General features: G+C 72.5%; 41 protein-coding genes and 2 tRNA genes (1 of these 43 running past the window's edge). 18 read left to right on the top strand and 25 right to left on the bottom strand.

Annotation, left to right across the window (positions count from 1 at the left end; translation table 11 throughout):
• Positions 1-94: 94 nt before the first annotated feature.
• Genes ABTZ03_RS25660 through ABTZ03_RS25650 form a run of 3 tightly spaced genes read right to left on the bottom strand, consistent with a single transcriptional unit; the run spans position 95 to position 3,386 of the window.
• Positions 95-1,015, bottom strand: a complete 921-nt coding sequence (locus ABTZ03_RS25660) for an ABC transporter permease (protein WP_350515416.1) — start codon at positions 1,013-1,015, stop codon at positions 95-97.
• Positions 1,002-2,096 (bottom strand): ABC transporter ATP-binding protein, encoded by a 1,095-nt coding sequence (locus ABTZ03_RS25655; RefSeq protein ID WP_502894578.1) that lies wholly within the window; start codon positions 2,094-2,096, stop codon positions 1,002-1,004. Before ABTZ03_RS25655 ends, ABTZ03_RS25660 begins: the two co-directional genes overlap by 14 nt.
• A 3-nt stretch (positions 2,097-2,099) precedes the next feature.
• Complete coding sequence (locus ABTZ03_RS25650) at positions 2,100-3,386, bottom strand: LolA family protein (RefSeq protein WP_350515414.1); 1,287 nt, start codon at positions 3,384-3,386, stop codon at positions 2,100-2,102.
• Between the two features lie 182 nt (positions 3,387-3,568).
• Here ABTZ03_RS25650 and ABTZ03_RS25645 point away from each other — a divergent pair, with 182 nt between their 5' ends.
• Both ABTZ03_RS25645 and ABTZ03_RS25640 read left to right on the top strand, forming a co-directional pair.
• On the top strand, positions 3,569-6,157 hold the full coding sequence (locus tag ABTZ03_RS25645; RefSeq protein ID WP_350515413.1) for a bifunctional FO biosynthesis protein CofGH: 2,589 nt from the start codon (positions 3,569-3,571) through the stop codon (positions 6,155-6,157).
• Between the two features lie 165 nt (positions 6,158-6,322).
• The gene (locus ABTZ03_RS25640) at positions 6,323-7,438 is read left to right on the top strand and encodes an ADP-ribosylglycohydrolase family protein (protein WP_350515412.1); all 1,116 of its coding nucleotides are present in this window, start codon (positions 6,323-6,325) and stop codon (positions 7,436-7,438) included.
• Positions 7,439-7,617: 179 nt separating this feature from the next.
• Here ABTZ03_RS25640 and ABTZ03_RS25635 read toward each other — a convergent pair whose 3' ends face one another.
• The 3 genes from ABTZ03_RS25635 to ABTZ03_RS25625 form a co-directional block, all read right to left on the bottom strand.
• Positions 7,618-7,827 (bottom strand): DUF397 domain-containing protein, encoded by a 210-nt coding sequence (locus ABTZ03_RS25635; protein ID WP_350515411.1) that lies wholly within the window; start codon positions 7,825-7,827, stop codon positions 7,618-7,620.
• Positions 7,824-8,687: a helix-turn-helix domain-containing protein gene (locus ABTZ03_RS25630; RefSeq protein ID WP_350515410.1), complete on the bottom strand. Its 864-nt coding sequence runs from the start codon at positions 8,685-8,687 to the stop codon at positions 7,824-7,826. Before ABTZ03_RS25630 ends, ABTZ03_RS25635 begins: the two co-directional genes overlap by 4 nt.
• A gap of 428 nt (positions 8,688-9,115) precedes the next feature.
• On the bottom strand, positions 9,116-9,856 hold the full coding sequence (locus ABTZ03_RS25625) for a GOLPH3/VPS74 family protein (RefSeq protein WP_350515409.1): 741 nt from the start codon (positions 9,854-9,856) through the stop codon (positions 9,116-9,118).
• 298 nt (positions 9,857-10,154) lie between these two features.
• On the opposite strand from ABTZ03_RS25625, the gene ABTZ03_RS25620 reads away from it, so the two are divergent.
• Both ABTZ03_RS25620 and ABTZ03_RS25615 read left to right on the top strand, forming a co-directional pair.
• On the top strand, positions 10,155-12,524 hold the full coding sequence (locus ABTZ03_RS25620) for a hypothetical protein (RefSeq protein ID WP_350515408.1): 2,370 nt from the start codon (positions 10,155-10,157) through the stop codon (positions 12,522-12,524).
• Positions 12,525-12,721: 197 nt separating this feature from the next.
• A tRNA-Arg gene (locus tag ABTZ03_RS25615) sits at positions 12,722-12,794 on the top strand.
• Positions 12,795-12,865: 71 nt separating this feature from the next.
• On the opposite strand, the gene ABTZ03_RS25610 is transcribed toward ABTZ03_RS25615, so the two are convergent.
• The 14 genes from ABTZ03_RS25610 to ABTZ03_RS25545 all read right to left on the bottom strand — a co-directional run bounded on the left by ABTZ03_RS25610 (position 12,866) and on the right by ABTZ03_RS25545 (position 23,301).
• The gene (locus ABTZ03_RS25610) at positions 12,866-14,032 is read right to left on the bottom strand and encodes a tyrosine-type recombinase/integrase (RefSeq protein ID WP_350515407.1); all 1,167 of its coding nucleotides are present in this window, start codon (positions 14,030-14,032) and stop codon (positions 12,866-12,868) included.
• Positions 14,032-14,259, bottom strand: coding sequence for an excisionase family DNA-binding protein (locus ABTZ03_RS25605; RefSeq protein WP_350515419.1), 228 nt, complete (start codon positions 14,257-14,259; stop codon positions 14,032-14,034). The genes ABTZ03_RS25610 and ABTZ03_RS25605 overlap by 1 nt, the downstream gene beginning before the upstream one ends.
• A 468-nt stretch (positions 14,260-14,727) precedes the next feature.
• The gene (locus ABTZ03_RS25600) at positions 14,728-16,212 is read right to left on the bottom strand and encodes an AICE element replication initiation protein (RefSeq protein ID WP_502894577.1); all 1,485 of its coding nucleotides are present in this window, start codon (positions 16,210-16,212) and stop codon (positions 14,728-14,730) included.
• Positions 16,209-17,057 carry a bifunctional DNA primase/polymerase gene (locus ABTZ03_RS25595; protein WP_350515405.1) on the bottom strand — a complete coding sequence of 283 codons (849 nt, stop codon included), beginning with the start codon at positions 17,055-17,057 and terminating at the stop codon, positions 16,209-16,211. The genes ABTZ03_RS25600 and ABTZ03_RS25595 overlap by 4 nt, the downstream gene beginning before the upstream one ends.
• Positions 17,054-17,272 carry a hypothetical protein gene (locus tag ABTZ03_RS25590; protein WP_350515404.1) on the bottom strand — a complete coding sequence of 73 codons (219 nt, stop codon included), beginning with the start codon at positions 17,270-17,272 and terminating at the stop codon, positions 17,054-17,056. The genes ABTZ03_RS25595 and ABTZ03_RS25590 overlap by 4 nt, the downstream gene beginning before the upstream one ends.
• Positions 17,273-17,290: 18 nt before the next feature.
• A complete protein-coding gene (locus ABTZ03_RS25585) occupies positions 17,291-17,566 on the bottom strand; it encodes a hypothetical protein (protein ID WP_350515403.1) in 276 nt (91 codons plus the stop codon).
• Between the two features lie 14 nt (positions 17,567-17,580).
• Positions 17,581-18,018: a hypothetical protein gene (locus ABTZ03_RS25580; protein ID WP_350515402.1), complete on the bottom strand. Its 438-nt coding sequence runs from the start codon at positions 18,016-18,018 to the stop codon at positions 17,581-17,583.
• A 127-nt stretch (positions 18,019-18,145) separates the two neighbouring features.
• Complete coding sequence (gene traB / locus ABTZ03_RS25575) at positions 18,146-20,194, bottom strand: plasmid transfer protein TraB (protein WP_350515401.1); 2,049 nt, start codon at positions 20,192-20,194, stop codon at positions 18,146-18,148.
• A gap of 14 nt (positions 20,195-20,208) precedes the next feature.
• Positions 20,209-20,748 (bottom strand): plasmid transfer protein TraA, encoded by a 540-nt coding sequence (traA, locus tag ABTZ03_RS25570; RefSeq protein ID WP_350515400.1) that lies wholly within the window; start codon positions 20,746-20,748, stop codon positions 20,209-20,211.
• 86 nt (positions 20,749-20,834) lie between these two features.
• Positions 20,835-21,251: a RapZ C-terminal domain-containing protein gene (locus ABTZ03_RS25565; protein WP_350515399.1), complete on the bottom strand. Its 417-nt coding sequence runs from the start codon at positions 21,249-21,251 to the stop codon at positions 20,835-20,837.
• Positions 21,252-21,300: 49 nt separating this feature from the next.
• Positions 21,301-21,675, bottom strand: coding sequence for an RRQRL motif-containing zinc-binding protein (locus tag ABTZ03_RS25560; RefSeq protein WP_350515398.1), 375 nt, complete (start codon positions 21,673-21,675; stop codon positions 21,301-21,303).
• On the bottom strand, positions 21,672-22,667 hold the full coding sequence (locus ABTZ03_RS25555; protein ID WP_350515397.1) for a hypothetical protein: 996 nt from the start codon (positions 22,665-22,667) through the stop codon (positions 21,672-21,674). Before ABTZ03_RS25555 ends, ABTZ03_RS25560 begins: the two co-directional genes overlap by 4 nt.
• A complete protein-coding gene (locus ABTZ03_RS25550) occupies positions 22,664-23,035 on the bottom strand; it encodes a WhiB family transcriptional regulator (RefSeq protein ID WP_350515396.1) in 372 nt (123 codons plus the stop codon). Before ABTZ03_RS25550 ends, ABTZ03_RS25555 begins: the two co-directional genes overlap by 4 nt.
• Positions 23,035-23,301, bottom strand: coding sequence for a hypothetical protein (locus ABTZ03_RS25545; RefSeq protein ID WP_350515395.1), 267 nt, complete (start codon positions 23,299-23,301; stop codon positions 23,035-23,037). The genes ABTZ03_RS25550 and ABTZ03_RS25545 overlap by 1 nt, the downstream gene beginning before the upstream one ends.
• Positions 23,302-23,874: 573 nt before the next feature.
• On the opposite strand from ABTZ03_RS25545, the gene ABTZ03_RS25540 reads away from it, so the two are divergent.
• Entirely contained in the window at positions 23,875-24,639 is a 765-nt protein-coding gene (locus ABTZ03_RS25540) for a GntR family transcriptional regulator (RefSeq protein ID WP_350515394.1), read from the top strand.
• A gap of 112 nt (positions 24,640-24,751) precedes the next feature.
• Positions 24,752-25,315 carry a histone deacetylase gene (locus ABTZ03_RS25535; protein ID WP_350515393.1) on the top strand — a complete coding sequence of 188 codons (564 nt, stop codon included), beginning with the start codon at positions 24,752-24,754 and terminating at the stop codon, positions 25,313-25,315.
• Positions 25,316-25,741: 426 nt separating this feature from the next.
• Here ABTZ03_RS25535 and ABTZ03_RS25530 read toward each other — a convergent pair whose 3' ends face one another.
• A complete protein-coding gene (locus tag ABTZ03_RS25530; RefSeq protein WP_350515392.1) occupies positions 25,742-26,569 on the bottom strand; it encodes a phosphatase PAP2 family protein in 828 nt (275 codons plus the stop codon).
• Between the two features lie 446 nt (positions 26,570-27,015).
• Between ABTZ03_RS25530 and ABTZ03_RS25525 the strand changes: the two genes are divergently transcribed.
• On the top strand, positions 27,016-28,002 hold the full coding sequence (locus tag ABTZ03_RS25525) for a sigma-70 family RNA polymerase sigma factor (protein ID WP_350515391.1): 987 nt from the start codon (positions 27,016-27,018) through the stop codon (positions 28,000-28,002).
• A 123-nt stretch (positions 28,003-28,125) separates the two neighbouring features.
• Entirely contained in the window at positions 28,126-28,494 is a 369-nt protein-coding gene (locus ABTZ03_RS25520; protein ID WP_350515390.1) for a hypothetical protein, read from the top strand.
• Positions 28,495-29,134: 640 nt separating this feature from the next.
• Here ABTZ03_RS25520 and ABTZ03_RS25515 read toward each other — a convergent pair.
• The 3 genes from ABTZ03_RS25515 to ABTZ03_RS25505 form a co-directional block, all read right to left on the bottom strand.
• Positions 29,135-29,479 (bottom strand): FmdB family zinc ribbon protein, encoded by a 345-nt coding sequence (locus tag ABTZ03_RS25515; protein ID WP_350515389.1) that lies wholly within the window; start codon positions 29,477-29,479, stop codon positions 29,135-29,137.
• Positions 29,480-29,605: 126 nt separating this feature from the next.
• Positions 29,606-30,865 carry an MFS transporter gene (locus ABTZ03_RS25510; RefSeq protein ID WP_502894579.1) on the bottom strand — a complete coding sequence of 420 codons (1,260 nt, stop codon included), beginning with the start codon at positions 30,863-30,865 and terminating at the stop codon, positions 29,606-29,608.
• 488 nt (positions 30,866-31,353) lie between these two features.
• Entirely contained in the window at positions 31,354-32,838 is a 1,485-nt protein-coding gene (locus tag ABTZ03_RS25505; RefSeq protein ID WP_350515387.1) for a potassium/proton antiporter, read from the bottom strand.
• 284 nt (positions 32,839-33,122) lie between these two features.
• Here ABTZ03_RS25505 and ABTZ03_RS25500 point away from each other — a divergent pair, with 284 nt between their 5' ends.
• The gene (locus tag ABTZ03_RS25500; RefSeq protein ID WP_350515386.1) at positions 33,123-35,846 is read left to right on the top strand and encodes a penicillin acylase family protein; all 2,724 of its coding nucleotides are present in this window, start codon (positions 33,123-33,125) and stop codon (positions 35,844-35,846) included.
• A 58-nt stretch (positions 35,847-35,904) separates the two neighbouring features.
• Here ABTZ03_RS25500 and ABTZ03_RS25495 read toward each other — a convergent pair whose 3' ends face one another.
• On the bottom strand, positions 35,905-36,480 hold the full coding sequence (locus tag ABTZ03_RS25495) for a 5-formyltetrahydrofolate cyclo-ligase (protein WP_350515385.1): 576 nt from the start codon (positions 36,478-36,480) through the stop codon (positions 35,905-35,907).
• A gap of 93 nt (positions 36,481-36,573) precedes the next feature.
• On the opposite strand from ABTZ03_RS25495, the gene ABTZ03_RS25490 reads away from it, so the two are divergent.
• The 9 genes from ABTZ03_RS25490 to ABTZ03_RS25450 all read left to right on the top strand — a co-directional run.
• Positions 36,574-37,482 (top strand): diguanylate cyclase domain-containing protein, encoded by a 909-nt coding sequence (locus ABTZ03_RS25490; protein ID WP_350515384.1) that lies wholly within the window; start codon positions 36,574-36,576, stop codon positions 37,480-37,482.
• A 51-nt stretch (positions 37,483-37,533) separates the two neighbouring features.
• Entirely contained in the window at positions 37,534-38,454 is a 921-nt protein-coding gene (gene galU, locus ABTZ03_RS25485) for a UTP--glucose-1-phosphate uridylyltransferase GalU (protein ID WP_350515383.1), read from the top strand.
• Positions 38,455-38,480: 26 nt separating this feature from the next.
• The gene (gene glp, locus ABTZ03_RS25480; RefSeq protein ID WP_350515382.1) at positions 38,481-39,818 is read left to right on the top strand and encodes a molybdotransferase-like divisome protein Glp; all 1,338 of its coding nucleotides are present in this window, start codon (positions 38,481-38,483) and stop codon (positions 39,816-39,818) included.
• A 163-nt stretch (positions 39,819-39,981) separates the two neighbouring features.
• Positions 39,982-40,422 carry a cyclic pyranopterin monophosphate synthase MoaC gene (gene moaC, locus ABTZ03_RS25475; RefSeq protein ID WP_400927481.1) on the top strand — a complete coding sequence of 147 codons (441 nt, stop codon included), beginning with the start codon at positions 39,982-39,984 and terminating at the stop codon, positions 40,420-40,422.
• On the top strand, positions 40,419-40,937 hold the full coding sequence (locus tag ABTZ03_RS25470; RefSeq protein WP_350515380.1) for a MogA/MoaB family molybdenum cofactor biosynthesis protein: 519 nt from the start codon (positions 40,419-40,421) through the stop codon (positions 40,935-40,937). Before moaC ends, ABTZ03_RS25470 begins: the two co-directional genes overlap by 4 nt.
• A complete protein-coding gene (locus ABTZ03_RS25465; RefSeq protein WP_350515418.1) occupies positions 40,934-41,560 on the top strand; it encodes a GNAT family N-acetyltransferase in 627 nt (208 codons plus the stop codon). Before ABTZ03_RS25470 ends, ABTZ03_RS25465 begins: the two co-directional genes overlap by 4 nt.
• Positions 41,561-41,710: 150 nt before the next feature.
• The gene (sepX, locus tag ABTZ03_RS25460; RefSeq protein ID WP_350515379.1) at positions 41,711-42,715 is read left to right on the top strand and encodes a divisome protein SepX/GlpR; all 1,005 of its coding nucleotides are present in this window, start codon (positions 41,711-41,713) and stop codon (positions 42,713-42,715) included.
• Positions 42,716-42,787: 72 nt separating this feature from the next.
• A tRNA-Ala gene (locus ABTZ03_RS25455) sits at positions 42,788-42,861 on the top strand.
• A gap of 244 nt (positions 42,862-43,105) precedes the next feature.
• Positions 43,106-44,354, top strand: partial view of a glycosyltransferase 87 family protein gene (locus ABTZ03_RS25450; protein WP_350515378.1) — the 5' portion only. Its footprint extends 98 nt past the window's final position; the window shows 1,249 of its 1,347 coding nt (coding positions 1-1,249); the start codon lies at positions 43,106-43,108; its stop codon lies off the right edge, out of view.

The raw sequence follows: 44,354 nt of genomic DNA, 5'->3' as shown, positions 1-44,354 counted from the left end.
AGACACACATGCCGGTGATCTTCGCGGGTCCCCAGACCGCGAAGATCACCGGCATGCATCACGCCACGGAGTTGATCACTTACCCAACACTTTCTCAGGCGCTGATGTCGCGGCTGCTGAACCGGGCCCAGGCCGCCGAGCCGAACACGGCGACGTAGGCGGCCTGCAGGCCGAGGTCCTTCCACACGCCGTCCCAGTACATCGGCTCGCGCAGCAGGTCCGAGAAGTTCATCCAGTAGTGGGTAACCAGGAACGGCCGGATCGGGTCCAGCTGCGGGAAGGCGTCCAGGATCTGCACCGTGATCACCAGCCCGACGGTCGCGGCCATCGCCGCGATGCCGCTGCCGGTGAGGGTGGAGACGAACAGCCCGATCGCCACCAGTCCGGCCAGCGAGGCCGCGACCACCCCGGCCACCAGCACCGCGCGCAGCAGCGCGTCGGCGAAGCCGATGGTGTCCCCGGAGATCAGGGTGACCTCGCCGAGCGGGAACAGCGCGGCCCCGGTGGCCAGCGCCGCCAGCGCGACCGCCGCGGTCGCCGCCATGCAGAACACCAGCCCGGCGGTGAACTTGGCGGCCAGCAGCCTGGTCCGCCCGGCCGGGGCGACCAGCAGGTAGCGCAGCGTCCCGGTGGCCGCCTCGCCCGCCACCGAGTCCCCGGCGACCACGCCGACCGTCATCGGCAGGAAGACCGGCAGGGCCACCGCCAGCGCGGTGAACACCAGGAACAGCCCGTTCTGGGTGGTCTGGGCGATGAAGCTCGGCGCCCCGCCGCCACCGCCGCGCGGACTGTCCGTGTTGAGCTTGACGACCACCCCGATCAGGATCGGCAGCGCCGCCAGGATGCCCAGCAGCACCTTGGTCCGCATCCGGCGGAAGGTCAGGTGCAGTTCGTTGCGGAACAGCGCCAGGAACCCGGACGCGGTCTGCGGCCGCCGCCCGGCCACCAGCACCGCACCGGGCGGCGAGGCCCCGGCCCGCGACGCTTCCACCTCCGTCGCCTCAGCCCGCGACATCGAAGCCCTCCCCGGTCAGCGCCACGAAGGCGTCCTCCAATGTGCCCCGCTCCAGCCCGAACCCGTGCACCCGGACCCCGGCCTCGACCAGCGCCGCGCACAGCTTGGGCAGCACCTCGTCGCCGCTCGCGCCCAGCTCGCCGTCCACCCGGCCCTCGCCGGGCACCAGCGCGCCCACCTGGTGGGCCGCCAGCACCTCGGCGGCCTGCGCCACGTCGGGGGTGCGGACCACCAGCCGGCCCTGGGCCCGGGCGGCCAGCTCGGCGACGGTGCCCTGCACCAGGAGCCGGCCGCGCGACATCACCGCCGCGTGGGTGCAGACCTGCTCGATCTCGTCCAGCAGGTGCGACGAGAGGAACACCGTGGTGCCCTCGGCCGCGACCTCCCGGACCAGCGCCCGGATCTCCCGCATGCCCTGCGGGTCCAGCCCGTTGGTCGGCTCGTCCAGCACCAGCAGCTCGCGCGGCTGCAGCAGTGCGGAGGCCAGGCCCAGCCGCTGCTTCATGCCGAGCGAGTACGCGCGGGCCTTCTTGCCCGCGGCGGCGCTCAGGCCGACCCGCTCCAGCGCGGTCTCGACCCGCTGCTTGCGGGTGCGCGGATCGGCGGTCGGGTCGGCGGCGTCGAAGCGGACCAGGTTGTCCCGGCCGGAGAGGAAGCCGTACAGCGCCGGGCCCTCGATCAGCGCGCCCACCCGGGGCAGCACGGAGGCGACGGACTGCGGCATCGACTCGCCGAGCACGGTGGCCACGCCGGAGGTGGGGGAGATGAGGCCCATCAGCATCCGGATGGTGGTGGTCTTGCCGGAGCCGTTGGGGCCGAGGAAGCCGAACACGGAGCCGCGCGGAACGGTCAGGTCCAGCCCGTCGACGGCGAGTTGGCCGCCCCCGAAGCGCTTGGTCAGACCGCGGGTCCTGATCACGTCATCGGACGGAGAAACGGACGGAGAAACGGACGGGGAAACGGACGGAGAGGAGGAGAGGACGGGGGAGGGGCCAGGGGCGGGCGCGGGGTCCGGGCGCGACGCGGCGCCCGGACCCCCGGCCGACTCCGTAACGTCCCCCGTTACGGGAGTCCCGGTCATCCGTCAGTTCACCCCGGCGGCGTGCTGGAGGACCGGCAGGGTCACCGCGCCGGCGAAGACCCGGCCGTCGTCCGTCAGCAGGACGTTGACGACCTTGGTGCTGATCAGGGTGCCGCCGGCGACCGGCTTGCCGAGCGACTTCGCCAGTGCCTGCGGGCTTATCACTCCGCTGTGCCGCTTGCCCTGCTTCCCGTCAGCCTGCCCGCCGTCGCCCTGCGGGCCGCCGAAGGGCGCCTTGGGGGAGCTGGGCAGCTGGGTGGAGACCACGGTCGTCCAGCCCTCGCCGATCACGTTCACCCCGTCGTGGCCCCCGGCGCCCCGCTCGCCCCGGGCACCCTGGACGCCCTGGCCCTTCGCATGCCCGCCCTGGGCGTCCTTCGTCGCCTCGTCCGCCTTCTTCTCCGTCACCTTGGCACCCTTGGGAGCCGTGAAGTCGAAGGTCTTGGCGGCCGGCTTGGCGAAGGAGACGTCGGTGAAGTGGATGTCCAGCACGGTGGAGCCGTCGGTGGACTTCACCACCACCGCGAGCGGCACCCCGTTGTCGGCGGCCACCGCGATCCGCACCTCGGCGATCGTCGAACCCGACTGGGTCGGCTTGACGCTCAGCTGGTACGCCTTCTGCCCGGCCACGGTGGCCGTCCCCGCCACCGTCACCGAGGTGGTGCCGGCGCCCGCGGTCAGGAACTGCTTGGCGGCCTCCTGCGGGGTGGTCGGCACCCCGGTCAGCGGCGTCTTGGCGGCCTCGCCGTGCCCGGCCGGACGCCCGGTCAGGTGCACCGCGGTGTTGGTCGAGCTGTCCCAGGCCCAGCTCTGGTCGCCGTTGCGGACCAGGGTGTAGCCCGCCATGTTCTCCAGCAGGTCCACCCGCTGGCGGTCTGGGCCGTCCACCGCGACCCGCAGCGTCTGGTCGCCGCCGAGCAGGCCCAGCAGCTTGGCCTGCGGGTCCGCGGCCGAGCCCCCACCCTGGCCGGAACCGTGCCCGGCTGCGGCGCCGAGCCCGCCGGCCGCCGCGCCCGCCAGCTGGCTGGGCAACCCCAGGTCGGTGGAGACGGAGACCTCCCCGGACAGCGTCTGGGCGTCGGAGCCGAGCGCCTTGGCCACCACCTGCTCCGCCGACAACTGGGGCAGGTCCGGCGGCGAGTCGGCGGCCAGCGCCGGCACCAGGCCGACCCCGGCGGCGATCACCGCGGCTATCGCCAGCGGAACCCCGGCGCGCACCATGGTGCGCCGTCGCGAGCGGTACGGTGCCCCGTCGTCCATCCGGCCGTCCACCGCCGTCTCATCGGTCATGTCGTCCTCAACTCCTCCGTGAAGCCGTGCGATTGGCACTGCCCCTCCATTAGAGGCCGGGACCGCCGCCGCGTCATCGCCCTGCGGGGCCATCTCGATGTTCGCCTGCCGGGGTACGTCGACCCTGATACGGCCTCAGGGTTACTCCTGCCGGAGTACGACGTCTGGCGTAGGGTCGCGCCATGGACGGAACCGTCACGGAAGTAAGCACCCCCCCGACCGCGAACGCGATGCGGCGCGCCCTGCGCCGCGCCCGCGACGGCGTCGCCCTCGACCAGACCGAGGCCGCCGTGCTCCTCCAGGCCCGGGGCGAGGACCTGCGCGACCTGTGTACGAGCGCCGCCCGGGTGCGTGACGCCGGACTTGAGGCGGCCGGCCGCCCCGGAGTCATCACCTACTCCAAGAGCGTCTTCATCCCGCTCACCCGGCTCTGCCGCGACAAGTGCCACTACTGCACCTTCGCCACCGTCCCCGGCCGGCTGCGCCGGGAGGGCCAGGGGATGTTCATGTCCCCGGACGAGGTGCTGGAGGTGGCCCGGCGCGGGGCCGAACTCGGCTGCAAGGAAGCCCTGATCACGCTCGGCGACAAGCCCGAGGACCGCTGGCCGGAGGCCCGCGAGTGGCTGGACGCGCACGGCTACGACGACACCGTCGCCTACGTCCGGGCGATGTCCATCCGCATCCTGGAGGAGACCGGCCTGCTCCCGCACCTCAACCCCGGGGTGCTGAGCTGGACGGACTTCCAGCGGCTCAAGCCGGTCTCCGCCTCGATGGGGATGATGCTGGAGACCACCGCCACCCGGCTGTGGAGCGAACCCGGCGGTCCGCACTTCGGCTCCCCCGACAAGGAACCGGCCGTCCGGCTGCGGGTGCTGGAGGACGCCGGCCGCAGCTCCGTCCCGTTCACCAGCGGCCTGCTGATCGGCATCGGCGAGACCTACGCGGAACGCGCCGAGTCGCTGTTCGCGCTGCGCAAGGTCTCCCGGGCCTACCACGGCGTCCAGGAACTGATCCTGCAGAACTTCCGGGCCAAGCCGGACACCGCGATGCGCGGCATGCCCGACGCCGAACTCGACGAGCTGGTGGCCACGGTGGCGGTCGCCCGGCACCTGCTGGGCCCGACTGCCTGCCTCCAGGCGCCGCCGAACCTGGTCGACGGCGAGTACGAGCGGCTGATCGCGGCCGGCATCGACGACTGGGGCGGCGTCTCCCCGCTCACCCCGGACCACGTCAACCCCGAACGCCCCTGGCCGCAGATCGACCGGCTGGCCGAGCGCTCCGCCGCGGCCGGCTTCGAACTGCGCGAGCGGCTGGCCGTCTACCCCGAGTACGTGCTGCGCGGCGAACCCTGGCTGGACCCGCGGGTGCTGCCGCACGTCCGCGCCCTCGCCGACCCGGCCACCGGCCTGGCCAACCCCGACGCGCCGGTCCGCGGCCTGCCCTGGCAGGAACCCGAGGACCTCCCGCAGTCGTACGGCCGCACCGACCTGCACACCGCCGTCGACACCGAGGGCCGCACCGGCGACCGCCGGGCCGACTTCGAGGACGTGTACGGCGACTGGGACGTACTGCGCGAACAGGTGCTGGCGAAGGGCGCGCCCGAGCGCCTCGCCGGGGACCTGCGGGAGGCGCTCGCGGTGGCCGCCGACGACCCCACCCGGCTCACCGACGACCAGGCGCTGGCCCTGTTCCACGCGGACGGCCCGGCCCTGGACGCGCTCTGCCGGATCGCCGACGACGTCCGCCGGTCGGCGGTCGGCGAGGACGTCACCTACTGCGTCACCCGGAACATCAACTTCACCAACGTCTGCTACACCGGCTGCCGCTTCTGCGCCTTCGCCCAGCGCCGCACCGACGCCGACGCCTACACCCTGTCGCTGTCGCAGGTCGCCGAACGGGCCGCGCAGGCCTGGGAGGTGGGCGCCACCGAGGTGTGCATGCAGGGCGGCATCCACCCGGACCTGCCCGGCACCGCCTACTTCGACATCGCCCGCGCGGTGAAGGAACGGGTGCCCGGCATCCACGTGCACGCCTTCTCCCCGATGGAGGTGGTCAACGGCGCGACCAGGACCGGGCTGTCGATCCGGGACTGGCTGCAGCAGGCCAAGGAGTCCGGCCTGGACACCATCCCGGGCACCGCCGCCGAGATCCTCGACGACGAGGTCCGCTGGGTGCTCACCAAGGGCAAGCTGCCCGCCGCGACCTGGGTCGAGGTGGTCACCACCGCGCACGAACTGGGCATCCGCTCCTCGTCCACCATGATGTACGGGCACGTGGACACCCCGCAGCACTGGCTCGGCCACCTGCGACTGCTCGCGGAGATCCAGCAACGCACCGGCGGCTTCACCGAGTTCGTCACCCTCCCGTTCATCCACACCAACGCCCCGGTCTACCTGGCCGGCATCGCCCGCCCCGGTCCGACCGCCCGGGACAACCGCGCGGTGGTCGCGATGGCCCGGCTGCTGCTGCACCCGCACATCCCCAACATCCAGACCAGCTGGGTCAAGCTGGGCGCGGAGGGCGCGGCCGAGATGCTCCGCTCGGGCGCCAACGACCTCGGCGGCACGCTGATGGAGGAGACCATCTCGCGGATGGCCGGCTCCGCGTACGGCAGCTACAAGTCGGTGCGCGACCTCCAGGCGATCGCCGAGGCCGCGGGCCGCCCGCACCGCCAGCGCACCACCGTCTACGGCGAGGTGCCCGCCGAGCGGCAGGCGGCGGCGCTGGCCTCGGACGGGCACCTGCCGGAGCTGCTGCCCGTCCTCGACTGACACCCGGGCGCCGCCCCGGCCCGCCGTGCCACCGACGGCGGGCCGGGGTGCGCGGGCCGGGGACTCCGTCGATCCGTTCGAATCTTCGAAGTACAGTGCGGGGGCGCGTCGGCCGCCGTGGGGCCGCGTGCGGCCCCCGACCCCGACGAAAGGCGCCCCGCCGTGATGCCACTGTGGTCACGAGCCCAGCAGCAGGACTTCCGCAGCCGGGTCCGCGGCTGCCTGCTCGGCGGTGCCATCGGTGACGCGCTCGGCGCCGGCGTCGAGTTCGAGCCGCTGGAGAAGATCCGGGCCCAGCACGGCCCGCAGGGCGTCACCGGCTACCTCCCCGCGTACGGGCGCACCGGCGCGATAACCGACGACACCCAGCTCAGCCTGTTCACCGTGGACGGCCTGATCCGCGCCCACATCCGGCGCGACACCGGCAGCTGGCACCCGCCCACCGACCTCCACCTCGCCTACCTGCGCTGGGCCGCCACCCAGCGCGACTGGGGCCCGGACGAGCGCCGCCCCGACCTCGGCTGGCTCGGCCGGGAGGAATGGCTGTACGCCCAGCGCGCCCCCGGCCAGGGCTGCCTGACCGGCCTCACCGGCCCGGACGGCGAGCGGCTCGGCACCCTGGAACAGCCCAAGAACCCGCACTCCAAGGGCTGCGGCACGGTGGTGCGGGCGGCGCCGTTCGGGCTGCTCACCACCTGGGAGCCGGGCCTGGTGTTCCAGCTCGCGGTGGAGTGCTCGGTGCTCACCCACGGCCACCCCACCGGCTACCTCGCGGCGGGCGCGCTCGCGGTGATCGTCCAGGCGGTCGCCCGCGGCGGCACCCTGGAGGAGGGCGTCCACCTGGCGCTGGCCCTGCTCTCCGAGCGGCAGGCGCACGAGGAGACCACCGCCGCCCTGCGGGCCGCGCTGGACGCGGTGCGGGCCGGCGAGCCGTCCGCCGAGCGGGTCGAAGCGCTGGGGGAGGGCTGGGTCGCCGAGGAGGCGCTGGCCATCGCGGTCTACTGCGCGCTGGTCGCGCACGACGTCCGCTCGGGCCTGCTGCTCGCCGTCAACCACTCCGGCGACAGCGACTCCACCGGCGCGATCTGCGGCAACCTGCTCGGGGTGCTGCACGGCGACACCGCGCTGCCGCCCGGCCTGGTGGCCGGGCTGGAGGGGCGCGGCGCGATCCTCGAACTCGCCGACGACTTCGCCCTGGAGCTGATGCACGGCACCGAACTGCACGACCGGCACAGCCCGGAGGGCGCCGACTGGGCCGTCCGCTACCCGGTGGCGCACTGAGCGTCCCGGTGTCTCGCTGTCCCGGCGTCCCGGCGTCCCCGCGTCCCGGGGGTCCCGGAGTCTCGGGGTCCCGGCGCCGGAGGACCGGGCCCGGAACGGCAGTTGCCCGTCGCGCCGACCGCCGCACGGGGCGACGGACAGTGCTACGGGCAACTGGGCCGAGCACGGATCCGGTCGGATCAGACCTCGCCGAAGGACCCCGCCGCCGCGGCCGACGCGAACGCGTTCCAGGCCTCGGTGGAGAAGCGCAACTGCGGTCCGAGCGGATCCTTGGAGTCCCGGACGGCGACCGCTCCCGCGGCCGGTCCGGCGATCTCCACGCAGGCGCCCTGGCCTCCGCTGTGACTGCTCTTGCGCCAGTGGGCTCCGTGCTCGGCGGGGGTGCTCATTCGTGGTATCCCTTTTCGATGTCGGCTATCAGCGACCGGCTCTCCGCGACACCGAGCGCGGCCGCTCTCAGGTAGTCGTACAGACCGGTATAGCGGCGCACATCGGCCTCCTTCTCCAGGTAGAGATCGCTCGTCACACCTTCGAAGTAGACAACCGTGGAATCGGCTGACTCCGGGAACTCCAGCAGGGAGAATGTCCCGGTCATGCCGGGATGGGCCCCGTGCGAGAACGGGATCACCTGGATGGTGATGTTCGGACGCAGGCTCAGCTCCAGCATCTGCCGCAGCTGCTTGGCCATGATCTCCCGGCTGCCGACCTCGCGCCGCAGCGCCGCCTCGTCTATGACGGTCCACAGACTGCCGAGCTGGTTCTCGCCGTGAACCCGCTCCTGGCGCTTCATCCGCACCTGCACCCGGCGCTGCACCGCGTTCGCGTCGGTGTCCGGCTGGGTGCCCTCGACCACCGCCTGGGCGTACTGCTCGGTCTGCAGCAGACCGGGGATGAAGGAGGACTCGTACGCGCGGATCGAGGAGGCCTCCGCCTCCAGGCCGATGTAGACGCTGTACGGGGTCGGCATGTCGTTGAAGTCGTGCCACCAGCCGCGCTGCCGGGACTCCTTGGCCATCTCCATCAGGCTGTTGCGCATCTGGTCGTCGGCCACGTTGTACACGTCGCAGAGGTCACGCACGTCGCGCTGGCTGATGCTGCGGCGGCCGTTCTCCAGCCGGCTGATCTTCGACTGGGAGACCATCAGCCGACCGGCCACCTCCTCCGCCGTCATCCCCAGGCCCTCGCGGAGTTTGCGCAGCTCGGAGCCGAGCCGTCGGCGGCGCACGGTGGGATTGATGTTCGCGGACACGTCGACCTCCGGCCGAACCTCTGGTGATCGTTGGAACGGCAGTCCTCGGAACACTTCGGACATTGGGACCAACCCCCCTGACTTGGAGCAGCATGTCACCTTGGGCCAGGTCGGCGCCGGGGAATCACAGCAGCGCGGTAGAACAGATCGTCGGAAAAGCGCGTCCGTGAGACGGCGGAAGCCCCCAGGTGGTAATGCGGCTCGGCGACTCGAACCGGTCGTTGCGGCCGGCCCCGCGACCGGCCGGGACGGACCTCGGCGGCGGCGTGCGGGAACGGCAGAGGGGCGGTCGCCGGGCGACTTGCGTCGCGGGGCGACCGCCCCTCGGTGCTGCTCGTGGTGCCGGTGCTGCTCTTGCTGCGGCTGCTGCTCGTGCTGCTCGTGGTGCCGGTGCTGCGGGTGCTGCCCGTGCCGTCGGACCGCCGGGCTCAGCGCACCCCGACCCGGGGAGCGGAGACCCGCCCGCCCGAAGCCCGGCCCGCCGCACGGGCGCCGGAACGACCGGAAACGGCCCCGGGACCCTGGGAAGAACGGTTCTGCTGGGCCGGCAGGCCGTTCTGCACGTCCATCACGGCGTGCGCGACCATCCCGCCCAGCGGGTCGTACCGGATCAGATCGCGCAGCCGCGACCGCGAGGACCGGCCCTCGTTGCCCGGGTACAGGTGCTTGCCCAGACCCACCGAGTGGGCGAGGGCCGCGAGCGCGGCCGTCCGCGGGTCCGGCGGCACGCCGGTGCGGATCGCGGTGTCCAGCCGCTGCTTGATCGCGGCGTTGGTGCAGTCGTCGGACGCCTGGTACCGGATCGTCGGCAGCACCCCGCACACCTGCCCGGGCACGGCCGTGACCATGCCGCAGCGTTCCAGGTGCGCCAGGTAGGTCTGCCGCAGCCCCAGCCGGGGCCCGCCGATCCAGTGCGCCGCGCGGACCGGACTGCCGCGTCGGCGCAGCAGCTCCAGTGCGTGGTCGAGCGTCGGGTCGCCCGTCGGCCGTGCGAGCACGACGGCGATCCGGTCGCCCTCCGGTACGATCCGTCCGGCCAGGGACAGCTCGACGAGCTGCGCCCCGGCGAGTCCGAGGTCGAGGGTCTGCGGCTGCGCCGTGGTACCCGTGGTCGGGTCCAAAGCGAGCAGCAAGAGTTCCTCGGGAACAGTTCTGCGGCTCTTGCCCATCCAAGCCTCCCCGCGTGGATGAGAGACAGGGTGACGCCTCTCACACGGGCTTGTCGAGTACGCCTCCGAATCGTGACCTTGCGGTGAAGGCGCGGAACCGGCGGCCGCAGGCCCGGCGTCTGACCCTTGAACAGACCGCATTGCGGCCGTGCGGCGGCAATAAGCGCCGGTCGGGCGGGGTGTGCGCGGCCGGATCGGCCATCGGTGGCGGAGACTGTACAGGTACACGGGGCGGGGCGTCGGCTTCCCGAAATCGGGTTCGCCGGTGCCCCGCCGGGCGTTGAGGAGGCTGGGATACGTGGGCGAGTCCCCCGACAGGGTGCTGAGGGACGGCGAGCGGGAGCAGGACCGCGAGCGCGAACGGACCGGTGCGGTGACCGCCGGGGCGTCAGCCGCGGCCGCCGGCACCGGTGAGGCCGCGGAGGTCCCGACGGAGGTCTCGACGGAGGTCCCCGCGAAGACCTCCGTCGAGGCTCCGGCGGACGGTGCCGACGGGGTGCCCGCCGCTGACGCCGACTCCGCCGGCGCGGCCGCCGATGCGGACGCTGCCGCTGGTGCCGAGGACGACGCCGACGCGCCGAGGACGGGCGCCAAGGGCGGCTCGACCGTACAGCTCCGTGTCCGGGATGTGGACAGCCGGACGACGATGCTGCGCCTGCCGGTGGACAACAGGACCACCGCGCTGCGCCTGCCGGAGGAACTGCTGAAGCCCGCGGACGATAACGCTTCCGACGGCGGGGCGGCGGATCAGAAGGAGGAGCCGAAGGCCGACGGGACGAAGGCGGGCGGGACGAAGGAGGCCGCCGAGCGGCCGTCCGTCGCCGACCCCCGTCTCGCCATGCGGACGGCGGCCGTGGCGGCGGAACCCGTCGGCGAGGGCATCGTCGAGGGCGCTGAGAAGGCTGCGGACAAGGCCGGGAACAAGGCTGCGGACAAGGCTGCGGAGAGCGCAGGGGACAAGCCGGCGGGGAAGACCGACGCCGCCGACGACGAGGCCGACACCGAGGCGGAGGAGACGGCCGAGAAGCCCGCCGCGCCCGAGAAGGACGCCCCCGCCGGTTCCTCGCCGACCCTCCTGCTGACCAAGCCGGGTCAGGCCGAGAAGCTGGAGAAGCCCAAGCCGCTGCGCACGCCCGCGGCCCCGACGGTCGGCACCGTGCCCGAGCCCCCGGAGCCGGCCCCCGTCCCGGAGCCGACGCCCGAGCCCCTCCCCGAACCCGAACCCGAACCCGAACCCGAGCCGACCCCGGCCCCGACCCCGGTCCCGGCCCCCAAGCCGACGCCGGCCCCCGCGCCGACGCCACTGCCCGAGCCCGACCCGCGGCCGCTGCCGCCCACCCCGCCGCTGCCCGGGCCCGAGCCGCTGCCCTCCCCGCAGCCGATGCTCCCGCCGGAGAACACGGCCGAGGCGATGGAGGTCCTGGCGACCCTCAACGCCCGCCCGGTCTCGCCGCTGCGGCGCGCGCTCAAGCGGATCACCATCTGGACGGTCTTCCTGGCCGTGGTGCTCGGCGCGGTGGTGGTGGCGCAGCTGCTGCGCCCGCTGCCGGACCCGAAGCTGCGGATGACGGCCTCCTCCGGCTTCAGCTTCTCCGGGGACCAGCTCGACCTGGCCTGGCCGACCAAGGGCCAGTCGGCCGCCGAGGTGGTCGGCGTCGGCACCCTCGGCAGCTCCGGTCAGGAGACGCCGGCCTCGATCGCCAGCGTCACCAAGGTGATGAACGCCTACCTGATCCTGCAGAAGTACCCGCTCAAGAAGGGGGAGAGCGGCCCGAAGATCGTCGTCGACAAGCAGGCCGCGCAGGAGTCCGGCAACGCCGACGAGTCCCGGGTGACGCTCACCGAGAACCAGGTGCTCAGCGAGTACCAGGCGCTGGAACTGCTGATGCTGCCGTCCGCCAACAACGTGGCCCGGCTGCTCGCCCGCTTCCACTCCGGCTCCGAGGAGGCGTTCGTCAAGGAGATGAACGACACCGCGGCCAAGTTCGGCATGACCAACACCACCTACGCCGACCCGGCGGGCTTCAACGCGGACACCAAGTCCACCGCGAAGGACCAGTTGAAGCTGGCCGAGCAGGTCATGCAGGACGACATCTTCCGGCAGATCGTCGCCACCCCGGACACCACCCTCAACGGCGTGAAGATCTCCAACACCAACAACCTGATCAACCCGAAGACCGGCGTCATCGGCGTCAAGACCGGCTCCAGCACCCCGGCCGGCGGCTGCCTGATGTGGGCCGCGTACAAGGACATCGGCGGCACCAAGCGACTGATCCTCGGCGTCACCCTGGGCCAGCAGGCCACCTCGCCCAACCCGGGCGACGGCATCCTGCCGACCGTGCTCAAGGTCAGCGGCAAGCAGATCCAGGCCGCCCAGAACGGGCTGACCGGTCAGACCGTGGTGAAGAAGGGCGACGTCGTCGGAGCCGTGGACGACGGGCTCGGCGGCAAGGTCCCGGTCGTCGCGACCAAGGACCTCGTGGTGGCCGGCTTCCCGGGCATCACCGGCACGATCACCCTCGCCCCGGGCGCGGTCGGCCACACCATGGCGGCGGGCCAGGAGATCGGCACGCTGCGGGTGGGCGACAGCAAGACCGAGGTGCCGGTGGCCCTCCAGTCCGACCTGAACCCGCCGTCCATCCAGTCGCGCCTGCTGCGCCTGCTCTGACCCTCCTTCCGTCTTTTCCCCTTTCCGCTTCCTCCTGCCTCCTCCGAACCCCGAACCCCGAACCTTGAAGGGGGAGCCGGTCCGCCCGGCTCCCCCTTCAAGGTCCACCGGCCCCGCCGGGCCCGTGCCACAGTCCGCCACCCCTGGCCGACGCCCGATCCGGTACGCTGTGAACGGCCTGGTCACCGACCGGCCATGCCTCAGTAGCTCAGGGGATAGAGCACGGCTCTCCTAAAGCCGGTGTCGCAGGTTCGAATCCTGCCTGGGGCACATCACAGAAGACGAAAAGGCCCAGGCCAGAGGGACATTCCTCCAGTCCGGGCCTTCGTCGTTTCGGACCGCTAGTCGTCCTGTGCCACGTCCGTGCCAGATGCGTCCGGCGGGACGTCCCTCTCCAGCTCCTTCGCGACCATCTCACCCATCCGGTCGGCGATGGCCCGGTCGCGGTCGCTGGTCATGTGCTGGTAGATCAGCGCGGCCCGCGCCGTGCTGTGCCCCATGCGGGTCATGAGTTCCCTGGTGCTTGCTCCGCTCTGCGAGGCGAGGGTGTTCCCGGTGTGACGCAGGTCATGGAAGTGCACATCCGCCGAGATCTTCGCCTTGGCCTTCGCGGCGCTCCAGTCGTCCCGGAAGTTGCTCCGGCGAAGTCGGCCCCCGCGCGGCCCGATGAACATGTGGCCGTTCGGGCCCTGCCCCGCGTGGTGCTCCAGGTGGTGCCGCAGGGCGTCCACGATCGAGGCGGGGAACGCCACCGGCCGGAACCCGGCGCGGCTTTTGGGCGCCTTGTCGTACAACTTCCCGCTGTACAGCTCCGCTTGGTTCCGTCGCACCCGGAGCAGCCGTGCGTCCAGATCGACGTCCCGCCGGCGGAGGGCGGCCAGCTCGCCGAACCGCAGCGTGGTGAACGCGGTGACCAGGACCAGCGCGCGCCACCGGGGCGTGATGGCGTCGGCTGCAGCGAAGACCTCGGCCACCGAGAGAACTGGCCGCTCGGGAACGTCGTACGTGTCGGCGCCCTTGATCCGACACGGGTTGCGCTTGATCAGTTCGTCGTCCAGGGCAGTGTTCATGATGGCCCGAAGCATCTGGTACGCCTTGACCACGGTCGGCTCACCGACCCCGGACTCCAGCAGCCGGGTCCGCCACGTGCGCACCCGCTGCGGGGTGATCTGCACGATGAACTTCGGGCCGAGCGTGGGCAGGATGTGCAGCCGGAGCGCGGTCTCGTACCGCTCCCGGGTGGTCTCCTCCAGCTTGCGCTCCTTGAGCCACCGGGTCGCGTACTCGCCGAAGTTCACCTTCCCTGCGTCCGGGTCGACCCACTTCTCACGCGTGATGTCGGCTTCGAGCTGGCTCAGCCTCACCTCGGCGTCGGTCTTGGTGGCGTACGTCGTCTCGTCGGGCCGCAGCATGCCCGTGAGCGGGTCACGGTAACGGACCTGCCAGCGGCCGGAGGGGAGCTGGCGGACGGCGCCGAACCGGCGGCGGCTGTTCTTCTTGTTGGCCATCAGGCGGCTTTCCTGGTCGTGGCGGTACGGCGGGCGGTGATGGGCTGCACGGTGTTGGCGGCAATGAGTTCGGCGACGGCGGATGCCGGGATACGGACGTGGCGCCCGATCTTGACGAAGGTGATCCGGCGCTCCTCGATCAGTCGTCGAGGGAAGCGTTCGCCACTCGTCTTCCAGGTGCCGAGGAGCTCGGCGACCTCTCGGACGCTCAGCAGTTGCTCTGGCAGAGCCGGGGCGGCCGGTGTGCGGTGGTTGGCCAAGGCGTGCTCCTCTGCGGGGGGGGGTGGCGTGTGTGTCCGAGGCGGGGATTTCTGCGTCATTGCGACATCAGCGTCATCCGGGTCCGTGACCTGCGGCTTTGCGTGACGCAGCGGCAGGGGGCTGCGTCATCCCTGCGTCATGGGCTGCGTCATCCGGTGACGCAGCCCATGACGCAGATGACGCAGGATGACGCAGAGGCAGCCGTCTGCGTCATGGCCTTCGCCGCAGGTCAGGAGCCGTTTTCCGGCCCGCATGACGCAGATGACGCAGCGTCTTCCTACTTAGGAAAAAGAAGGGGCTGCTCTTGTAGTTAGGCGTGCCTCAGGGCGTGAAGAAGGAGCCGCAAGCGGCACGTCCTTTTAGCGGCTTCGCCGAACAGCAAGAGGAGCACCTCTGCGCCGGCACTGGTGCTCTTCTTGCTTGTGCGGTGGCGGTCAGATCGGCAGCTCCTGCTGCTCGTGCGGGACGGGGGCGGCGGGGCGGGCCATTTCGAGGTAGCGGCCTTCGCTGGTGCGGCCGGTGTCGATGAGGACGCCACGCGCCGCGAGGGTGGGCTGAAGGCGCTTGAGCCGGTCGCTGAGGACCTTGCCGGTGGTCGGCCAGCCCTTGGGCACGGGCCGAAGCTCGTCGCCGCTGTAGAGGCGGCTGAGGCACTGCAGCCACTCCGTGGAGGTCATGCGCTGCGCGCCGCCCGGCTCGATGGTCTCGGCGTGCCGCAGGACGGTCTGCGCCATCAGGTCGCCCTCGATCACGTCGTCGGTGAGGTCGTCCAGGCTGGCCCGATAGGCGGCCAGCGAGCCGAAGCCGGTCGCGGCGTCAAGCTGCGCGCACAGGTGGGCGAAGTCCGCCATGCGCAGATCGGTCGGGGTCTCCGCCTCGGCCGCACGGACCTTGACCGTGAGGTCGAGCAGCGACCCGAGCACGACCGGCAGCACCTCGGCGTACTCGGCCCACAGCTCCGCCTCGGTACGCCGGACGCTGGGGCGCTCCAGCCGCAGGGGCAGGAGCCGCTCGGCGAGGTCGGGCCGAATGACGCCCACGTCGATGCCGGTCAGGAGCAGGGGCCGGCGGTAGGCGGAGCGGTGCACGTCCCCGTCGGTGAACAGTGCGCGCTTGACGGACTCGACGCCAGTCACGATGCAGCACATGAGGTCGGACAGGTCCTGACCCATGTGGGAGAGGTTGTCCAGGGCCGTGACCCACCCGGCCGCCACGGCGGCGATCAGGTCGTCCTCCCCTTTCGGGGCCCGACGCAGGTCACCGCTCATCCCCTCGACGATCCGCACGAGCATCCGGCCGCCGGTGGACTTGCCCGCGCCCTGCGGGCCGGTGAGGAACGGGGCGGGCACCGGCACGCCCGGCGAGAGGCAGCCGATGAGCCAGGCCAGGGCCAGGCATTCGGTCTGGGCGTTGGCGAAGTTCGTCAGTCTCAGAAGGAGGTCGATGCCCTTGCCGTCGGTGTCCCTGGCCGGCAACGGCAGTTCGCCGGTGAGCTGGGTGCGGCGCCAGCAGACCTCACGCGGGTCCGGGGTGAGGATGTCCCAGCCGGTGGGGTGGATGCGCACGGACAGCCCGTCCGCGCGGCCCAGGTCGAGCCAGGTGGCCCCGTCGAAGCCCGGGGCCACCCGGATGTGAACGGCCTGCACGTCCTCGGACAGGGCGAGCGCTTCGATCAGGTCCAGAGCCTCCTTAAGAGCGGACCCATTGAACAGGCCGACCCCGTCCCGATACAGGCTGACCATGAGTTCCTGACGGTGGCTGCCGGTCGTGCCCTGCGAACGGATCGGCCGGGCGACCGGGTGGCCCACCTTCTGGGCGTAGACGGTGCCGTCGGCGGTGCGGAAGTACCGGAAGTGCGCTTGGGCGTAGTCGGCGATGATCTCGCGCCCGGGGGTCTTCTCGTCCTCGGCCACGGTCACATCCCCAACCTGGTCAGGGCGTTGGCCCACGCGTCGGCGCAGTGCCGGGCGCTCTCGCCCTTGGCCTGGGCAGCGGCGAACAGCCGCTCCGTGTGGGCCTCGGTCAGGCACCCGCACCGCCCGTGCGTGGACAGCACCGCGAGGAACGCCCCGTAGACGGTGGCGTGGACCGCGCTGGCCGCCTCGGTGATGCGCTGCTCCGCCATGGCGATGCCCCGGGCCAGGTAGGCGGGGGTGCGGTGCGGGCAGGCCCCGCCTCCGGCCGGCGTGGGCGCGGCCATGGGCCGAACCGGGGCGGGCTGCTTCACGAACAGGTCGCGGACGGCGTCCGGCAGGGCGGTGATCGTGCCCGTGCCGGGGCCGAGCCAACGGGCGTAGGCCATAGTCGACTTGATGTCCACGCCGGGGCGAACCGCGTTGGCGGAGGGCATGACGCCCCGGTAGATCCAGTGCTCACCCCGGGTCGTGTGCACGGTCCGGGTGGCGGGCAGGTTGGCGTGCGCCCAGGCGATGGCGTCGTCGTTGTCGAGGTCTACGACGGTCAGGCCTGCGCCGCCGGGGTGGTAGGCCACCGCCGCCGCCTCGCGCCACGCCTTCGCCCACTCGGGCGAGTTGAGGATGTCGGGGTCGGTGGTGGCGGCGGCCCAGCCGTGGCAGGGAGCCGGGCAGGTGCAGGGGCCGGGGGTCTTCATGTTCGGCCGGCCGCCGCACGCGTTGCCAGTGCAGCGCGGGCAGTTGCCGAACGGCACCTTCCCGGCCCGCAGCGGCAGGGCGGGCATGCCGTCCGCCGCCAGGGAGAGGGCGGTGGGCAGGTGCTCTCCCCGGATCGGGGGCAGATGGGTCATGCTGGATACCTCCAGTGCTCTGCTGGATTGGCGGCGGCCCCGCTTCTTGGCGGGAGGGGGCCGCCGTTGTCGTTCATCGCGTTCTCGGCGCAGACCTTGTGCGAGGGCCTGCGCTGCTCGTCCCGCAGTGGGGTGGGGCGGCCGCACCAGCGGCATGGGCGGTCGCCGGTGCGGTCGTAGTGGCGGGCGTCGCGCCAGTCCAGGGCGGCGCACACGGCGGCGTCCCTGGGCGGCTAGAACGGCGGTTCGGTGGAGTAGGCCGACTCGTCGGGCTGGTCGAGCCAGCGGTGAGCGATCCAGTGCGGTACGGGCAACAAGCGGCGGGTGCGGTCGGGGTTCCAGCAGCCGCAGGTGACGTACTCGGTGCCGGCGTACTCGCCGGTGTCGTAGTCGCCGTAGTCGTCGGCCCAACCGCCGGCACCCTGGCAGAGAGGGCACTTCGGGTTGGGGGTGTCGGCGAGGTGGAGTGCAGGGCGGGGCCAGGGGTTGTACTGCAGGCGCAGACGCATGGGGTTCCTCCGGGTCAGCGGTTGCGGTTGGTGACGTTGACGCTCACGTTCACGGCGCCCCCGCCGCCTCGGCCGCCCCCGCCGCTGTTCTTGAGCAGGTAGAGGACGCCGAGGGCGGCGAGGAGCAGGCCCAGGCCGGTGGTGGCGGCGGCGAGGGTCTGGAGCAGGAAGCCGAGTCCGAGTCCTCCGGCGCCGATGCCGATGCCGCCGGCGAGCAGGCGGGCGGGCCACGGGTCCCGGGCCGGAACGGCGACTGGTGCCGGGAGCGGGGCGGGGGCGATCGGGGCGGGCAGGTAGCCGACTGGGCCGGGGTAGTGGACGGGGGCCGGGAGTGGGGTCGGCGGCTGGTAGAGGGCGAGGGGTGCGGGGGGCGTGTGGTGGGTGTAGTAGGGGGTGCCGTCCGGGGTGTAGAGCACCGTGGGGACGGCGGGCTGGGGGGCGATGTGGTCCACGGTGCGTCTCCCGTCAGGAGGTGTCAGAGCGAGCGTCAGGGCGGGGTGTCAGGCGGTGTCAGGGGCCGTCTGACACCCCGTCTGCCTAGGGGAATGGGTGTCAGGGGCTGTCAGCTGTCAGGGGGTGTCAGACCAGCGCCGGGGCCGGGACGATCCGGTACCGGCCGCCCTTCGCGGTGGGCACCAGGCGGCCGTCCTCGATGAGGCGGCGGAACTCCCCGGAGACCCACTGGCGGGTGCGGCCGAACCGGGCGGCGTGCTCCATGACGTCCTTGGGACCGATGACCATCACCTTGTTGTGCTCGAACTCGGCGACGATGGCGTCCATGGCGGCCCGGGCTTCCTCGGGGGTGAACGCGGCCCCGGTCGTCTCGGGGCCGAAGGTGACGTCGGCGAGCGTGGGCGGGACCGGGGGGAGTTCGGCCTGCGGGTCGAGGTCGGCGTCCTCCGGGTCCACCCGTCGCTCGGCGCCGCCGTCCTGCTCGTCCGCAGTCGCGTACACGCTGTCGTCGTCTCCCTCGGTGGCGTCCTGGTCGTGGCGGCCGGTGTAGGCCTTGCCGGCGGTGGCGGCGGCGGCCTTCGCGGTGACGGGGTCGACCTTGGCGCCGTTGCGCACGGCCCAGGCGGCGAGCTGTTCCATGACGCGGGCGGCGCGCCCGGTGAAGCGCCACGTGCGGCCGGGGGAGCTGTAGCGCTGCTCTTCGACGCCGGGGGTGACCAGGTAGCAGTAGCCGGGGCGGCGGTTGCCCCAGGCTCCGGGACGGGCGCCGGCGTCCAGGACCGGGCCGGGCAGGGCCATGCCCTCGTCCCGGGCGTCCAGCCCGAACACCAGGGCCGACGGCAGGGACGCGCGGGTGCTGGTGCTGATCTGGTCGTGGCTGGGCCGCTGGAGGCTGATGACCAGGGCGATTCCGGCGGAGCGGGCTTCCTGGGCGGCGCCGGTGAACGCGTCCTCGCCCATGAACCGCAGGGTGTTCGCGGCCTCCTCGAACCAGGCGACCAGGAACGGCATGCCCTCGCAGCCGCAGGCACCACGCTTCTGGCACGAGTGCGCGGGGTCGGTCTGCTGCTCGGCGGCGGTGGGCACCCACTGGCGGTAGCCGTGGGCGCCGAGCCAGCGGGTGCGGGCGGGGATGACGGCCTGGAGGGCGGTGACCATGGTCTCGGTCTCGGCCCCGCCCTCCACGGCCCAGTCCAGGCCCGGCCGCAGCGGACCGAAGTCCTGGAACGCCTTCGGGTCTGACAGCCAGACGATGACGTCACGCCGCCCCATGATCTCGGTGAGGATGTCGAGCGCCCCGTCACCCTTGCCCGAGCCGGACATTCCGAAGATGCCCAGGTGGGTGCTGTTGCGGCTGACCTCCGGGTCGCCGGGCAGCCACAGCTGCAGCGGGGAGCCGTCGTCGTAGCGGCCGATGACCAGCGGCTCGGCGATCGAGCCGCCGACGCTGGTGGGCATCTCCCACTCGACCACGTCGGCGAGCATGTCCCGGGGTACCACGACCAGCTCACCGCGCCGGGCGGAGTCGGGGTCGGGCAGGTAGCGCACGGCGGTGGGCGCGACGTCCAGGCCCGAGGCGAGGTTCGGCAGCGCCCGGGTCACGTCGTCGTTGGTCATCTCCCCGGCGGGGAGGGTGAGTTCGGCGGTGACGCGGTTCGGCTCCACCTCGGCCCGGCGGATCTTCGCCCCAGCGAGCTTGACCTTCTCCAGCAGCGACCCGTCGGCGTTGTCGGCGGCCTGGACGGCGTCGGGGTTGCGGCGCATGACCTGGCGGATGTTCCAGGACAGGGCCACGACGGGGCCGCCCATGAGGAAGGCGTCCGGCAGCGGTCCGGCCGTCGGCCCGGCGAGGGCGGCGCCGGTGACCCACGCCGAAGCCGCGGCGACCGTGACGGCCGAGTGCAGGCGACGCTGCGGGCCGGTGCGCTTGCCCGCCCACCAGGTCATTCCGGTCAGGGCGACGGAGCCCAGGGTGAGGCCGACGCCGGCCGCCGCCGACCCCTGCCACTCCAGGGACCCGGCGGACCCGGCGATCCCGACGGCGCCGGTCAGGATCCACGGCGGGGTGTAGGGCTTGGCCCGGTGCGCCAGCCAGGCCAGGACCTGGCTGCCGGTGCTGGCGCCTTCCAGGTTCTCCCGGTGCTGCAGCTCAGGGTCGGTGTCGCGCTTCGACATGGCGGGGCTTCCTCTCAGAACTGGAACGGGCGCTGCTGGGGCTTGGGGCGGGGGGTCATGACGTCGGCGTACTCGCGCTGGAAGGCGGCCCACGCGCCGGCCGCGTCCTTGGCGGCGTCGGCGAGGGCGTCGGCGGCCTTGCCGAGCTTCTTGGCGACGGCGCGGGCGCGCATCTTCGCCTTGAAGGCGTGGTCGCCGGGGACGGGTGGGGCCTGCTCCAGCGCGGCCTTGAGGATCTCGGCCCCTACCTCGACCTCGATCGCGGAGTAGGCGGCGAACGCCCGCAGGGCCTCGCAGTAGGAGCGCACGTCGGCGGCCGAGTAGAACGCCGGCTCAGGCAGGGCCAGCGAGGAGGTGCGGTCGACACCGACCCCGGGGTTCGCGGCCGCGCCCGGCTTCGGGGCGCCGACACCGCCGCCGGCGGTGGTGGTCTTGTTCAGGTTGATGCTGATCCCGGGGGCGAACGTCGCCCCGGAGCCGAAGCCGTTGCGGGTGCTGTTGCTGCTGTTGCTGCTGTTCGCGCCGCTGTTCGGCGACGTCGAGTTCACACTCATCGCGGTGCCTCCCCTGCGGGCCGGGACTGTCCCGGCTCCCCGCCCCCGCCCGACCCACATGGGGGCCGGGCGGGGACAGGCAGCCGTCAGACCTCGGTGACGGCCTCGCCGGCGGCGGTGCGCTCGTACACGGGCTTGTCCAGGTCGCGGTGGGCCAGGACGACACGGGGACCGAGCAGGCCCAGGCGCTTGGCCAGCATGCTGGCGACGGTCGCGGCACGGTGGCGGCCGCCCGCGCAGCCGACCGCGATGGTCAGCGGCGCCTCGCCCGGGCCGGCGTGGAACGAGTCGACCAGCCGGGCAGTGGTGGCGATCAGCCCCGAGATGCCCGGGGTGCCGAGCACCGCCCAGCGAACCTGCGGGTCGTTGGCGGTCAGGTGGCGCAGGGCCGGGTCGACGTGCGGGTCCTTGAAGTGCAGCCGCAGGTCCAGGGTCAGGTGGGCGGGCGGCGGAGCGCCGTGCAGGTAGCCGAAGCTGATCACGCGGAGTTCGGTCACGGACATGACAGGGGTCTCCTTGCTCAGGTGGCGACGGAGCGGGTCAGGGGGTGGTTCAGGCCGCGAGGGCGGCGGGACCGGCGCAGGTCAGGCAGGTGCCCAGGTGCGCGGGGAGCACGTAGCCGGCGTCCTGCCCGCAGGCGGGGCAGGTGCGGCGCGCGCGGTTGGCCTTGTCGAGGGCGGCGGCCTTCGCGGGGGTCATCGGCCGCACCGGCCGGGCCAGGGCGAGGCGGTAGAGGTAGGCGGGGCGGGTGCCGCCGTACCGGGAGGGCCACATGATCTGGGCGGCGACGTCCTGTCCGCCGGGGCGCAGGCCCTTGGCGCGGAGCTGACGGCGGGTGAAGTACCCGGCCGGGGCCATGCGCCACGGGTAGGTGGGGGTGCCGCCGTGGCGGGTGCCCTCGGGGTCCCAGTGGCAGGGGCGGCTCACGCGGCCACCGCCTTATCGCCGTCGTCCTGCTCGCTGAGCCGCTTGTAGACGACGCTGACGTAGGCCGGAGAGCGGGTGGAGCGCCGGGCGGCCTCACGCTGGGAGACGCTGTCACGCCAGCACTGCTCGATCACGCGTGCCGCCTCGGCCCCGTCCAGCCGGGCGGGCTCCTGCGGGCCGGTGTTCACCTCGTCCTCGGTGGTGAACGTCTCGGGCTCCGGGGTGTTCACCGGGCCCGGTCCGTCCGGGTACACCGGGCCGTCGATCACATCGTCAGCGGCGTCCGGGGCCAGGCCGGTGAACCCCTCGGGGGTGCCGGCCGGGGAAGGGTGAACCGGTCCGGTGTTCACCTCCTCCGCCGGACCCGCCGCAAGCGCCTCCCGAGCCCCGATTCCGATGCCGGCCGACGGGATCGCGGCGGGCTGCGGGGCGGGGGTGAACGGGGCCTGCGGGAGGGTGAACAGCGGGGTGTTCACCACCTGCAGAGCGGCGGCCGGGAACGTGGCGGGGCGCTTGCGCAGCGGCCGTTCGGGGCGCTGCGCGAGGCGGGCCATGGCCCGGCGGTAGGCCGGTCCGGCTTCGGCGACGAGCAGCAGCAGAAGCGGCGGGATCAGGTGGATCACCACGCCGACCAGGTCTTTCGCCAGTGCGGCGGCGCCGATGTTGAGCCAGACCGTGGACAGCCCGGTGACCCACCGGAAGGCGGCCGGCCAGCGCCCGCCGCTCACGCCGAAGCGGGCCAGCGTGCTGTCCGACTGGAGACTCAGGATGAAGCACCCGTCGGTGGCGACCGCCATCACGGGGCCGGTGAAGTAGCCGGGTGAATGGGCGTCGATGAACGGCGCGGCCGTGCTCATGCTCACCGCGACCACCGCCCCCGTCAGCACCCACGTGCCGGTGCTGATCACGAGCGACGTACGGCGGATCTGGGCTTCGGTGGGCACCTCGGTGAGCACCGGGTGAACACCCCCGCCGGGGCGGTGAACGCTCACGCCGCACCGCCGGTGTTCACCCCGGGGCGGGACGCCTGCCGCAGCAGGCGGCGACGCTCGGCCGCGTTCAGCCCGCCGAAGATCCCGTACGGCTCCCGGCGCTCCAGCGCGCCGGCGAGGCACAGCGACTTCACCGGGCAGCCCGCGCAGATCATCTTGGCGCGGCGCTCGGCCCAGTCGGCGGTCTCGGCCCCCATCTCCTCCGGGTCCGGGAAGAACAGGTCGGTGCTGCTGTCGGCGCATGCGGCGCCGCGCAGGTCGCTGTCGGGGTTCGGCCGGTACTCGGCGAGCACGGTCGCCGCCGGGCGGGCGGCCCGGTGCGGGGTGCGGGTCGCCGCACCGTTCAGGAGGCTGTGAAGCTGCGTCATCACGCGGCCGCCTTCCAGGTCAGCACCCGGCGGCGCTCGGCGGTGTACATCAGGGCGCCGGCGAACCGGGCCGCCGGTCCGTCGAGGTCCCGCAGGACCGCCCGGGCGACGTCGAGCCGGACGATCCGGTCCTGGTCGGACCTGTCGGAGCTGCCGTCGAACAGCTCGGTGTCGACGCCGAAGCCGAAGTCGACACCGGTCCCGAAGGCCAGCTCCGCGAACTCCTCGGGGGTCGCGGCATCCTGGCCTGCCACAATCAGTTTCATGGGTTCACCTCGTCCAATCGGGGGGTGAGCCCGCAGGGCCGCCGCGCGTTTCCTTGGCCGGGAGCGCGGCGGCCCGACTCATGCGGGCACAGCTACTCGTCACATCACGAGCAGCCATGACCCCCGACCCACCCGGTGAATAGGCGGATCGGGGACCAAAGGCACTCGGAACATGCGGGGCTTCGCCGCGCTGCCGTTCCACGGACAGCCGGTCCCGAGCCCCGAAATCGGGCGCGCCATCCTCACTACCTGGCGCAAGCAGACGGACATCACCCGGTCCGCTCGGAGACGGGAAAGAGCCCGTCACGCACCCTGTTGAGTTCTCAAAGAACCGCGATCCGTGCAGCTCGCAGGGCGTGCGGCGAAGCCGCCTTCCCCCGTCAACTGCGGGTCGCATCTGTCCAGCTCCGGGCAGCCTCAAGAAGGCCCCACCAGGCATGCAATCTCACCTGGTCTTGTTGGATGACTTGTTCCAACAACCCGATGGCTAGAGCTTGGGGCATGGATGCTCGCGCCGTCAAGCACTTCGGGGTACCTTGTTGGAACAAGTCATCCAAGCCTGGGAGATCCGACATGGCCAAGCAGGTCCCGCGCTACCACGCCATTGCCGATGACCTGCGGGTTCAGATCGAGCAAGGGAAACTGGCGCCCGGTCGGAAGCTCCCGTCGGAGGAGGAACTGACCACGACCTACGACGTCAGCCGGAACACCGTGCGACTCGCGCTTGGCCGCCTGACTGAGGAGGGGCTGCTGGTGTCCGCCCAGGGGCGTGGCAGCTTCGTTCGGGAGCGATACGAGCCGGCCGTGTGGAACTGGACCACCATGGAGTCTCGGTCGGCCCACGAGGCGAACCACACTGCTGGCGACCAGTGGGCGAGCCAGATAGCCGCCAACGGTCAGGAGCCGCGTCAGGAGGTCCGGGTGTCGATCAGGCGGCCCCCGGAGGAGGTGGCACTACAGCTCCAGCTCGATCCGGCGACCGCGTTGACGGTCGTCCGCGAGCGAATCCGCTACGTGGATCACGAGCCGTATGCCCTCGCTGACTCGTACTTCCCGGAGGAGCTGGTCCGGAACACTCCGCTGATGCTCCCCGAGGACGTGTCTGCCCCGGGCGGCGTCCTCGCCAGCGCTGGCCTGATCCAGGTGCGGTTCAGCGATGAGATCACAGTGAGGATGCCCACCCGGGAGGAGAGCGAGCGGCTCGTTCTCCCCGCAGCCACCCCGGTCGCGGTCCACCGCCGAACCGGGTATGACAAGGATGGAAAGCCGCTCCGGGTCATGATCACGACGCTGCCGGGTGACCGGCACGTCATTCGCTACGACGTCTCAACGGACTGACATGACAGCTCTCAGCACTGCACGACGTCCAGAACCTCTGACCGACCGCGAGTCGACTCCAGAGCTCGTCTGGTACGCCGCTTACGGCTCGAATCTGCACCTCGATCGGCTCATGTACTACATCGCTGGCGGCCGCCCGCCGGGTGGTGCGCGGGTCTACCCCGGGTGCCGGGACCAGCATCCGCCTCGCGCCACGCTCCCCGTACTGCTGCCCGGGCAGCTCTACTTCGCCCTGGAGTCAGCAGTCTGGGGCGGCGGCATGGGGTTCTACGACCAGACGGACGGCGGCGAGATGCCGGCACGCGCCTACCTGATCACCCCCGACCAGTTCTCCGACATCGCAGCTCAGGAGATGCACGAGCTGCCGGGTCGGGACCTCGATCTCGCGCCGGCTCTGACACAGGGGAGTGCTCGTCTCGGCCCCGGCCGTTACGAGACGCTGGTGTGTGCCGGGCAGATCGATGGCTACCCCGTGCTGACGTTCACTGCCCCATGGCGGCGCATGGATGCCACGATGACCCGTCCGTCGGCGGCCTACCTCCGCAACTTCGCATCCGGGTTGCGTGAGGCGCATGGGTGGTCCACCGAGGAGGCGGCTGGCTATCTGAGTGCCCGGCCCGGTGCCGCCGGGTCCTGGACGGCGGAAGCGATCGTGGACGCGTTGGGTGCGGGGTAGCAGCACGTTGCGTCGACCTGATGCTGACATCACCTCACGACATCAACACGCCTGGACGTCGAAACACCCGCGCGTCTCCGTGAAGACTCCGCCTCGGTGAGGGAAGCGCGTTCGGGCCGATCCTCGAACGGAGCGTTCGATCTTGTAAAGCGGGGGGCGTCGCCCGTGCCACAGTCGTGCCAGGACGGGCGGGGAACTGCGGGGAATCGCGGGTCTTGGCGGTCAGAACTCAGGGTGGAGCCCTGGCGCCGCTTCGCCGCAGGCCAGGGCACCTAAGCGACACCTGGGCTCCTAAAGCCGGTGTCGCAGGTTCGAATCCTGCCTGGGGCACAACGGAATCGCAGTTCACAGGCCCTCCTCCCGCCCGGGACGGAGGGCCTGTGGCGTTCCCGCCGCCCTACGCGGTCGCGCCCGGCCTCCGGTCCGTCAACTGCGCCCGGGCCGTGGCCCGTCGGCCCCGGGGTCGTCCAACTCGGCGTCCTCCAGCGGCTCGTCGACCCGGGGTGGCCGGACCGACGGCACGATGACCCGCTGAACCCTGGGCCTGGTGCGCCAGTTGACCCGGCGTACGTCCCGGGCCAGGGCACCGGGCCGCCAGATCTCGATCACGGCCGTCACGACGCCCACGACGGCGCCGGCGGCCAGCCAGCCCGCCAGCACGTCGCTGGGCCAGTGCACCCCGAGGGCGATCCTGGTCCAGCCGATGGCCAGCATCGTCGCCGCGGCCACCGCGCAGGCGGCGATCCGGCCGCGCCGGTCGACCCGGTACCAGACCAGGCCGACCAGGACGGCGCAGGTGATCGCGGAGGCCATGGCGTGCCCGGAGGGGAAGGCCGGGCCGTCGGCGTGCGAGACCGGGTCGGAGAAGGCGGGCCGCTGCCGGTCGACGGCCAGCTTGAGCGCCCACTGGGCGCCCCAGCCGACCAGGGCCTGGGCGGCCACCCAGCCGGCCAGCACCCGGGCGCCGATCAGCAGGAGCCAGGCGGCCGCGAGGCCGAGGAGGACACGCATCGTGACGGGACCGCCGATGTCGGAGAGGGTCTGCACCGCGGCGGTCCAGGCCCGGTGGTCCCGTGCGTAGAGGTGGAACTCGCTGATCCAGTCCTGGTCGAGCTCGTGCAGGGGGTGCCAGTGGCCCGTCACCAGCAGCGCCAGGAGGCCGAACAGCGCGGCACAGCCCAGCGCGAGCGACGCGTCCCGGAGGAGACGGCGCTGACGCACGGTGACGGGGGTCGTGCTGTTGGTCAGGTGCATGCCTGACACCTTCCCAGCGGCCTGTGCCGATCCGGAGCTGGGGTGATAGCGATTCGGCATCTTTTGTGCGGAGGACCTGCGTGCGCCGGGGGGTGGGCGCGGGCGGAAAACGGGGGCGCGCGGGAACGTACGCGATCGTTCGCCTGTTCAACGAGTAGGCGGCGGCCGGGTGTGCGGCCGGTGAAGGAACGCCGAGGAAAGAGCCGCAGGGTCGGTCATGGAATCGGTCGTTCGCGGGCACCCGAGGTGCCCGAGCGGTCACCGAGCGTCCAGAACCCGGGTGAAAACCGGCAGGATACTGCATCGCGGGGAAGAATCTGAACGACTTGGGAATGTTGTCCGGAATCTGTTCGTTGGATCGTTACGTGTGAGCCCCTCGGGGCCCGCACTTCTTGCCCTCTCGGGCAGGCAGGCAGACCTCGGCAACACCAGCAAAGGGAGCAAGCATGGCCACCCGTGCCGTCGTTCGCGACAGGGCCGACCGGACTCGCGCGGCCCGCCCGACCAACCTTGAGGCCGACCGCGACCTGGTCGGTATGTACCTCGACGAGATCGCCAGGACGCCCCTGCTCGATGCCGCCGAGGAGGTCGAGCTCTCGCTGCGGATCGAGGCCGGTGTGTACGCCCAGCACCTGCTGGAGGAGAGTGAGCTCCCCGACGGCCAACTCCCCGACGGCGTCACGCGCGAGGAGCTGGAGGCGATAGCCGCCGACGCCGAGCGCGCCAAGGACGTCTTCATCCGCTCGAACCTCCGCCTGGTGGTGGCGGTCGCCCGCCGCTACCCGCGCAGCGGTCTGCCCCTGCTGGACCTCATCCAGGAGGGCAACGCGGGCCTGGTGCGCGCCGTCGAGAAGTTCGACTACGCCAAGGGTTTCAAGTTCTCCACCTACGCGACCTGGTGGATCCGGCAGGCGATCACCCGCTCGATCGCCGACCAGTCCCGCACCATCCGGCTGCCCGTGCACCTGGTCGAGGAGCTCGGCCGGATCCGGCGGGTGCAGCGGGAGAAGTCCAAGGAGCTTGGCCGCGAGGCCGAGCCCGCCGAGATCGCGGCCGAGTTGGACACCACCGAGGCCCGGATCAAGGACGTGCTGGACTGGGCCCGGGACCCGGTCAGCCTCAACATGTCGGTCGACGACGAGGGCGAGACCCAGTTCGGCGACCTGGTGGAGGACACCGGGGCGACGTCCCCCGAGGACGCCGTGATGGTCATGCTCCGGCGCGAGGAACTGGACGGCCTGATCGGCCGGCTGGACGACCGCACCGCCTCGATCATCCGCTCCCGCTACGGCATGGAGGACGGCCGCGAGCGCACCCTCACCGAGGTGGGCAAGCAGCACGGTCTCACCCGTGAGCGGATCCGGCAGATCGAGAAGCACGCACTCGCCGAGCTGAAGAAGATCGCCGACCACGCGGGCTTCGAAGCGGCCTGACGCCCGACGGCCGAAGGCTGAGGTCGGCTCCCCGGGCCCGGTTGCGGAGTGCTCCGCAACCGGGCCCGAAGCGCGTCACCAGGAGCCTCGCGAGGCTTCTAGGCTGGAAGGACAGGGCGGACCGTGAGCAGGGGAGTGGACAAGGTGAACGAGCAGGAACACGAGCAGGCGCACGAACCGGGGTGCGGCCAGGGGCAGGACCAGGGCCAGCACCAAGACCGGGTGCGGGGCGCGGGGGGGACCCCCGCCCCTCCCTCCCCCTCCTCCCTCCCTCCCTCCTCCTCCACCCCAACCCCGGCCTCCACCCCTTCCACCACCTCCACCTCCACCTCCACCGCGGCCAAGGCCCGGCTCCTCTTCCGCGACCCGCTGGACCAGCAGTCCCGGGACGACACCGACGCCGGCTGGGGCGACCGCCCCGGGACCGGGGAGAGCGGTGGGCGGGGGCTGGACTGGTACCTGAGTCAGCGCCCGCCGCACCACGGCGACTAGAAGGACCGGGAATCCCGCGCATCCCGGGGAACAACGGGCGCCGGTGGGCCCTGCCCGGCGCGTCGCGGTTCTCGGTCAGCAGGTGAACCTCCTCAGCCTCGGCTCACGGATGATCCTCCGGGGGACCGGACGGACAACCAGGGCGCCCCGCCGCGCCCCCCGAGGGTGGCGGCAGCCCGGCTCGCGCCGGCCCCGTGGCAAGCGCCGCGGCCACCGCGAGCAGCACCAGCGCGGGCACTCCCGCCCGTCGCCGGACGGCCCGGCGCCAGCGGTGCCACCCGCCGCAGCCGCGTCGGATCGGCGGGAAGCTCGGTACCTCCCGCCGTGGCGGCACGGTGGGCGCGGGCAGCGGAACGGACAGGCTCACGGTCGTCATCGGGATGCACCTCCGGACTCGGCCGGGTCGGCTGGATCCGGCCCGGTGATCCGTACGATGCGCCTTTCCGGCGCGGTCGGAAAGCGTGTTCCCACAGCCTGTGGAAAACCCCGCCCCTGTGGACAACTTCGTACACTCACACGAGTGAGGCCGACCATCGGAAGTTGACGGAAGCGCGCGAAAAGGCCCGCCGCCCCCGCACGAAGCGGGGCCGACGGGCCTTCCCGAAGTTTCGGCAACCCCCGGAGAGTCCGGGAGCCGAGATCAGCTGGCGGCCGGAGCCGGGCTGCTGGAGGAGCTCGACGAGCTCGACGAGCTCGACGAACCGGCAGAGCTCGAAGAACCGGACGAGCCCGAACCCGAACCCGAGGTCGAGGTCGACGACGTCGAGGAGCCGGCGGACGAACCCGCGCCCACCGAGCTGCTGGAGGACGAGCGGCTGTCGGTCCGGTAGAAGCCCGAGCCCTTGAACACGACGCCCACGGCCGAGAAGACCTTGCGGAGCCGTCCCTGGCAGTCGGGGCACGTGGTCAGCGCCTCGTCGGTGAACTTCTGCACCGCCTCCAGGCCGTTGCCGCACTCGGTGCACTGGTACTGGTACGTGGGCACTTGTCTTCCTCCTGGCACTCTCGCCTGATGAGTGCTAACGATGGTCAATGATGCGGTATTCCGTTGGATCAGTCCAGCGAATCCGGTGTGAGATGAGCCGGTACCGCGTCACCGCCCACCACCGGTTCAGCCCTTGGCCGCGCCGACGAGCTGCGCCGCGTTGCCGAGCTCGGCCGAGGAGGCCACCACGCGTCCCGGCCCGCCCGGGGCCGCCAGCAGGTGCCGCAGCGACACCAGGGCGATCAGCCCCAGCCCGGCGCCGACGGCCGGCACCAGGAACCCGACCGAGGGCCCGTGGCCGTCGAGCAGCTTGCCCGCCGCCATCGAGCCGAGCGCCAGTCCCAGTCCGATCGCGCCGGTCAGCCAGGTGAAGGCCTCCGTCTTGGCGCCGTCCGCGACCAGGGTCTCGACCAGGGTGTAGCCGCTGATCAGGGTGGGGGCGATGGCCAGGCCGCAGATCAGCCCGGCGACGGTCAGCGCGATCAGGTTGGGCATCGCCCACAGCATCGAGCAGCCGAGCACCAGCATCGTGTAGCTGATGACCATCCGCTGCTGGACCGGACGCCGCCAGGCGATCACGCCGTACAGCACGCCGGCCAGCATCGAGCCGCCCGCGAAGATCCCGTACACCGTGCCGCCGGAGTCGTGCTGCCCCACCGAGTCCGCGAAGGCGTTGACCGACACCTGCATGCCGCCGAACACCGCGCCGACCCCGAGGAAGGCCCCGACCAGCAGTCGGACGCCGGGCGAGGCCAGCGCCGAGACGCGCTTCACACCGGGCTCCGGGAGGATCCGGGCCGGGGCACTGCGCCGCTGGGCCGCGAAGGCCAGACCGCCGACCAGGGTCAGCGAGGCCTCGACGACCAGTGCGACCGCCGGGCTGGCGAGGGCGGCGATGTTGGCGGCCAGGATCGGGCCGACCACGAAGGTGAACTCGTCCGTCACGGACTCGAAGGCGAACGCGGTGCTCACCTTGGCCCCGGCGGCGGGCGAGGCGCCCTCGCCGGTGAAGGTGGAGACCCAGCGGGCCCGGACCATCGCGCCGACCTGCGGCACGCTCGCCCCGGCGGGGACGGCGGCCAGGTAGACGCTCCAGGCCGGTGCGTGGCCGAGCGCCAGCGTGATCAGCAGGGCGACCGAGGCGGCGTGCACCAGCACGGTCGGGACCAGCACCGAGGCCTGGCCGTACCGGTCGGCCAGCCGTCCGGTCTGCGGCCCGATCAGGGCCTGGGCGACGGCGGCGACGGCGACGGCCGTACCGGCGGTGCCGTACGAGCCGGTGGTCTGGGTGACGAGCAGCAGGATGCCCATGCTGAGCATCGCGTAGGGCAGTCGCGCGACCAGGGCGGGGGACAGGAACGTCCAGGCGCCGGGGGTGCGCAGCAGTTCGCCGTACCCGACCCTGGCGGGCGCCTCGGCGGCGGTGTCGACAGTGTCGGTCGCGGCGGACCGAAGAGTGCCCTGAGCGGTGTCCTGGGCGGTGGACTGCGCGGTGTCCGGGGCGGATTCCGCGGCGATCTCGACCGTTCGGCGGGCCGTCACGGTCGGTCCTTCCTGCTGCCTGGTAGCGCGGCAGGGCATGGTGTGGCCCCGACGGCGCCGAGAGTCGTCCTCTCGCGCGTCGACCGGGGTAGATACCGGGTCGGCCGGGCCTGGTGGGCCGGGGCCGGACCGCGGCCGCCGAGCGGTCGCGCCAACTCTGCGTCAGGCAGATGCTGGGGGTGGTCTAGCGGTGGTTATACGACGTAGTCGCACCAGCATACAGTTACGCGCGTAGATCCCGCCAGGCCACCCGGACCGCCCAGGCCTCCCACGTCACACCGGCCCGGGCCGGGCCGGGGCGGCTGCCCCGGCCCCCGGCCCGCCCCGGGCGCTCACCGCCCGTTCAGCCACCCCGCCAGCTTGCCGCCCTTGTCCACGGCCCGCAGTCGCCGCTCCGTCGCCTCGCCGACCTCGTCCGTGGTGACCACCAGCAGCTCGTCCCCGCCGCGCAGCATGGTCGCCTTGTCGGGCACGAAGGAGTTGCCCTCCCGGACGACCAGGGTGACGGCGGCCCCCTTGGGCAGCCGCAGTTCGCTGATCTCCACGCCCGACATCCGCGAGGTCGGCGAGAGCGCGACCGACAGCAGGTGCCCGTGCAGCTTCTCCAGCGGCGCGGACTCGATGTCGAGGTCCTGGCCCATCGCGCCCTCGCCGATCCGCAGCCGCTTGGCCATCCACGGCAGGGTCGGGCCCTGGAGCAGGGTGAAGACGACGACCAGGATGAAGACGATGTTGAACACGTCCTCGGCCTTGTGGGCGCCGGAGACCACCGGGATGGTGGCCAGCACGATGGGCACCGCTCCGCGCAGCCCGGCCCAGCTCAGCAGTGCCTGTTCGCGGCCGGGCACCTTGAACGGGGTCAGGGTGAGGATCACCGACAGCGGTCGGGCGACGAAGACCAGCACCGCGCCGACCACCAGCGCGGGGACGACCGCGTCGCCCATGCTCTCCGGCGCGGCCAGCAGTCCGAGCAGCACGAACATGCCGATCTGCCCTATCCAGGCCAGTCCGTCGGCGAAGCCGCGCACGGCGGGTCCGTGCGGCAGCTTGGAGTTCCCGAGGATCACCGCGCTGATGTAGACGGCGAGGAAGCCGGAGCCGTGCAGCAGCGCGCCGCCGGCGTAGGCGAGCACGGTGAGCGCCACCACGGCGATCGGGTAGAGGCCGGAGGAGGGCAGTGCGACGTGCTTGACCGCGTAGGCGCCGAGCTTGCCGACGGCGAGGCCGACCGCCGCGCCGATCGCCAGTTCGGCGGCGATCGTGCCGAGCAGCACGTACCAGGAGTCCAGTTCGCCGGTGGAGGCGAAGGCGACGACCAGGATGACCACGGGCGCGTCGTTGAAGCCGGATTCGGCCTCCAGCAGGCCGGTCAGCCGGTGCGGCAGGGGGACCATCCGCAGGACCGAGAAGACGGCCGCGGCGTCGGTGGAGGAGACGATCGCGCCGAGCAGCAGCGAGGTCCGCCAGTCGAGGTCGACCAGCCAGTGGGCGCCGGCCGCGGTGACGAAGACGCTTATCCCGACGCCGACGGTGGCCAGCACGGTGGCCGCCGGCATGGCCGGTTTGACCTCGCGCCAACTGGTCTTGAGGCCGCCCTCGGCCAGGATCACCACGAGTGCCGCGTAGCCCAGCACCTGGGTCAGCTCGGCGTTGTTGAAGGTGACGCCGATCCCGTTCTGGCCCAGCGCCACGCCGATCCCGAGGTAGATCAGCAGACTGGGCAGTCCTGATCGGGTCGAGAACCGGACGGCGACCACCGCGAAGAGCAGGATCACGGAGGCTTCGAGCAGGAGCTGGTTCAGGTGGTCGACGTTCACGCAGTGGCACCTCGGGCAGGCATGGGCGGGCGGGGTGTCAGGTGGTGCTGGGGGCGTTCCGTTGGTACAGGGAGGACTCCGTCGGGCGTCGGCCCGCTAAGAAGTCGTCAATGCTCCTGTTGCGGATCGTTACTCAGTCTAACATTTTGCCATACCTTTAGCTTCGCCCCAGCTCGGTCCCCCGTTCACGGCGGTGCGCCGACTCGGCCTAATGTGGTGCCCTGTCCCGGTCCCAGGCCCCGGACACGCCCGCCCGCCCCGAAGTCAGGACCGCAAGGACCCAGATGCCCCGCTCGAAGAAGTTCCGGCGCGCCCGTCTGATCGTGATCGTGCTGGTCGTGCTGCTGGTGGCCGGCGTCGGCTACGGCGGCTACCGCGGGGTCACCGCGGTCCGCGCGTCCTTCCCGGAGGTCGACGGCACGGTCAAGGTGGCGGGCATGAGCGCGCCGGTCGACGTCAAGCGCGACGCCAACGGCATTCCGCAGCTGTACGCGGACACCAACGAGGACCTGTTCCGCGCCCAGGGCTACGTCCAGGCCCAGGACCGGTTCTGGGAGATGGACGTCCGCCGGCACATCACGGCCGGCCGGCTGTCCGAGATGTTCGGCGACAGCCAGGTCGACACCGACTCCTTCATCCGCACCATGGGCTGGCGCCAGGTGGCGCAGAAGGAGTACGACACCAAGCTCTCGCCGGACACCAAGAAGAACCTCCAGGCCTACGCGGACGGCGTGAACGCCTGGCTGTCCGAGCACCCCGGCGGTGAGAAGGCCTCGCTGGAGTACGCCCTGCTGGGCGCCGTCAACAGCGGCTACCAGCCCGAGCAGTGGACCCCGGTCGACTCGGTGGCCTGGCTCAAGGCGATGGCCTGGAACCTCTCCGGGAACCTCCAGGAGGAGATCGACCGCTCGCTGCTCGCCCAGGACTTCGGCCCGGACAAGATCGCCGAGCTCTACCCGGACTACCCGTACGCCCGCAACGGCACGATCGTGAAGACCGGCACCGTCGGCGGCGACACCTACCGCCCGGCCGACGGCTCGCCGCAGCCCGGCGCCGCGCCCGGCACCGGCGGCACCGCCCAGGGCGCGGCCACCACCAAGGCGCTGCTGCAGGGCCTCACCGACCGGATCGACGCGATGCCGCAGCTGCTCGGCCGCCCCGGTCAGGGCATCGGTTCCAACTCCTGGGTGGTCGCGGGCTCGCACACCACCACCGGCAAGCCGCTGCTGGCCAACGACCCGCACCTCGGCCCCGGCCTGCCCTCGGTCTGGTACCAGATGGGCCTGCACTGCCGGACCACCTCGCCGGCCTGCCAGTACGACGTCTCCGGCTTCACCTTCGCCGGGATGCCCGGCGTGATAATCGGCCACAACAAGGACATCGCCTGGGGCTTCACCAACCTGGGCGCCGACGTCACCGACCTCTACCTGGAGAAGGTCACCGGCCCGGACACGTACCAGGTGGACGGCAAGGACGTGAAGTTCGACCTCCGCAAGGAGACCGTCAAGGTCGCCGGCGGCGAGGACCGCACCATCACCGTCCGCACCACCCAGACCGGCGCCCCGCTGATCTCCGACGTGAGCACCGAGCAGCAGAACGTCGGCAAGTACGCCCCCAACGGCACCTCCGCCCCCGACCGCGGCACCGGCGGCTACGGCGTCGCCCTGCAGTGGACGGCGCTCAGCCCGGGCCGGACCATGGACGCCGTCTTCGAACTGGACCGGGCCCGCAACTGGGACGACTTCCGGGGCGCCGCCAAGGACTTCGCCGTCCCCGCGCAGAACCTGATCTACGCCGACGCCAAGAACATCGGCTACCAGGCCCCCGGCGTCATCCCGGTGCGCGGCAAGGGCGACGGCTCCATGCCCGCCCCGGGCTGGGACTCCTCGTACCAGTGGAAGCCGGACCCGGTCCCGTTCACCGCGCTGCCGTACAGCTTCAACCCGACGGTCGGCTACATCGTCACCGCCAACCAGGCCGTGGTGGACCCGAGCTACAAGTACACCCTCACCAAGGACTGGGAGTACGGCACCCGGGCCAAGGAGATCACCGACCAGATCGACGGCCTGCTCAAGAACAACGGCAAGATCTCGCCGGACGACATGCAGACCCTGCAGCTGGACAACACCAGCATCATGGCCAAGACGCTGGTCCCGCTGCTGCTCAAGCAGCAGATCGACGACCCGTACGTGCGCCAGGCGCAGGACCTGCTGAAGGACTGGAACTTCCACCAGGACGCCGACTCGGCGGCCGCCGCCTACTACAACGGCGTCTGGCGCAACCTGCTCAGCCTCGCCTTCGGGCAGAAGTTCCCGGCCGACATCCGGGCCAAGGACAACTGCCTGCTGGTGCGCCAGCAGGACGACCCGACCAAGCCGGACAGCTCCAGCCGGATCGTCAACCAGTGCGGCACCCGTGACCCGTCCAAGGCCCAGCCGGACGGCGGCGACCGCTGGACCGAGGTGGTGCGCCAGCAGCTGGACAAGCCCGACAGCTCGTGGTGGACGTACATCGACTCCCAGCACAAGGAGCAGAAGGGCCTGGACAACCTGCTCAAGGAGGCGATGAAGAACGCCCGGCAGGACCTGACCTCGCTGCTCGGCAAGGACATCTCCACCTGGAGCTGGGGCCGCCTGCACAAGCTGGAGCTGCGCGAGCAGACCATGGGCACCGACAACTCCTCGATCGCCTCCGGCGTCGTCCACAAGCTGCTCAACCGCGGCCCGTACCGCCTCTCCGGCGGTTCGGCGGCGGTCGACGCGGCGGGCTGGAACGCGGCGGCCGGCTACCAGGTGGACTGGATCCCGTCGATGCGGATGGTGGTCGACCTGAACGACCTGGACTCCTCGCGCTGGATCAACGTCGGCGGCGCCTCCGGCCACGCCTTCCACGCCAACTACAACGACCAGACCGACCTCTGGCTCAAGGGCAAGCTGCTGACCTGGGCCTTCACCCCGGACGCGGTGGAGAAGGCGACCAAGCACAAGCTGGTGCTCACCGGGAGCTGACACCCGTACGACACCCCGAGCGGCCCCGCCGTCCCCCGAGGACGGCGGGGCCGTCCGGCTATCCGAGGGCCCGCACCCCCGAGGGCGTCACCACCAGGTCCACCGGCCGGTCGTGCGACTCGGCCGGCACCCGCTCCAGCAGCTCGTGCCCGTACAGCAGCACGGCCAGCACCGGCCGCACCCCGGCCCGCGCCAGCCGGGCCAGCACCCGGTCGTAGCTGCCGCCGCCGCGGCCCAGCCGGAGCCCGGCCCGGTCCACCGCCAGGCCCGGCAGCAGCACCACCGAGGCCCCCGTGACGGCCTCCGGCCCGAGCCGGGGCCCGACCGGCTCCAGCAGCCCGCGCCCGGCCGGGGCCAGCGTCGCGGGGCCCGCGTACTCGGCCCAGTCCAGGTCGTTGTCGGGCAGCAGCACCGGCAGCAGCACCCGCACGCCGCTCTCCAGCAGCGCGTCCAGCAGCGGCCGGGTGCCCGGCTCCGCGCCCACCGAGACGTACGCGGCCACCGTGCTGCCGGGCGGCGCCAGCTCCCAGGCGTGCCCGGCCAGCGCGTCCGCGGCGGCCGCGCGCCCCTCGGCGGTGAGCGCGCGGCGCTCCGTCAACAGCCGTGTCCTCAGCTCGCTCTTCTCGTTGTGCACCGGATCCTCCGCGTCCGAAAGCCGTTCGGAAAGCCGTTCCGAACACCTGCCAACCGTGACGCGCAGAGCCTGACACGCGAAAGGGCGCCCCGATTGTCCACCCCGTTGCTGGTCCAGGCCCTGGCCGCGCTGAGCGCCCCCGCGCTGGCCGGCGCCACCGTGCTCGGACTGCGGCTGCGCCGGGAGCGGGCCGGGGCCGCCGCCGACCGGGACCGGCTGACCGGGCGGGTCGCCGAGCTGGAGGAGCGCTGCGCCGAGCTGGAGCGGACCGCCTCCTGCGACCCGCTCACCGGGGTCTGGAACTACCGCCACCTGCAGCTCACCCTGGACCGGGAGATCGAGCGGGCCCGTCGCGCCGAGCACACCGACCACGCCGACGGCCCCCGCCCGCTGGCCGTGCTGCTGCTGGCGATCGCCGGCTTCGAGGCGGTCACCGCCGAGCACGGCCGCGCCCGCGGCAACGCGATACTGCGCGACCTCGCCCAGCGGCTGGCGATGGAGATCCGCCGGGCCGACACCCTGGGCCGATACGGCGGCGAGGAGTTCCTGGTGGTGCTGCCGGACACCGGCGCCGAGGGGGCCGCGCAGGTCGCCGAGCGGCTGGTCTGGTCGGTCCGCCGGCACCTGCTGCTGGACTGGTCCTCCGGCCCCCGGGCCCCCCGCCCGCCCTCGGGCAACGGCCTGACCGCCGCGGTCGGCGTCGCCGTGCTGCCCGAGGACGGCACCCACGCGGCCGTCCTGCTGCGCTCCGCCGACGCCGCGCTGGCCGCCGCACGCGCGGCCGGCGGCGACTGCTGGCGGATCGCGCCGCGCCCGGGACCGCCCGCGGCCGGGCCCCGCGAGCAGCCCGGTTCCGCTCCGGAGCGGGCGACGACTGCTGAAGGTGACCGTTCGGAAAAGCCGGGTAGTCTGTCGGCCTGTACCGGAGGGGATTCCCTGGCCCAGCCGGTCGCTTCCCATACGCCCGCCATCGTGGCCGTGCCGCGCGACGTGCTGTCCTAGCCGTCCGACCGTGCGCGGCCGGGCGAAAACGTGCCTGAGTAAGGTAAACGCATGACGACGACCCCCTCCCGTATTCCGGTGACCAAGGCCGTGGTGCCCGCGGCCGGACTGGGCACCCGCTTCCTCCCGGCGACCAAGGCAACCCCGAAGGAGATGCTGCCCGTCGTCGACAAGCCGGCCATCCAGTACGTCGTCGAGGAGGCCTCCGCCGCGGGCCTGTCCGACATACTGATGGTCACCGGCCGCAACAAGCGCGCGCTGGAGGACCACTTCGACCGCGCCTACGAGCTGGAGGAGCTGCTCGTCCGCAAGGGCGACGAGGACCGCCTGCGCCGGGTCCGCGAGTCCGTCGAGCTGGCCAACATGCACTACGTCCGCCAGGGCGACCCGAAGGGCCTCGGCCACGCCGTCTCCGTCGCGGAGCAGCACGTCGCCGGCCAGCCGTTCGCCGTCCTGCTCGGCGACGACCTGATCGACCCGCGCGACCCGCTGCTCGCCCGCATGATCGAGGTGCAGCAGGAGCTCGGCGGCTCGGTCGTCGCCCTGATGGAGGTCGACCCCTCCCAGATCCACCTCTACGGCTGCGCCGCCGTCAAGGCGAACGGCTTCGGCGACGACGTCTTCCAGGTGACCGACCTGGTCGAGAAGCCCGAGCCGGGCGAGGCCCCGTCCAACTACGCGGTCATCGGCCGCTACGTCCTCGACCCGCTGGTCTTCGACGTGCTGCGGGAGACCCCGCCCGGCCGCGGCGGCGAGATCCAGCTCACCGACGCCCTGCGCGAGCTGACCACCCGCGAGGCCGAGACCGGCGGCCAGGTGCACGGCGTGCTCTTCAAGGGCCGCCGCTACGACACCGGCGACCGCGCCGACTACCTGCGCGCTATCGTCCGACTGGCCGCCGAGCGCGAGGACCTGGGCCCGGAGTTCCGCTCCTGGCTGCGGGAGTTCGTCGGCTCCGAGCTGCAGGACTGATCCCAGACACAGAGAGCGAGCCGCCGATGACCGGGTCCACGGAGCACAGCACCACCCCCGCAGCCTGCTGCGACGGGTCCGCGGACCGGGCACCGGCGGCTCCTCGTTTCTGGACGGTGGACGAGCACCGCGCCGACGTGCTGGCCGCGGTCGGCCCGCTGCCCGCGATCGAGCTCCAGCTGCTCGACGCCCAGGGCTGCCGGCTGGAGGAGGACGTGGTCGCCGACGGCGACCTGCCGCCCTTCGACAACAGCTCGATGGACGGCTACGCGGTCCGCACGGCCGACACCGAGGGCGCCACCGACACCTACCCGTCGGTGCTCGGCGTGGTCGGCGACATCGCCGCCGGCGCCGACGAACTGCCGAAGGTCGGCCCCGGCCAGGCCGCCCGGATCATGACCGGCGCCCCGCTGCCGCCCGGGGCCCAGGCCGTCGCCCCGGTCGAGTGGACCGACGGCGGGACCGGCACCGGGACGGCCGCGGCCGCGATGGGCGCGCCGGTGGCCGACGAGGAGGTCCGGGTGCTGCGCCCGGTCGCCGAGGGCGCGCACATCCGCCGCCGCGGCAGCGACGTCGCGGCCGGCACCCGGGTGCTGGAGGCCGGCACCCGGCTCGGCCCCACCCAGCTCGGCCTGCTCGCGGCGATCGGCCGGGCCACCGTGAAGGTCCGCCCGCGCCCCCGGGTGGTGGTGCTCTCCACCGGCAGCGAGCTGGTCCAGCCCGGCGAGCCGGTCGGGCCGGGGCAGATCGCCGACTCCAACAGCTTCACCCTCACCGCGGCCGCCCAGGAGGCCGGCGCCATCGCCTACCGGGTCGGCGCCGTCCCCGACGACGCCGACCGGCTGCGCGCCGTTCTGGAGGACCAGCTCGGCCGGGCCGACCTGATCGTCACCAGCGGCGGGGTCAGCGTCGGGGCGTACGACGTGGTCAAGGAGGTCTTCGAGTCCTACGGGGGAGTGGACTTCCGCCGGCTGCGGATGCAGCCCGGCAAGCCGCAGGGCTTCGGCCGGATCGGCGGCCCGGCCGGGGTGCCGCTGCTCGCCCTGCCGGGCAACCCGGTGAGCGCGTACATCTCCTTCGAGCTCTTCGTCCGTCCGGTGATCCGCACCATGCTGGGCGCGGCCGAGGTGCACCGCCCGGTGGTGCGCGCGCTCTGCCCGGCCGAGCTGCGCTCCCCGGCCGGCCGCCGGCAGTTCCTGCGCGGCCGCTACTCGGCGGCGGACGGCACCGTCGAGCCGGTCGGCGGCGCCGACTCCCACCTGGTCGGGGCGCTGGCCCGGGCGAACTGCCTGATCACCGTCCCCGAGGAGGTCACCGGTCTGCCGGCCGGCAGCGAGGTCGACGTCGTCCTGCTGGACGCCTGAGCGCCGGCCGTCGGCGGCGGGTCAGGAGCGCCCGGAGGCGAGCGGGTGCGTGCCGAGCGGTACGGTAGCGCGGTATTCGACCTGCGCGCCCCTGGAGTTACCCGTGACGACACCGAACCCCGGCGACCGCCTCACCCACGTCGACGAGCAGGGCGCGGCCCGGATGGTCGACGTCTCCGAGAAGGCCACCACCGTGCGCACCGCCGTCGCGGCCGGCCGGGTCCGGGTCTCCCCGAAGGTGGTGGAGCTGCTGCGCGGCGAGGGCGTGCCCAAGGGCGACGCCCTCGCGGTGGCCCGGATCGCCGGGATCATGGGCGCCAAGCGGACCCCGGACCTGATCCCGCTCTGCCACCCGATCGCGGTCTCCGGCGTCGAGGTCGACCTCGCCGTCGCGGACGACGCGGTCGAGATCACCGCCACGGTGCGGACCGCCGACCGCACCGGTGTCGAGATGGAGGCGCTGACCTCGGTGGCGGTCGCCGCGCTGACCGTGATCGACATGGTCAAGGCGGTCGACAAGGGCGCCGCGGTGGAGTCCGTGCGGGTGCTCGCCAAGACCGGCGGCAAGAGCGGCGACTGGTTCGCGCCGGAGGTGGCCGAGTGAAGGCGTCGGCCGGGCGGGCGCTGGCCGTGACCGTCTCCAACCGGGCCTCGGCCGGGGTGTACCAGGACAGCGGCGGCCCGCTGCTGGTGGCCGGCCTGACGGCGATGGGCTTCACCGTCGACGGCCCCCGGGTGGTGCCGGACGGCGAGCCGGTCGAGGCCGTGCTGCGCGAGGCGGTCGCGGCCGGCTACGACGTGGTGCTGACCACCGGCGGCACCGGCATCTCGCCGATGGACCTCACCCCCGAGATGACCGCCCGGGTGATCGACCGGCAGGTCCCCGGGATCGCCGAGGCCGTCCGCGCGTACGGCCGGGACAAGGTGGCGACCGCGGCGCTCTCCCGCGGGCTGGCCGGGCTCGCCGGACGTACCCTGATCGTCAACCTGCCGGGCTCGACCGGCGGCGTCAAGGACGGTCTGGCCGTCCTGGAGCCGCTGCTCGCCCACGCCGTCGACCAGCTCGGCGGCGGGGACCACCCCCGGCCCGACGCCCCAGCTTCCGGGAGAGCGCACTGAACGCCGGCTGGCCGGTAGAACTCCACGAGGGGGAGGTCGTGCTGCGCCCGATCCGGGCCCGCGACCAGCGCGAGTGGCAGGAGGTGAGCCGCCGCAACCGGGACTGGCTGCGGCGCTGGGAGGCCACCGTGCCGCCCGGCCCGGCGGGTCGGGCGGCGGGCCCGCGTCCGACCTACCGGCAGATGGTCCGGTTCCTGCGCGGCGAGGCCTCGGCCGGCCGGATGCTGCCCTTCGTGGTGCTCTACAAGGGCCAGCTGGTCGGCCAGTTGACCGTCGGGGGGATCACCTGGGGCTCGATGTGCTCGGCCAACGTCGGCTACTGGATCGACGAGGCGGTGGCCGGCCGGGGCATCATGCCGACGGCGGTGGCGCTTTCGGTGGACCACTGCTTCCGCACCCTCGGACTGCACCGGATCGAGGTCTGCATCCGTCCGGAGAACGGTCCGAGCCGCCGGGTGGTGGAAAAGCTCGGCTTCCGCTCGGAGGGAATCCGCCCGCGCTATCTCCACATCGACGGGGACTGGCGGGACCACCTGGTCTACGCCCTGACCGCCGAGGAGGTCCCGGAGGGGATGCTGGAGCGTTGGCGGGCGATCAGTTCCGGCCGTGAGTCACGTAATTGAATATCTGTTCGAATCAAATATCGATATGGCATCGGCGTGGTGGCGGACCGTCACAAACACCGGCAAAATAGTCGGAGAATCAGCTTGATCACACGACACGCCGCGCCAAATTGCTGCCGGGCCTTCCCCGGCGCCCGTACGGTGTGAATCGTGAGCAGTAGCGGCCTTATCTACGCCGTCATCGTAGGGGCCTGGGCCGCCTATCTGGTGCCGATGTGGCTCCGCAGGCAGGACGAACTCAACGAGGCGCGCCCGACGGAACGCTTCAGCACCGCCATCCGCCTGCTGGCCGGGCGTTCGGCGCTGGAGCGGCGGGCAGCCCGGGCCCTGGGCGACGAACCGCGTGACGACGAGCACAGCGACGACGGTCCTCCCGAACGGGACGCGACCGCCTCCGGCGACCCCGCGGCCCCGGAGCCCGAACCCCCGGCGGAACGCCCGGTCGAACGGCCCGCCGCCGTGCGGCAGGGCGGCGCCGAGCGCCGGGCCCGGCTGCTGGCCCGCCGGCGCCGGATGGTCACCGCCCTCTTCCTGGCCTTCGCCCTCGGCGCGGTGGTCGCCGCGGTGGCCGGTCTCGCCTTCCTCTGGGTGCCGGCCGTCCCGGCGCTCCTCCTCACCCTCTACATCGGCCACCTGCGCAAGCTGGAGCGGCAGCGGTACGAGGTGAAGCTGGACCGGTCCCGGGCCGTCCAGGCGGCCGAGCGGCTGCGCCAGCGCGAGCGGCAGCGGGCCGAGGCCCCGGTGGACGACCGGCCGACGGTCGAGGCCCCCGCCCCGGTGGAGCCGGACCCGGCCGCGCCCGCCGGGCAGCGGCCCGGCCGCCGGTCGCACCTGAGGCTGGCCGCCGACCCCGAGCAGCCCACCGTCGCGGCGTCCTCCGCCTCCGTGGTCGCGGAGGCGACCGAGCACGAGGAGTGGGTCGACGGCATGCGCGAGCGCGGCGCGGCCGGCCCGGACTCCTGGGAGCCGGTGCCCGTCCCGCTGCCGACCTACGTCACCGCGCCGGTCGCCCCCCGGGTGTCCCGCGGCGTCGACCTGTCGGCCCCCGGCGGCTGGACCGCCGGGCGCCCCGCCGAGTCCCGCAGCACCCCGCTGTTCGACCAGTACGCCGAGGCCCCGGCTCCGGAGTCCCGCCCCCGCGCGGCCAACGAATGACCGCCGTGACCGCCCCCGACCAGGGGGGTGGTCACGGACCCCCTTCGAAAGGTGCTAGAGTTTCTTCTCGTTGGGGCTGTGGCGCAGTCCGGTAGCGCACCTCGTTCGCATCGAGGGGGTCAGGGGTTCGAATCCCCTCAGCTCCACCCAACGGATCGGCTCCGGCCGGTCCACCAAGTCCCGCCGGGAGTCAACTCCCGGCGGGACTTCGCGTTTTGCGGCCCGGAAGGCCCGGCGAGGGGCCTGGTGACCGAGGTCACACCGCTCCCACCAGGGCGGAAGCTGACGGACTTTGGAACTCAGGGGAGTCTCAGAGGGGTCGGTTATGGTGGTTGGGCCCAGACGGCGACGAGGGAACGATCTGGTCTATCTCAACGGGGTGCCATCGCGGTGCGCGAGTTCGGTCTGACACGGTGGACGCGGCGAGCGGACCCGGAGGGGCCCGACAGCGGCCCGACAGGCGGACGACCGAACTCCTGGACCGTCGCGGCGATCTGCGTCGCGGTGCTGTCGGTCGCGGCGTTCGTCATCCAGCGGCACCTGCACGGCGCGACCATGGTCGACATGCTCGTCTACCGGGCCGAGGGCCAGGCCGTCGTCAACGGCGACGACCTGTACGCGATGCGGCTGCCCGGCTGGGACCTCCCGGCCACCTACCCGCCGTTCGCCGCGATGCTGTTCGTCCCGAGCACCTGGTTCGGCGTGAGCACCCTGCGCGTCCTGGTGATGCTCGGCAACTACGCGCTGCTCGGCCTGGCCGTGCACCTGTCGCTCAAGCTGGCCGGCTGGCCCGCCCGGCGGTACCGCACGGCCGCCGCGATCCTCGGCGCCGGCCTCGCGGTCTGGCTGGAGCCGGTCTACACCACCTTCCAGTACGGCCAGGTCAACCTCGCCATCCTGTGCCTGGTGCTGTGGGACCTCACCCGGTCCGACCGCAGCCGCACCAAGGGCGTGGGCATCGGCCTGGCCACCGCGATCAAGATCACCCCGGGGCTGTTCGCCGTCTACCTGTTCCTGACCGGACGGGTCCGGGCCGCGCTGGTCTCCATGGGCACCTTCCTGGCGGCCGGCCTGATCGGCTGGATCGTGCTGCCGGACGGCTCCTACGGGTTCTGGACCAACTACCTGTGGGACCCGAGCCGGGTCGGCGTCACCGTGCTGGTGGACAACCAGTCGCTGCGCGGGGCCGTCTGCCGGCTGCTCGACGTCAACGACCCCGGCACGGTCGGGCTGATCGTCTGCGGGCTGGTGGGCGCCCTCGGACTGGGCGTGGCCGTGCTCGCCGGGCGCTCCGCCCGGGTGCTGCGCCGGGCCGACGCCTGGGGCGGCGTCTGCGCCGCCCTCACCGCGCTGCTGGTCTCGCCGATCAGCTGGACCCACCACTGGGTCTGGTGCATCCCGCTGATCGCCCTGCTGGCCGCGGAGGCCAGGAACACCCGCCGCCGGGTGCTGCTCGGGGTGACGCTGGCGGTGTTCCTCTCGCACGTGATGTGGGCGGTGCCGCACCGCTGGGGCCGCGGCGTCGTCTGGTACTGGCAGCTGCCCGGCGCGATCTACCCGCCGCTGGCCATCGCCGTCCTGGCGGTCGTCGGCGTGCGGCTGTACCGGGCCCGGCGGCAGGCGGTCGACGCCTCGGCCG

It is taken from the genome of Kitasatospora sp. NPDC096077, from assembly GCF_040303245.1.
GTDB lineage: Bacteria > Actinomycetota > Actinomycetes > Streptomycetales > Streptomycetaceae > Kitasatospora.
Note: the sequence above shows the minus strand (reverse complement) of the source record. Positions and strands in the feature narration are given on the sequence as shown.

Bases quoted from the DNA above. Each gene is read 5' to 3' on its own strand.
- ABTZ03_RS25565 (WP_350515399.1), bottom strand. From the start codon at position 21,251: ATGTCCGTGACCGAACTCCGCGTGATCAGCTTCGGCTACCTGCACGGC.
- ABTZ03_RS25585 (WP_350515403.1), bottom strand. From the start codon at position 17,566: ATGCGTCTGCGCCTGCAGTACAACCCCTGGCCCCGCCCTGCACTCCAC.
- ABTZ03_RS25530 (WP_350515392.1), bottom strand. From the start codon at position 26,569: ATGCACCTGACCAACAGCACGACCCCCGTCACCGTGCGTCAGCGCCGT.
- moaC (WP_400927481.1), top strand. From the start codon at position 39,982: ATGGTCGACGTCTCCGAGAAGGCCACCACCGTGCGCACCGCCGTCGCG.
- ABTZ03_RS25650 (WP_350515414.1), bottom strand. From the start codon at position 3,386: ATGACCGATGAGACGGCGGTGGACGGCCGGATGGACGACGGGGCACCG.
- ABTZ03_RS25500 (WP_350515386.1), top strand. From the start codon at position 33,123: ATGCCCCGCTCGAAGAAGTTCCGGCGCGCCCGTCTGATCGTGATCGTG.
- ABTZ03_RS25655 (WP_502894578.1), bottom strand. From the start codon at position 2,096: ATGACCGGGACTCCCGTAACGGGGGACGTTACGGAGTCGGCCGGGGGT.
- ABTZ03_RS25660 (WP_350515416.1), bottom strand. From the start codon at position 1,015: ATGTCGCGGGCTGAGGCGACGGAGGTGGAAGCGTCGCGGGCCGGGGCC.
- ABTZ03_RS25610 (WP_350515407.1), bottom strand. From the start codon at position 14,032: ATGGCCAACAAGAAGAACAGCCGCCGCCGGTTCGGCGCCGTCCGCCAG.
- ABTZ03_RS25550 (WP_350515396.1), bottom strand. From the start codon at position 23,035: ATGACGCAGCTTCACAGCCTCCTGAACGGTGCGGCGACCCGCACCCCG.
- ABTZ03_RS25595 (WP_350515405.1), bottom strand. From the start codon at position 17,057: ATGACCCATCTGCCCCCGATCCGGGGAGAGCACCTGCCCACCGCCCTC.
- ABTZ03_RS25525 (WP_350515391.1), top strand. From the start codon at position 27,016: ATGGCCACCCGTGCCGTCGTTCGCGACAGGGCCGACCGGACTCGCGCG.
- traA (WP_350515400.1), bottom strand. From the start codon at position 20,748: ATGAGTGTGAACTCGACGTCGCCGAACAGCGGCGCGAACAGCAGCAAC.
- ABTZ03_RS25535 (WP_350515393.1), top strand. From the start codon at position 24,752: ATGTACTACATCGCTGGCGGCCGCCCGCCGGGTGGTGCGCGGGTCTAC.
- ABTZ03_RS25640 (WP_350515412.1), top strand. From the start codon at position 6,323: ATGCCACTGTGGTCACGAGCCCAGCAGCAGGACTTCCGCAGCCGGGTC.
- glp (WP_350515382.1), top strand. From the start codon at position 38,481: ATGACCGGGTCCACGGAGCACAGCACCACCCCCGCAGCCTGCTGCGAC.
- ABTZ03_RS25625 (WP_350515409.1), bottom strand. From the start codon at position 9,856: ATGGGCAAGAGCCGCAGAACTGTTCCCGAGGAACTCTTGCTGCTCGCT.
- ABTZ03_RS25635 (WP_350515411.1), bottom strand. From the start codon at position 7,827: ATGAGCACCCCCGCCGAGCACGGAGCCCACTGGCGCAAGAGCAGTCAC.
- ABTZ03_RS25545 (WP_350515395.1), bottom strand. From the start codon at position 23,301: ATGAAACTGATTGTGGCAGGCCAGGATGCCGCGACCCCCGAGGAGTTC.
- galU (WP_350515383.1), top strand. From the start codon at position 37,534: ATGACGACGACCCCCTCCCGTATTCCGGTGACCAAGGCCGTGGTGCCC.
- ABTZ03_RS25540 (WP_350515394.1), top strand. From the start codon at position 23,875: ATGGCCAAGCAGGTCCCGCGCTACCACGCCATTGCCGATGACCTGCGG.
- traB (WP_350515401.1), bottom strand. From the start codon at position 20,194: ATGTCGAAGCGCGACACCGACCCTGAGCTGCAGCACCGGGAGAACCTG.
- ABTZ03_RS25645 (WP_350515413.1), top strand. From the start codon at position 3,569: ATGGACGGAACCGTCACGGAAGTAAGCACCCCCCCGACCGCGAACGCG.